General features: G+C 71.7%; 57 protein-coding genes and 2 pseudogenes (2 of these 59 running past the window's edge). 40 read left to right on the forward strand and 19 right to left on the reverse strand.

The window, feature by feature from the left end:
• From rpsP to OO52_RS11450, 16 genes are all read left to right on the forward strand, one after another.
• A protein-coding gene (rpsP, locus tag OO52_RS11375) for a 30S ribosomal protein S16 (protein ID WP_030649062.1) crosses the window boundary here: on the forward strand, positions 1-50 show its end. The gene continues 370 nt to the left of window position 1, outside the view; the window shows 50 of its 420 coding nt (coding positions 371-420); its start codon lies beyond the left edge, outside the window; the stop codon is at positions 48-50.
• Positions 51-55: 5 nt separating this feature from the next.
• Positions 56-295, forward strand: a complete 240-nt coding sequence (locus OO52_RS11380) for an RNA-binding protein (RefSeq protein ID WP_003973401.1) — start codon at positions 56-58, stop codon at positions 293-295.
• Positions 296-377: 82 nt separating this feature from the next.
• A complete protein-coding gene (rimM, locus tag OO52_RS11385) occupies positions 378-947 on the forward strand; it encodes a ribosome maturation factor RimM (RefSeq protein ID WP_030649059.1) in 570 nt (189 codons plus the stop codon).
• Positions 944-1,777, forward strand: coding sequence for a tRNA (guanosine(37)-N1)-methyltransferase TrmD (trmD, locus tag OO52_RS11390; protein WP_030649055.1), 834 nt, complete (start codon positions 944-946; stop codon positions 1,775-1,777). Before rimM ends, trmD begins: the two co-directional genes overlap by 4 nt.
• A 134-nt stretch (positions 1,778-1,911) precedes the next feature.
• A complete protein-coding gene (gene rplS / locus OO52_RS11395) occupies positions 1,912-2,262 on the forward strand; it encodes a 50S ribosomal protein L19 (protein WP_014675270.1) in 351 nt (116 codons plus the stop codon).
• Positions 2,263-2,308: 46 nt separating this feature from the next.
• Positions 2,309-3,010 carry a signal peptidase I gene (gene lepB / locus OO52_RS11400; protein ID WP_030649053.1) on the forward strand — a complete coding sequence of 234 codons (702 nt, stop codon included), beginning with the start codon at positions 2,309-2,311 and terminating at the stop codon, positions 3,008-3,010.
• On the forward strand, positions 3,003-4,094 hold the full coding sequence (lepB, locus tag OO52_RS11405; RefSeq protein WP_030649050.1) for a signal peptidase I: 1,092 nt from the start codon (positions 3,003-3,005) through the stop codon (positions 4,092-4,094). Before lepB (OO52_RS11400) ends, lepB (OO52_RS11405) begins: the two co-directional genes overlap by 8 nt.
• Entirely contained in the window at positions 3,982-5,001 is a 1,020-nt protein-coding gene (gene lepB, locus OO52_RS11410; protein ID WP_167347937.1) for a signal peptidase I, read from the forward strand. Before lepB (OO52_RS11405) ends, lepB (OO52_RS11410) begins: the two co-directional genes overlap by 113 nt.
• Before the next feature lie 65 nt (positions 5,002-5,066).
• Positions 5,067-5,855 (forward strand): signal peptidase I, encoded by a 789-nt coding sequence (lepB, locus tag OO52_RS11415; protein WP_030649043.1) that lies wholly within the window; start codon positions 5,067-5,069, stop codon positions 5,853-5,855.
• The gene (locus tag OO52_RS11420) at positions 5,845-6,381 is read left to right on the forward strand and encodes an NUDIX hydrolase (protein ID WP_030649041.1); all 537 of its coding nucleotides are present in this window, start codon (positions 5,845-5,847) and stop codon (positions 6,379-6,381) included. Before lepB (OO52_RS11415) ends, OO52_RS11420 begins: the two co-directional genes overlap by 11 nt.
• A 56-nt stretch (positions 6,382-6,437) precedes the next feature.
• Entirely contained in the window at positions 6,438-6,746 is a 309-nt protein-coding gene (locus OO52_RS11425; protein WP_014675276.1) for a DUF2469 domain-containing protein, read from the forward strand.
• 119 nt (positions 6,747-6,865) lie between these two features.
• On the forward strand, positions 6,866-7,231 hold the full coding sequence (locus OO52_RS11430) for a YraN family protein (RefSeq protein ID WP_030649037.1): 366 nt from the start codon (positions 6,866-6,868) through the stop codon (positions 7,229-7,231).
• A complete protein-coding gene (locus tag OO52_RS11435) occupies positions 7,232-8,857 on the forward strand; it encodes a YifB family Mg chelatase-like AAA ATPase (protein ID WP_030649034.1) in 1,626 nt (541 codons plus the stop codon).
• Entirely contained in the window at positions 8,854-10,014 is a 1,161-nt protein-coding gene (gene dprA / locus OO52_RS11440) for a DNA-processing protein DprA (RefSeq protein WP_030649032.1), read from the forward strand. Before OO52_RS11435 ends, dprA begins: the two co-directional genes overlap by 4 nt.
• Before the next feature lie 323 nt (positions 10,015-10,337).
• Positions 10,338-11,180, forward strand: coding sequence for an RNA polymerase sigma factor WhiG (gene whiG / locus OO52_RS11445; protein ID WP_030649029.1), 843 nt, complete (start codon positions 10,338-10,340; stop codon positions 11,178-11,180).
• Between the two features lie 64 nt (positions 11,181-11,244).
• The gene (locus OO52_RS11450) at positions 11,245-11,802 is read left to right on the forward strand and encodes a TetR/AcrR family transcriptional regulator (protein ID WP_030649026.1); all 558 of its coding nucleotides are present in this window, start codon (positions 11,245-11,247) and stop codon (positions 11,800-11,802) included.
• Positions 11,803-12,292: 490 nt separating this feature from the next.
• Here OO52_RS11450 and OO52_RS11455 read toward each other — a convergent pair whose 3' ends face one another.
• Positions 12,293-12,862: a M23 family metallopeptidase gene (locus tag OO52_RS11455; RefSeq protein WP_106971972.1), complete on the reverse strand. Its 570-nt coding sequence runs from the start codon at positions 12,860-12,862 to the stop codon at positions 12,293-12,295.
• 274 nt (positions 12,863-13,136) lie between these two features.
• Between OO52_RS11455 and rpsB the strand changes: the two genes are divergently transcribed.
• The 8 genes from rpsB to OO52_RS11495 all read left to right on the forward strand — a co-directional run bounded on the left by rpsB (position 13,137) and on the right by OO52_RS11495 (position 20,408).
• Complete coding sequence (rpsB, locus tag OO52_RS11460) at positions 13,137-14,012, forward strand: 30S ribosomal protein S2 (protein ID WP_030649021.1); 876 nt, start codon at positions 13,137-13,139, stop codon at positions 14,010-14,012.
• Between the two features lie 151 nt (positions 14,013-14,163).
• The gene (gene tsf / locus OO52_RS11465) at positions 14,164-15,000 is read left to right on the forward strand and encodes a translation elongation factor Ts (protein WP_030649019.1); all 837 of its coding nucleotides are present in this window, start codon (positions 14,164-14,166) and stop codon (positions 14,998-15,000) included.
• A gap of 215 nt (positions 15,001-15,215) precedes the next feature.
• Positions 15,216-15,974 carry a UMP kinase gene (pyrH, locus tag OO52_RS11470; protein WP_030649017.1) on the forward strand — a complete coding sequence of 253 codons (759 nt, stop codon included), beginning with the start codon at positions 15,216-15,218 and terminating at the stop codon, positions 15,972-15,974.
• Positions 15,975-16,150: 176 nt separating this feature from the next.
• Complete coding sequence (gene frr / locus OO52_RS11475) at positions 16,151-16,708, forward strand: ribosome recycling factor (protein ID WP_030649014.1); 558 nt, start codon at positions 16,151-16,153, stop codon at positions 16,706-16,708.
• Complete coding sequence (locus tag OO52_RS11480) at positions 16,708-17,853, forward strand: phosphatidate cytidylyltransferase (protein ID WP_106971969.1); 1,146 nt, start codon at positions 16,708-16,710, stop codon at positions 17,851-17,853. The genes frr and OO52_RS11480 overlap by 1 nt, the downstream gene beginning before the upstream one ends.
• A 666-nt stretch (positions 17,854-18,519) precedes the next feature.
• A complete protein-coding gene (locus tag OO52_RS11485) occupies positions 18,520-19,767 on the forward strand; it encodes a cytochrome P450 (RefSeq protein ID WP_030649009.1) in 1,248 nt (415 codons plus the stop codon).
• A gap of 64 nt (positions 19,768-19,831) precedes the next feature.
• Positions 19,832-20,017 carry a hypothetical protein gene (locus tag OO52_RS11490; RefSeq protein ID WP_030649007.1) on the forward strand — a complete coding sequence of 62 codons (186 nt, stop codon included), beginning with the start codon at positions 19,832-19,834 and terminating at the stop codon, positions 20,015-20,017.
• 88 nt (positions 20,018-20,105) lie between these two features.
• Complete coding sequence (locus OO52_RS11495; RefSeq protein ID WP_030649005.1) at positions 20,106-20,408, forward strand: hypothetical protein; 303 nt, start codon at positions 20,106-20,108, stop codon at positions 20,406-20,408.
• Between the two features lie 53 nt (positions 20,409-20,461).
• On the opposite strand, the gene OO52_RS11500 is transcribed toward OO52_RS11495, so the two are convergent.
• Positions 20,462-20,752: a MazG nucleotide pyrophosphohydrolase domain-containing protein gene (locus tag OO52_RS11500; RefSeq protein ID WP_030649003.1), complete on the reverse strand. Its 291-nt coding sequence runs from the start codon at positions 20,750-20,752 to the stop codon at positions 20,462-20,464.
• A gap of 293 nt (positions 20,753-21,045) precedes the next feature.
• On the opposite strand from OO52_RS11500, the gene rlmN reads away from it, so the two are divergent.
• From rlmN to OO52_RS11525, 5 genes are all read left to right on the forward strand, one after another.
• Entirely contained in the window at positions 21,046-22,152 is a 1,107-nt protein-coding gene (gene rlmN / locus OO52_RS11505) for a 23S rRNA (adenine(2503)-C(2))-methyltransferase RlmN (RefSeq protein ID WP_030649000.1), read from the forward strand.
• A 211-nt stretch (positions 22,153-22,363) separates the two neighbouring features.
• Entirely contained in the window at positions 22,364-23,437 is a 1,074-nt protein-coding gene (locus OO52_RS11510) for a thiamine ABC transporter substrate-binding protein (RefSeq protein ID WP_030648998.1), read from the forward strand.
• Between the two features lie 47 nt (positions 23,438-23,484).
• Positions 23,485-25,086, forward strand: a complete 1,602-nt coding sequence (locus OO52_RS11515) for an ABC transporter permease (protein WP_030648989.1) — start codon at positions 23,485-23,487, stop codon at positions 25,084-25,086.
• Entirely contained in the window at positions 25,087-26,106 is a 1,020-nt protein-coding gene (locus OO52_RS11520) for an ABC transporter ATP-binding protein (RefSeq protein ID WP_030648987.1), read from the forward strand.
• Between the two features lie 24 nt (positions 26,107-26,130).
• On the forward strand, positions 26,131-26,928 hold the full coding sequence (locus tag OO52_RS11525) for a maleylpyruvate isomerase family mycothiol-dependent enzyme (RefSeq protein ID WP_030648984.1): 798 nt from the start codon (positions 26,131-26,133) through the stop codon (positions 26,926-26,928).
• A 58-nt stretch (positions 26,929-26,986) separates the two neighbouring features.
• Here OO52_RS11525 and OO52_RS11530 read toward each other — a convergent pair whose 3' ends face one another.
• The 7 genes from OO52_RS11530 to OO52_RS11560 all read right to left on the reverse strand — a co-directional run bounded on the left by OO52_RS11530 (position 26,987) and on the right by OO52_RS11560 (position 33,676).
• Positions 26,987-27,685, reverse strand: a complete 699-nt coding sequence (locus OO52_RS11530) for an LAETG motif-containing sortase-dependent surface protein (RefSeq protein WP_030648981.1) — start codon at positions 27,683-27,685, stop codon at positions 26,987-26,989.
• A 176-nt stretch (positions 27,686-27,861) separates the two neighbouring features.
• On the reverse strand, positions 27,862-28,986 hold the full coding sequence (locus OO52_RS11535; RefSeq protein ID WP_030648977.1) for an LOG family protein: 1,125 nt from the start codon (positions 28,984-28,986) through the stop codon (positions 27,862-27,864).
• A 35-nt stretch (positions 28,987-29,021) separates the two neighbouring features.
• The gene (locus OO52_RS11540; protein WP_030648974.1) at positions 29,022-29,429 is read right to left on the reverse strand and encodes a VOC family protein; all 408 of its coding nucleotides are present in this window, start codon (positions 29,427-29,429) and stop codon (positions 29,022-29,024) included.
• Positions 29,430-29,525: 96 nt separating this feature from the next.
• Entirely contained in the window at positions 29,526-30,857 is a 1,332-nt protein-coding gene (locus OO52_RS11545) for a hypothetical protein (RefSeq protein WP_030648971.1), read from the reverse strand.
• Positions 30,839-31,579, reverse strand: a complete 741-nt coding sequence (locus OO52_RS11550) for an ABC transporter ATP-binding protein (protein WP_030648968.1) — start codon at positions 31,577-31,579, stop codon at positions 30,839-30,841. The genes OO52_RS11545 and OO52_RS11550 overlap by 19 nt, the downstream gene beginning before the upstream one ends.
• Positions 31,580-31,770: 191 nt before the next feature.
• The gene (locus OO52_RS11555; protein ID WP_030648966.1) at positions 31,771-33,135 is read right to left on the reverse strand and encodes an aspartate aminotransferase family protein; all 1,365 of its coding nucleotides are present in this window, start codon (positions 33,133-33,135) and stop codon (positions 31,771-31,773) included.
• Between the two features lie 19 nt (positions 33,136-33,154).
• Positions 33,155-33,676: an Lrp/AsnC family transcriptional regulator gene (locus OO52_RS11560; protein WP_030648963.1), complete on the reverse strand. Its 522-nt coding sequence runs from the start codon at positions 33,674-33,676 to the stop codon at positions 33,155-33,157.
• Positions 33,677-33,846: 170 nt separating this feature from the next.
• Between OO52_RS11560 and OO52_RS11565 the strand changes: the two genes are divergently transcribed.
• Together OO52_RS11565 and OO52_RS11570 are read left to right on the forward strand one after the other, a co-directional pair.
• On the forward strand, positions 33,847-35,286 hold the full coding sequence (locus OO52_RS11565; protein WP_030648960.1) for a gamma-aminobutyraldehyde dehydrogenase: 1,440 nt from the start codon (positions 33,847-33,849) through the stop codon (positions 35,284-35,286).
• Between the two features lie 40 nt (positions 35,287-35,326).
• Positions 35,327-36,266 (forward strand): annotated as a pseudogene (locus tag OO52_RS11570) (spermidine/putrescine ABC transporter substrate-binding protein).
• Here OO52_RS11570 and OO52_RS11575 read toward each other — a convergent pair.
• From OO52_RS11575 to OO52_RS11595, 5 genes are all read right to left on the reverse strand, one after another.
• The gene (locus OO52_RS11575; protein WP_030648958.1) at positions 36,259-37,128 is read right to left on the reverse strand and encodes a carbohydrate ABC transporter permease; all 870 of its coding nucleotides are present in this window, start codon (positions 37,126-37,128) and stop codon (positions 36,259-36,261) included. The pseudogene OO52_RS11570 and the gene OO52_RS11575 overlap by 8 nt on opposite strands.
• A 29-nt stretch (positions 37,129-37,157) precedes the next feature.
• Positions 37,158-38,117 (reverse strand): carbohydrate ABC transporter permease, encoded by a 960-nt coding sequence (locus OO52_RS11580; protein WP_030648956.1) that lies wholly within the window; start codon positions 38,115-38,117, stop codon positions 37,158-37,160.
• A complete protein-coding gene (locus OO52_RS11585) occupies positions 38,111-39,493 on the reverse strand; it encodes an ABC transporter substrate-binding protein (protein ID WP_234339655.1) in 1,383 nt (460 codons plus the stop codon). Before OO52_RS11585 ends, OO52_RS11580 begins: the two co-directional genes overlap by 7 nt.
• Positions 39,490-40,422 carry a GNAT family N-acetyltransferase gene (locus OO52_RS11590; protein ID WP_030648953.1) on the reverse strand — a complete coding sequence of 311 codons (933 nt, stop codon included), beginning with the start codon at positions 40,420-40,422 and terminating at the stop codon, positions 39,490-39,492. Before OO52_RS11590 ends, OO52_RS11585 begins: the two co-directional genes overlap by 4 nt.
• Before the next feature lie 117 nt (positions 40,423-40,539).
• A complete protein-coding gene (locus OO52_RS11595) occupies positions 40,540-41,745 on the reverse strand; it encodes an exo-beta-N-acetylmuramidase NamZ family protein (RefSeq protein WP_030648951.1) in 1,206 nt (401 codons plus the stop codon).
• A gap of 169 nt (positions 41,746-41,914) precedes the next feature.
• Here OO52_RS11595 and OO52_RS11600 point away from each other — a divergent pair, with 169 nt between their 5' ends.
• Together OO52_RS11600 and OO52_RS11605 are read left to right on the forward strand one after the other, a co-directional pair.
• Positions 41,915-43,342, forward strand: coding sequence for a phytoene desaturase family protein (locus tag OO52_RS11600; RefSeq protein WP_030648949.1), 1,428 nt, complete (start codon positions 41,915-41,917; stop codon positions 43,340-43,342).
• 154 nt (positions 43,343-43,496) lie between these two features.
• Complete coding sequence (locus OO52_RS11605) at positions 43,497-44,027, forward strand: hypothetical protein (RefSeq protein ID WP_030648946.1); 531 nt, start codon at positions 43,497-43,499, stop codon at positions 44,025-44,027.
• Positions 44,028-44,058: 31 nt separating this feature from the next.
• On the opposite strand, the gene OO52_RS11610 is transcribed toward OO52_RS11605, so the two are convergent.
• Together OO52_RS11610 and OO52_RS11615 are read right to left on the reverse strand one after the other, a co-directional pair.
• The gene (locus OO52_RS11610) at positions 44,059-45,234 is read right to left on the reverse strand and encodes a serine hydrolase domain-containing protein (protein WP_030648942.1); all 1,176 of its coding nucleotides are present in this window, start codon (positions 45,232-45,234) and stop codon (positions 44,059-44,061) included.
• Positions 45,235-45,372: 138 nt separating this feature from the next.
• Positions 45,373-45,755, reverse strand: a pseudogene (locus OO52_RS11615) (winged helix-turn-helix transcriptional regulator).
• 101 nt (positions 45,756-45,856) lie between these two features.
• On the opposite strand from OO52_RS11615, the gene OO52_RS11620 reads away from it, so the two are divergent.
• A complete protein-coding gene (locus tag OO52_RS11620; RefSeq protein ID WP_030648933.1) occupies positions 45,857-46,423 on the forward strand; it encodes an NADPH-dependent F420 reductase in 567 nt (188 codons plus the stop codon).
• On the opposite strand, the gene OO52_RS11625 is transcribed toward OO52_RS11620, so the two are convergent.
• Positions 46,420-47,106: a glycerophosphodiester phosphodiesterase gene (locus OO52_RS11625; protein WP_030648929.1), complete on the reverse strand. Its 687-nt coding sequence runs from the start codon at positions 47,104-47,106 to the stop codon at positions 46,420-46,422. The two genes, OO52_RS11620 and OO52_RS11625, sit on opposite strands and share 4 nt — an antisense overlap.
• A 20-nt stretch (positions 47,107-47,126) precedes the next feature.
• The gene (locus OO52_RS11630; protein ID WP_106971973.1) at positions 47,127-48,374 is read right to left on the reverse strand and encodes an adenosine deaminase; all 1,248 of its coding nucleotides are present in this window, start codon (positions 48,372-48,374) and stop codon (positions 47,127-47,129) included.
• A 696-nt stretch (positions 48,375-49,070) separates the two neighbouring features.
• On the opposite strand from OO52_RS11630, the gene OO52_RS11635 reads away from it, so the two are divergent.
• Entirely contained in the window at positions 49,071-49,481 is a 411-nt protein-coding gene (locus OO52_RS11635) for a DUF4190 domain-containing protein (protein ID WP_030648923.1), read from the forward strand.
• Positions 49,482-50,309: 828 nt separating this feature from the next.
• Here the strand turns inward: OO52_RS11635 and OO52_RS11640 are convergent.
• A complete protein-coding gene (locus OO52_RS11640) occupies positions 50,310-50,873 on the reverse strand; it encodes an NADAR family protein (RefSeq protein WP_030656002.1) in 564 nt (187 codons plus the stop codon).
• Positions 50,874-51,081: 208 nt separating this feature from the next.
• Here OO52_RS11640 and OO52_RS11645 point away from each other — a divergent pair, with 208 nt between their 5' ends.
• The 5 genes in view from OO52_RS11645 to OO52_RS11665 are tightly spaced (at most 51 nt apart) and all read left to right on the forward strand, a layout consistent with a single transcriptional unit that may run on beyond the window.
• Positions 51,082-52,617: a gamma-aminobutyraldehyde dehydrogenase gene (locus OO52_RS11645; protein ID WP_030656004.1), complete on the forward strand. Its 1,536-nt coding sequence runs from the start codon at positions 51,082-51,084 to the stop codon at positions 52,615-52,617.
• A gap of 51 nt (positions 52,618-52,668) precedes the next feature.
• A complete protein-coding gene (locus OO52_RS11650; protein ID WP_030656007.1) occupies positions 52,669-53,916 on the forward strand; it encodes a polyamine ABC transporter substrate-binding protein in 1,248 nt (415 codons plus the stop codon).
• Positions 53,913-55,073, forward strand: a complete 1,161-nt coding sequence (locus OO52_RS11655) for an ABC transporter ATP-binding protein (protein WP_030656009.1) — start codon at positions 53,913-53,915, stop codon at positions 55,071-55,073. Before OO52_RS11650 ends, OO52_RS11655 begins: the two co-directional genes overlap by 4 nt.
• A complete protein-coding gene (locus tag OO52_RS11660) occupies positions 55,073-56,002 on the forward strand; it encodes an ABC transporter permease (protein ID WP_030656011.1) in 930 nt (309 codons plus the stop codon). Before OO52_RS11655 ends, OO52_RS11660 begins: the two co-directional genes overlap by 1 nt.
• Positions 56,003-56,265, forward strand: the start of a protein-coding gene (locus OO52_RS11665; RefSeq protein ID WP_030656013.1) for an ABC transporter permease. Its footprint extends 538 nt past the window's final position; the window shows 263 of its 801 coding nt (coding positions 1-263); it begins with the start codon at positions 56,003-56,005; its stop codon lies off the right edge, out of view.

The raw sequence follows: 56,265 nt of genomic DNA on the forward strand, positions 1-56,265 counted from the left end.
CTGAGAAGAAGGACGAGGCCGCTGCCGAGTCCGAGTCCACCGAGGCCTGAGCAGCATGCTCGAAGAGGCGCTTGAGCACCTCGTGAAGGGCATCGTCGACAACCCTGACGATGTGCAGGTCGCCTCGCGCAACCTGCGCCGCGGGCGCGTGCTGGAGGTCCGGGTCCACCCGGACGACCTCGGCAAGGTGATCGGCCGCAACGGCCGCACCGCGCGCGCCCTGCGCACCGTCGTGGGCGCCATCGGCGGTCGCGGTGTCCGCGTCGACCTGGTCGACGTGGACCACGTCCGCTGACGCTTCATCGCAACCGGCTCGGGCCGGGGAGGGCCACTGGGCCGTCCCCGGCCCGCAGTCGTACGACAGGAGATTTGGACAGGTGCAGCTCGTAGTCGCACGGATCGGCCGTGCCCATGGCATCAAGGGCGAGGTCACCGTCGAGGTACGTACCGACGAGCCGGAACTCAGGCTCGCGCCCGGCGCCGTACTCGCCACGGATCCCGCCTCGGCGGGACCGCTGACCATCGAGACCGGCCGCGTCCACAGCGGCCGCCTCCTCCTGCGCTTCACGGGCGTCACCGACCGCAACGCCGCTGAGGCCCTGCGCAACACCCTGCTGATCGCCGAGGTGGACCCCGAGGAACTGCCCGAGGGCGAGGACGAGTACTACGACCACCAGCTCATCGACCTCGACGTGGTCACCGAGGACGGTATCGAGGTCGGCCGGATCACCGAGATCTCGCACCTGCCCACGCAGGACCTGTTCATCGTCGAGCGCCCCGACGGCAGCGAGGTGCTGATCCCCTTCGTGGAGGAGATCGTCGCCGAGATCGACCTGGCGGAGCAGAAGGCGGTCATCACGCCCCCGCCCGGCCTGATCGACGACCGCGCCGAGATCGCCTCCTCCAGGGACGAGTCCGGGGCAGAGTCCGGGGAAGCCGGCGCATGAGGCTCGACGTCGTCACGATCTTCCCGGAGTACCTGGAGCCGCTGAACGTCTCCCTCGTGGGCAAGGCACGCGCGCGCGGGCAGCTCGACGTCCATGTGCACGACCTGCGCGCGTGGACGTACGACCGGCACAACACGGTGGACGACACGCCGTACGGCGGCGGCCCCGGCATGGTCATGAAGACCGATCCCTGGGGCGACGCCCTGGACACGGTCCTCGCCGACGGGTACGAGACGGGCGCCCAGGCGCCCGCGCTGATCGTGCCCACGCCCAGCGGCCGCCCCTTCACCCAGGAACTGGCCGTCGAGCTGTCCGAGCGCCCCTGGCTGATCTTCACCCCGGCCCGCTACGAGGGCATCGACCGGCGCGTCATGGACGAGTACGCGACCCGTATGCCGGTCTACGAGGTCTCCATCGGCGACTACGTCCTCGCCGGCGGCGAGGCGGCCGTCCTCGTCGTCACCGAGGCCGTCGCCCGGCTGCTGCCCGGCGTCCTCGGCAACGCGGAGTCCCACCGCGACGACTCCTTCGCCCCCGGCGCGATGGCCAACCTCCTGGAAGGCCCCGTCTACACCAAGCCGCCCGTCTGGCGCGGCCGGGACATCCCCGAGGTGCTGCTCAGCGGCCACCACGGGAAGATCGCCCGCTGGCGCCGCGACGAGGCCCTGCGGCGCACGACCCTCAACCGCCCCGACCTGATCGAGCGCTGCGAGCCCAAGGCCTTCGACAAGAAGGACCGCGAGATGCTCTCCATCCTGGGCTGGGAACCGGACCCGGACGGGGAGCCGTACGGCCGATTTTGGCGCCGGGCCGAGGGCGTGGAAGAATAGACCGCTGTTGTGCGCCCGTCCGGCGTGCGCCCCTGCCACAGGGGGACACGACGCCCGCCCCGACCCGCACAGCAGACTCCTGTACACCTAGTTCCCGTTGATGACCTGTGGCATCAGCGAAGAAAGCAGACGAAATGTCTCACCTGCTCGACTCCGTCGACTCCGCGTCGCTGCGCAGCGACATCCCGGCCTTCCGCCCGGGTGACACCGTCAACGTCCACGTGCGCGTCATCGAGGGCAACCGCTCCCGTGTGCAGCAGTTCAAGGGCGTTGTGATCCGCCGCCAGGGCTCCGGTGTCCGCGAGACCTTCACGGTCCGCAAGGTCTCGTTCTCCGTCGGCGTCGAGCGCACCTTCCCGGTGCACACCCCGATCGTCGAGAAGATCGAGCTGGTCACCAAGGGTGACGTGCGCCGCGCCAAGCTGTACTACCTCCGTGACCTGCGCGGCAAGGCCGCGAAGATCAAGGAGAAGCGCGAGAGCTGAGCGCTTTCCCGTCCGTCACAGCGGAGCCGGATAGCATCTGGCTCCGATGGACACCGAAGCACAGCCGACGGAACGCGACCGCTCCTCCGCCCCCGGTACTCCGGGGGCGGAGGGCCGGTCGCGTTTCGCGTTGGTGCCGCGGCTAGCCGAGTGGCTGCCCGGCGGCAGGATCACCCTCACGCTCTTCCTCTGCCTGGCGTTCCTGCTGGCCCTCAACGCCTTCGTGGCGCAACCGTTCGAGATTCCGAGCGGATCCATGGAGCAGGGATTGAGGATCGGCGACCGCGTTCTCGTAAACAAGTTGGCGTACCGTTTCGGTGCCCAGCCGCGCCGCGGCGACGTGATTGTGTTCGACGGCACCGGGTATTTCGGGGACGCCGACTACATCAAGCGCGTCGCCGGTGTGGGGGGAGACCATGTGGTCTGCTGCGACAAGAAGGGAAGGATCGAGGTGAACGGCCGACCGGTCGACGAGACGGCGTTCCTCTATCCCGGGGACAGCGCCTCCAGCGTGCCCTTCGACGTCGTCGTGCCCTCGGGCCGCCTCTTCGTCCTCGGCGACCACCGCAGCGACTCCAGCGACTCCCGCGACCACCTCGGCTCGCCCGGCGGCGGCATGATCCCCGTCGGGGACGTCATCGGCCGGGCCGACTGGATCGTGTGGCCGTACCGCCACTGGACGCATCTGACCCGGCCGCCCGCCTACGCGCGCGTGCCCGCCGCCCCCGCGGGGGGCGCCCATGGGTAACCGCGGCAAGCCGCGCGGGGTGCCCAGCACGCCCGCCGACAACCTGCTGCCCACCGGGGCGCGCCGCACCTCCGCGCCCGGCGGTGGCCGCACGCGCGCGGAGCGCCGGAAACTGCAGCGCAAGGTCAAGCGCAAGCGCAGACGGTCGGCCGTCCGGGAGATCCCCCTCCTGGTCGGTGTCGCCGTCCTCATCGCGCTCGTCCTGAAGACGTTCCTCGTGCAGGCGTTCGTGATCCCCTCCGGGTCCATGGAGGAGACGATCCGCATCGGCGACCGGGTCCTGGTCGACAAGTTCACCCCGTGGTTCGGCTCGAAGCCGCAGCGCGGGGACGTCGTCGTGTTCCACGACCCGGGCGGCTGGCTCCGGGACGAGCAGACCGCCAAGAAGCACGACCCCGTCGTCGTCAAGCAGTTCAAAGAAGGCCTCACCTTCATCGGCCTGCTGCCGTCGGACAACGAGAAGGACCTGATCAAACGGGTCATCGGAGTCGGCGGCGACCACGTCAAGTGCTGCGACGCCCAGGGCCGCGTCACGGTCAACGGCGTCCCGCTCACCGAGGGCGACTACCTCTACCCGGGGGACGTGCCCTCCACCATGCCCTTCGACATCACCGTCCCCAAGGGCCGGCTGTGGGTGATGGGCGACCACCGGGGCAACTCCGCGGACTCCCGGTCCCACCAGAACACGGCCTACGGCGGCACGGTCTCGGTGGACTCGGTGGTCGGCCGGGCCATGGTCATCGGCTGGCCGGTCGGTCACTGGACGCGCCTGGAAGAACCTAAAACCTTTGCAAGCGTCAGCGACTCGGCGCCGGGGACGACCGCTGGTCCCCAGGCGTCGCATAGGGTTGCTTCCGAGAATCCGAACGGAATGACCCGACTCCCGACCCCTGCGGAACTCCCGCTCGTTATGGGAGTGGTGGGCCTGCGCCGTGTGTGGGGCAGGCGGCGGCACAGAGTGAGGAGTTGGCGTGGGGGATGTTGCGGTTGGCGCACGGTCGGGACACGACGGCGAGGAGCACCGCGGGCACCCCGTGGAACCGGACGGTCCCGTACCGGGCAGCGCCGTGAGCTCCGGGAATGACGCGGCGGCGGGCGGCGAGGGCACGCCGGAGGGCGAGCCGGAACCGCGCGGCGACGGCCCGGGCGCGGGCGCGGCGGCCGTGCGGCCGAACAGGCCGCGGTCCTTCTGGAAGGAACTGCCGATCCTGATCGTCATCGCGCTGGTCCTGGCGCTGCTGATCAAGACGTTCCTGGTGCAGGCGTTCTCGATCCCGTCCGACTCGATGCAGAACACCCTCCAGCAGGGCGACCGGGTGCTGGTCGACAAGCTCACGCCGTGGTTCGGGTCCAAGCCCGAGCGCGGTGAGGTCGTCGTCTTCCACGACCCGGACAACTGGCTGGCGGGCGAGCCGACGCCGACGCCGAACCCGGTGCAGAAGGTCCTCAGCTGGATCGGCCTGATGCCGTCGGCGGAGGAGAAGGACCTGATCAAGCGCGTGATCGGGGTCGGCGGCGACACGGTCGAGTGCAAGGGCAGCGGCCCGCTGAAGGTCAACGGCAAGGCGCTGAACGAGCCGTACGTCTACCCGGGCAACACGCCGTGCAGCGTGGACGACCAGGGCGGCCAGTTCAAGGTGAAGGTCCCCAAGGGCTTCATCTGGGTGATGGGCGACCACCGCCAGAACTCCCGTGACTCCCGGTACAACCAGTCCGACAAGAACCACGGCATGGTCCCGGTCGACAAGGTCGTCGGCCGCGCGATCGTCAAGGCCTGGCCGATCAACCGCTGGGGCACCCTGCCGATCCCGGACACCTTCGACCAGCCCGGCCTGAACGAGCAGTCCAGCGCCGCCGCGTCCCTGACGGCGGCCCCCGAGGGCATCGCCGTCGCGGCGGTCCTGCCCCTGGTGGTGTGGCGGCGCAGGCGCGCGGACCGCTCGGAGTCCGAGAACGCGGAGCTCACGCACGTGGAGTCCAAGAAGCGGTAAGCAGCCGCCCAGGCTTGGGGAGAGGGGCTGCCCCTGTTCGGTACCGCCGGGTAGGGTGCGGGTCCATGGGTGGCGAGAGCATGACGCGTACGGCCCCGCAGGGCGGCGGCACCGGCACGGCACAGGCCGGAGGCGGCAGCCGGCTCGGGCAGCGGCTGTCCGGACTGGCCGTGGCGCTGGGTCTGGTGCTGTTCCTCGGCGGCTTCGCCTGGGGAGCGCTGGTCTACCGGCCGTACACCGTGCCCACCAGCTCGATGACCCCCACCATCGACGCCGGTGACCGGGTGCTGGCCCAGCGTGTCGACGGCGACGAGGTGCGGCGCGGTGACGTGGTCGTCTTCGAGGACAAGACCTGGGTCAGCAACGCCAAGGTGGTCAAGCGCGTGGTCGCCGTGGGCGGGGACACCATCTCCTGCTGCACGAACGGCAAGCTGACCGTCAACGGCAAGCAGATCGACGAGCCGTACCTGCCCGAGGGCAGCCTCGCCGAGATCAAGAACTTCGCCACGGTGACCGTCCCGGAGGGCCGGCTGTTCCTCCTCGGCGACGAACGCCAGGGCTCCCTGGACTCCACCGCCCACCTCACCGACGCCGCCCAGGGCACCGTGTCCCGTGACGCCGTCTCCGCCCGCGTGGAGGCCGTGGTCTGGCCCTGGAAGGGCGTGCTGAAGCGCCCCACGGGCTTCGAGACGCTCGGCGCCCTCTCCGAGCCCGGCCCGCTGCGCACGATCGAGCTGCTGATCGTGGCCGGCGCGGTCCTGGTCCTCGGCGGCGGCGCCTACGGCCCGATCGCGGGCCGCGTGAGCCGCTCCCGCGCCCGCACGGCCCGTCCGGAGACGGCCGGTGTCCGCTGAGGCCACGCGGCCGGCGGGGAAGTCGTACGAGGACGACGGCGGGGCCGGCCTGCGCAAGGTGGCCCGGGTCGTGCTCCTCGACCCCGAGGACCGCATCCTGCTCCTGCACGGCCACGAACCGGACGACCCGGCCGACGACTGGTGGTTCACGCCCGGCGGCGGCCTGGAGGGCGCCGAGACGCGCGAGGAGGCCGCGCTGCGGGAACTCGCGGAGGAGACCGGAATCACCGACGTCCAACTCGGCCCCGTGCTCTGGCGGCGGCGGTGCTCGTTCCCGTTCGCGGGCCGCCGCTGGGACCAGGACGAGTGGTACTACCTGGCCCGCACGACCCAGACGGTCACCGCGGCGACGGGGCTGACGGAGCTGGAGCGGCGCAGCGTCGCCGGAGCGCGCTGGTGGACGTGTCAGGAACTGACCCGGGCACGTGAGACGGTGTATCCGACCAGACTCGCCGAGCTGCTGCGCACGCTGCTCGTCGAAGGTCCCCCCGCCCGGCCCGTGACCCTCGACACGGAAATCGTCTGAGGGTTCCCGGGACTGGCGCACAATGGGGGGATCGCACGGCTGAAGGGGAACATGCCATGAGCGCCGAGGACCTCGAGAAGTACGAGACCGAGATGGAGCTGAAGCTCTACCGGGAGTACCGAGATGTCGTCGGTCTGTTCAAATACGTGATCGAGACCGAGCGGCGGTTCTACCTCACCAACGACTACGAGATGCAGGTGCACTCGGTACAGGGCGAAGTGTTCTTCGAGGTCACGATGGCCGACGCCTGGGTCTGGGACATGTACCGGCCGGCTCGTTTCGTGAAGCAGGTCCGGGTGTTGACGTTCAAGGACGTGAACATCGAGGAGCTGAACAAGAGCGATCTCGAGTTGCCGGGCGGGTGATCCGCGGGCGGCCCGGGGCGGCTCGGGGTGACGGGGTTTTCCACAACCGCTGAGTAGTCCCCCAAGATCAACACCGTTCGGCCGGATGCGTGACCGTTGGCGCCGGAGGTGGTGCCGACATGAGCAAGGCACGCAACGGACTCGGCAAGTACGGCGAGGACCTGGCCGCCCGGCGGCTGGCCGAACAGGGAATGACGATCCTGGAGCGCAACTGGCGCTCCGGCAGGTCCGGTGAGATCGACATCGTGGCCAGGGACGGCGACGCCCTGGTCGTCTGCGAGGTGAAGACCCGCAGGGGCGGCGGCTACGAACACCCGATGGCCGCGGTGACCCCCGAGAAGGCGGCCCGGCTCCGCACCCTCGCCGAGCACTGGATCCAGGCCCACGGAGGAGCCCCACCGGGCGGCGTCCGCATCGACCTCGTCGGGGTCCTGCTGCCCCGCCGGGGCGCCCCGTCCGTCGAGCACGCGCGGGGGGTGGCCTGAATGGCATTCGCCCGTACGTGCTCGGTCGCCCTGGTCGGCGTCGAAGGCGTGGTCGTCGAGGTCCAGGCCGACCTCGAACCCGGAGTCGCGGCCTTCACCCTGGTCGGCCTCCCGGACAAGAGCCTGACGGAAAGCCGCGACCGGGTGCGGGCGGCGGTGGTGAACTCGGGCGGCGAATGGCCCCAGAAGAAGCTCACCGTCGGACTCAGCCCGGCCTCCGTCCCCAAGGCCGGATCGGGGTTCGACCTGGCCGTCGCCTGCGCGGTGCTCGGTGCCGCCGAACGGATCGATCCCCGGGTCCTCGCCGACATCGTCATGATCGGAGAGCTGGGCCTGGACGGCCGGGTACGCCCGGTCCGGGGCATCCTGCCGGCCGTCCTCGCGGCGGCCGACGCCGGGTACGAGCAGGTGGTCGTGCCCGAGTGCGCCGCCGCGGAGGCCTCGCTGGTCCCCGGTGTGTCCGTGCTGGGCGTCCGCAGCCTGCGGCAGCTCATCGCGGTCCTGACCGAGGAGCCCGTCCCCGACGAGACACCGGACGAGCTGGGACGGCCCGATCCCCTCCTGGCGGGACTGCGCGTACCGGGGACAGGCGCCGCCACCGGCATGCACAGCATCGGCGCCGCGCACCACGACCACGATCACGACCTGGCCGACGTCGTCGGACAGCGCTCCGCCCGTACGGCGGTGGAGGTGGCCGCGGCCGGCGGGCACCACCTGTTCCTGGAGGGGCCGCCCGGTGCGGGCAAGACCATGCTCGCGGAGCGCCTGCCCGCCGTGCTTCCCCGGCTCACCCGGGAAGAGTCGATGGAGGTCACGGCCGTTCACTCGGTCGCCGGGCTGCTGCCCCCGGGCAAGCCGCTCATCGACATCGCCCCCTACTGCGCCCCGCACCACTCGGCGACGATGCAGTCACTCGTCGGCGGCGGCCCGGGTGTCGCCCGGCCCGGCGCGGTGTCCCTCGCCCACCGCGGCGTGCTGTTCCTGGACGAGGCGCCCGAGTTCCACAGCCAGACCCTGGACGCCCTGCGACAGCCACTGGAGTCGGGGCACGTCGTCATCGCGCGGAGCGCCGGTGTGGTCCGGTTCCCGGCGCGGTTCCTGATGGTCCTGGCGGCCAACCCCTGCCCCTGCGGACGCTTCTCGCTCCACGACTCGCTGTGCGAGTGCCCGCCGTCGACGATCCGCCGCTACCAGTCCCGGCTGTCCGGCCCGCTGCTGGACCGGGTGGATCTGCGCGTCGAGGTCGACCCGGTCACCCGCGCCCAGCTCACCGCGCCCGGCGCCCGAGGAGAGTCCACGGCGACCGTGGCCGACCGGGTGCGGCAGGCCCGGGAGCGGGCGGCGGCCCGCCTCGCCGGCACCCCGTGGCGCACCAACAGCGAAGTGCCCGGCCGCGAACTGCGCAGCCGGTACCACGCCGCCGCCGGAGCCATGGACGACGCCGAACGCAACCTGGAGCGGGGCGTGCTCACCGCCCGCGGCATCGACCGCGTCCTGCGCGTCGCCTGGACGGTCGCCGACCTCGTCGGACACGACCGCCCGGACGCCACCGACGTCGCCCTGGCCCTGCAACTGCGCACCGGCGTCCCCCGCGGGGTACCGATGGCCATCGGAGCGCTGACATGACCGGAGAGGACCACCCCCGCGACGAACTGCTCGGGCGGGTGTTTCTCGGGCGGGTCGTCGAGGCGGGGGATGAGGTCGGTGGGCGGTGGGTGCGGGAGTTCGGGGTGGCGGAGGTGGTGCGGCGGCTGCGGGATGGCGGGGACGCGTTGCCGGGGGTGAGCGGGACCCGGTGGGCGGGGCTCGTCGCGCGGGCCCGGCGGGCCGAGCCGGAGCGGGATCTGGAGCTGGCCCGGGCCGCCGGAGCACGGTTCGTCCGCCCGGGAGACACCGAATGGCCCCGGCAGCTCGACGACCTCGGGGACGCGCGGCCCCTCGGGCTGTGGGTGCGGGGCCGGCCGAACCTGCGGATGTGGGCGCTCCGGTCCGTGGCCGTGGTCGGCGCCCGCGCCTGCACCGAGTACGGCGCCCACGCCGCGGCCACCCTCGCCTCCGGCCTCGCCGAGCGCGGCTGGGTGGTCGTCTCGGGCGGGGCGTACGGCATCGACGGCGCCGCCCACCGCGGCGCCCTCGCCACCCACGGCGCCACCGTGGCCGTCCTGGCCTGCGGCGTCGACCAGCCCTACCCCCGCGGCCACGCCGCGCTGATCACCCGCATCGCGGAACAGGGACTGGTGGTGGGCGAGCTGCCGCCGGGCGATCATCCGACACCCAGCCGCTTCATCCTGCGCAACCGGGTCATCGCCGCGCTGACGAGGGGCACCGTCGTCGTGGAGGCGGCCTGCCGCAGCGGCTCGCTGGCCACCGCGCGGGCCGCGCAACGCCTCGGCCGGTTCACCATGGGCATCCCCGGCCCGGTCACCAGCGCCCTCTCCGCCGGCGTGCACGAACTGTTGCGCGGAGAGGCCACCCTGGTCACCGATGCCGCGGAGGTCATCGAACTCGTGGGCGACATGGGGGAGCTGGCGCCGGCCCGACGGGGCCCCGTCCTCCCGCGTGACCTGCTGCAACCCGCCGCCCGGACCGTGCTCGCCGCCCTCCCCGGCAACAGCGCGGCGCCCGCCGAGGAGATCGCGCTCGGCGCGCGCACCACGCGGGACGAGGCGATCGCGAGACTGTACGAACTCCGAGCACTTGGTTACGTCGAACGACACGGCGACGGCTGGAAGTTGACACGCCAGGCGATGATCTCGGTCCGGGACGGTCACCGTCCGTGCTGACCGACCGTGTTCGGCCGTCCGGGGGAACCCCCGACGCCCTTGGCGTTTCCCGGAGTTGGCGCATCCGGCCGGTCACACAGAGCGAGCCCCGGCGTGGGGTCACCCGACCGGCGCGAGCGCCCCGCGCACGGGTGGCGCAGCCCTGTTCGCACACCGCGACTCCTCAGTCACGCTACGCTCACGAAGGCGGTGGCGCAGATCGCGCCAACCCCACATCAGACCGTCACCCCACCCAGGCAGCCCCACTTCATCCCAGGAACCCCGCCTCCACCCACTTCACGGCACTTCACGGCACTTCACGGCAGAACGGCACAAGGCGACGAATGCCCCAGCACACCTCCGGGTCCGACCGGGCGGCGATCCCCCCAGCCGCCCGCGACGGTGGCAGCGTGCGACCGCCCGCTCCCTCGACGCTCGACGAGCTGTGGCGGTCGTACAAGGCGACGGGGGACGACCGGCTGCGGGAGCAGCTGATCCTGCACTACTCGCCGCTGGTCAAGTACGTGGCCGGCCGGGTCAGCGTCGGGCTGCCGCCCAATGTGGAGCAGGCCGACTTCGTCTCCTCGGGCGTGTTCGGGCTGATCGACGCGATCGAGAAGTTCGACATCGACCGGGAGATCAAGTTCGAGACGTACGCGATCACCCGGATCCGCGGCGCGATGATCGACGAGCTGCGGGCGCTGGACTGGATCCCCCGCTCGGTCCGGCAGAAGGCGCGGAACGTCGAACGCGCCTACGCCACCCTGGAGGCGCGGCTGCGGCGGACGCCGACGGAGGGCGAGGTCGCCGCCGAGCTGGGCATGGAGGTCGACGAACTGCACGCCGTGTTCAGCCAGTTGTCGCTGGCCAACGTCGTCGCCCTGGAGGAGCTGCTGCACGTCGGCGGCGAGGGCGGGGACCGGCTCAGCCTGATGGACACGCTGGAGGACACCGCCGCCGACAACCCGGTGGAGGTGGCCGAGGACCGGGAGCTGCGGCGGTTCCTGGCGCGGGCGATCAACACGCTGCCCGAGCGGGAGAAGACCGTGGTCACCCTGTACTACTACGAAGGGCTCACTCTCGCCGAGATCGGCAACGTGCTCGGGGTCACCGAGAGCCGGGTCAGCCAGATCCACACCAAGTCGGTGCTCCAGCTGCGGGCCAAGCTGGCGAGCTTCGGGCGCTGACTCCTCCCTTCCGGGATGGGCTGTCCGTAAAGTGGTCGACGTGCCAAGGATTCGAGCGGCCTCCGTGGCCGAACACCGGTCGATGCAGCGAGCCGCCCTGCTGGACGCGGCTCGGTCCCTGCTGTCCGAGGGCGGGACGGAGGCGCTGACCTTCCCCGCGCTGGCCGAGCGGACGGGGCTGGCGCGCTCGTCCGTGTACGAGTACTTCCGGTCCCGGGCCGCCGTGGTCGAGGAGCTGTGCGAGGTCGACTTCCCGGTATGGGCGGCGGAGGTCGCGGCGGCGATGGAGCGGGCCGGGACGGCCGAGGGCAAGGTCGAGGCGTACGTGCGGCAGCAGCTCGCGCTGGTGGGGGACCGGCGGCACCGGGCGGTAGTCGCCATCTCCGCGAGTGAGCTGGACGCCGGTGCCCGGGAGAAGATCCGGGCCGCCCACGGGGGGCTGGTCGCGATGATCGTCGAGGCGCTGCGGGAGCTGGGACACGGGCAGCCGCGGTTGGCGGCGATGTTGCTGCAGGGGGTCGTGGACGCGGCGGTACGGCGTATCGAGCTGGGCGCGGCCGAGGATCCCACGGTGGTGACGGACGCGGCCGTGGCCATGGCTCTGCGGGGCGTGAGGGGCTGAGCCCCGCCGACGCCGGTCGTGGGGTGGGGCCGCTTCCCGTCGCCGGCAGGGTGGCGCGCAACGAGGCCGACGGCACTGCAGCGCCCCGAAATGGGCGCGGGGGACTGCGCGAGCCCCCGCGACGGGTCTGCGGCCGGCTCGCGACGGTGGGTGACCAAGGCGGGTGGTTGGTCCGCGGCCGTGGCGGCCTCAGAGGGCACGGGGCTGACTCGCGTCCGTAGCGACCCCGCGGCTACCGCGCTCGGGGCTCGCGAGCGTACAACCGGCAGCGGCCTCGACAGCCCCGCGGCTACCGCACAGCGCAGGACCCCGTGAGCGCACAACCTGGCAGTAGCTCGCCAGCCCTGGGTCACAGCACAGCAGGACCCCGTGAGCGCACAACCTGGCAGTAGCTCGCCAGCCCTGGGTCACAGCACAGCAGGACCCCGTGAGCACACAACCAGCAGCAGCTCGCCGGTCCGGCCTGCGGCTAGGGCCCAGTCGGACCCCGCTACGGCACAACCGGCAGTAGTCTCGACGGCCCTCCGCCCAGCAGCCACGGTGGTAACACGGACAGCGGATTCACGTACGTGTCGCCCCGCAGCAGACCCCAGTGCACGCACGTCCGTGTCCCGCAGTGGGACCCCGTCGGCTCGACCACCCCGACCACCGCCCCGGCCTCCACCTCCTCCCCTTTCCGGACCGAAGCCCGCACCGGCTCGTACGTCGTCCGCAGATCCGTGCCCCGCAGCTCCACCGAGACCACCCCCCTGCCCGCCACCCGCCCCGCGAACAGCACCCGGCCCGGTGCGATCGCCCGTACGGGCGCCCCGGCCGCCGTTCCCAGGTCCACCCCGCGGTGCCCGGGGCTGTACACCGTCGCCGGTGGCTCCCAGCCGCGCAGGACCGGTGGGCGGACGCCGACCGGCCAGGCGCGGGCCACGGGCGGCACGGGGGCCGTCGGAGCGGGTGCCGGCACCACGGGAGGCGTGTCCGCCCAGGCCAGAGGCATGAGAAGAACCGTCGCCAACCCCAGCGGCAGCGCCGGCCACAGCAGCGCGCATCGCATCGTTCGTCGCATGCCGACACCGTCCCGCACACCCGCCGATCACGGCCTGATCCTGTGGACCACTCGCCGGTTGTGGACAGCGGCGTCACCCGCCGCCTCGCCGGTCCCGTACACTTCTTCTGGCGATCCGGGTCACCGGGTCGACTTCGCACGCCCCGGTAAGGCAGCCGGCAACGGTTCCTACCAAGCGCCCCTCGGTCCCTCGTGGCACGGCGCATCGCGGGCGTCAGGCGCGGCCGCCGTCCGGCGGACGCGGCACAACCGAGAACACCAAGGAGAAACGGCCATGGCCGTCGTCACGATGCGGGAGCTGCTGGAGAGCGGCGTCCACTTCGGTCACCAGACCCGTCGCTGGAACCCGAAGATGAAGCGCTTCATCTTCACCGAGCGCAACGGCATCTACATCATCGACCTGCTCCAGTCGCTGTCGTACATCGACCGCGCCTACGAGTTCGTCAAGGAGACCGTCGCCCACGGCGGCACGGTCATGTTCGTCGGCACGAAGAAGCAGGCGCAGGAGGCCATCGCCGAGCAGGCCACCCGCGTCGGCATGCCCTACGTCAACCAGCGCTGGCTGGGCGGCATGCTCACCAACTTCTCGACCGTCTACAAGCGTCTGCAGCGCCTCAAGGAGCTGGAGCAGATCGACTTCGAGGACGTCGCCGCGTCCGGTCTGACCAAGAAGGAGCTTCTCGTGCTCTCGCGCGAGAAGGCCAAGCTGGAGAAGACCCTCGGCGGTATCCGCGAGATGCAGAAGGTGCCCAGCGCCGTCTGGATCGTGGACACCAAGAAGGAGCACATCGCCGTTGGTGAGGCCCGGAAGCTGAACATCCCGGTCGTCGCGATCCTCGACACCAACTGCGACCCCGACGAGGTCGACTACAAGATCCCGGGCAACGACGACGCGATCCGCTCCGTCACCCTGCTCACCCGCGTGATCGCCGACGCCGTCGCCGAGGGCCTCATCGCCCGCTCCGGCGTCGCCACCGGCGACAAGGGCGAGAAGGCCGCGGGCGAGCCGCTCGCCGAGTGGGAGCGCGACCTGCTCGAGGGTGAGAAGAAGGACGAGGCTCCGGCCGCCGAGGCTGCTCCGGCCGCCGAGGCCCCGGCCGCCGAGGCTCCGGCTGCCGAGGCGCCAGCCGCCGAGGGCGAGCAGGCCTGACCGTCAGCGTTGACGGCGGGGGCGGCGACATGAAGTCCGCCCCCGCTGTTCACCCGTAGGTCAGAGGCGGGTCAGAGATCTGCATCCAGATGTAGAACGCAGACCCCCCTGATCTTCGATCCTCCAGACTTCGAGAAAGACTCACAGACTCATGGCGAACTACACCGCCGCCGACGTCAAGAAGCTCCGTGAGCTGACCGGCGCCGGCATGATGGACTGCAAGAAGGCGCTGGACGAGGCCGAGGGCAACGTCGAGAAGGCCGTCGAGGCGCTGCGCATCAAGGGCCAGAAGGGCGTCGCCAAGCGCGAGGGCCGCTCCGCCGAGAACGGCGCCGTGGTCTCCATCATCGCCGACGACAACTCCTCCGGTGTCCTGGTCGAGCTGAAGTGCGAGACGGACTTCGTCGCCAAGGGCGAGAAGTTCCAGGCCGTGGCCAACGCCATCGCCGAGCACGTCGCGAAGACGAACCCGGCCGACCTTCAGGCCCTGCTGGCCTCCGAGATCGAGCCCGGCAAGACCGTCCAGGCGTTCGTGGACGAGGCCAACGCCAACCTCGGCGAGAAGATCGTCCTGGACCGCTTCGCGCAGTTCTCCGACGGCTACGTCACCGCCTACATGCACCGCACGATGCCCGACCTGCCCCCGCAGATCGGTGTCCTGGTCGAGCTCGACAAGCCGAACGCCGAGGTCGCCAAGGGCGTCGCCCAGCACATCGCCGCCTTCGCGCCGAAGTACCTCTCCAAGGAGGACGTGCCGGCCGACGTCGTCGAGTCCGAGCGCCGCATCGCCGAGGAGACCACCCGCGCCGAGGGCAAGCCCGAGGCCGCGATCGGCAAGATCGTCGAGGGTCGTCTCAACGGCTTCTTCAAGGACGCCACGCTGCTCGGGCAGCCGTACGCGCTCGACAACAAGAAGTCGGTCCAGAAGGTGCTGGACGAGGCCGGTGTCACCCTGAAGCGCTTCTCGCGCATCAAGGTCGGCATCTGAGTCCGTACCGCGATCGACGCGCGACCCCCGGAGAAATCCACGAGGAAATCCCGATAGGGTCGACGGCAGTCGTCCGCGCACACCGCCACACCCAGGCGTGGGGCGGACGGCAGCAGATCTGACGAGGAGGCCATTGCCGCGCATGGGAGCGAAAAGCAACCCCATCGGCAATGGCCTTCTTCGTATGTGCAACACGTGAAAGAGTTGGGATCCCCATGACCACCAAGGCCCAGAAGAGCGACGACGGCAAAGTACGCGGCCGGTTTCTGCTGAAGCTGTCCGGAGAAGCCTTCTCCGGTGGCGGGGGACTGGGCGTCGACCCGGACGTGGTGCACAAGATCGCCCGCGAGATCGCGGCCGTCGTGCGCGACGGCGCCCAGATCGCGGTCGTCATCGGCGGCGGCAACTTCTTCCGCGGCGCCGAACTCCAGCAGCGCGGCATGGACCGTGCCCGCTCCGACTACATGGGCATGCTCGGCACCGTGATGAACTGCCTCGCCCTCCAGGACTTCCTGGAGAAGGAGGGCATCCAGTCCCGCGTGCAGACCGCGATCACCATGGGCCAGGTCGCCGAGCCGTACATCCCGCTGCGCGCCGTGCGCCATCTGGAGAAGGGCCGCGTGGTCATCTTCGGCGCCGGTATGGGCATGCCGTACTTCTCCACCGACACCACCGCCGCCCAGCGCGCCCTGGAGATCGACGCCGAGGCACTGCTCATGGGCAAGAACGGCGTGGACGGGGTCTACGACTCCGACCCCAAGACCAACCCCGACGCCGTCAAGTTCGACGCCCTCGGCTACGGCGAGGTCATCACCCGCGACCTCAAGGTCGCCGATGCCACCGCCATCACGCTGTGCCGCGACAACAAGCTGCCGATCCTCGTCTTCGAGCTTCTCACCGAAGGCAATATCGCCCGCGCCGTCAAGGGTGAGAAGATCGGCACGCTGGTGGGTGACCAGGGCAGCCGGGACTGACCCGGGATCAACCCGGCCGGTGAAGTGCGGCCCTGTGAGGGGGCCGGACCCCGGCCGGGGGATGGACAATGTCCTGCCGGTCGGGAACCGTGCAGGAAGAAGACGCGACGCAGCCGGCCGCCGACCGACCTCAGGAACCGCAGCCGGGCCTTACTCAAGACACGCAGGAGCAAGTGGTGATCGAAGAGACCCTCCTCGAAGCCGAGGAGAAGATGGAGAAGGCCGTCGTGGTCGCCAAGGAGGACTTCGCCGCGATCCGCACCGGCCGTGCGCACCCGGCGATGTTCAACAAGATCGTGGCCGACTACTACGGTGCCGCGACGCCGATCAACCAGCTGGCCTCGTTCTCCGTGCCGGAGCCGCGCATGGCGGTCGTGACCCCGTTCGACAAGAGCGCGCTGCGCAACATCGAGCAGGCCATCCGCGACTCCGACCTGGGCGTCAACCCCAGCAACGACGGCAACATCATCCGTGTGGTGTTCCCCGAGCTGACCGAGGAGCGCCGCCGCGAGTACATCAAGGTCGCCAAGGGCAAGGGCGAGGACGCCAAGGTGTCCATCCGCTCGGTGCGCCGCAAGGCCAAGGACGCCATCGACAAGCTGATCAAGGACGGCGAGGTCGGCGAGGACGAGGGCCGTCGTGCGGAGAAGGAGCTCGACGACACCACGGCGAAGTACGTCGCCCAGGTGGACGAGCTCCTCAAGCACAAGGAAGCGGAGCTGCTCGAAGTCTGATGAGCGACTCTTCCTGGGGGGCGCCGCCATCGGCGGGCCAGGCCGGGTACTGGGGGCCCACCGGGGGTGGGTCCGCCCAGCCTGTCCCGGGGGCCGGCCCGGCGGGTCCCACGTACGATGCGCCTGAGGCGCAGCAGACTCGCCCCATGCCCATCGTGCCGGACGCCCCCGCGTATGGCGGAGGAGACCAGGACGACGACCGGGGGGCCGCTCGGCTGAGCGGCCCCCTGTTCCGAGACGAGACGTTCCAGGCCCGGGAACTCCCGGCCGAGACCCAGAACCCGGAGCCCATGCCCGACGTCCCGCAGCCGGCGCCAGCGCCGCAGAAGAAGAGCGCGGGCCGTGACCTGAGCGCGGCCATAGGCGTCGGCCTCGGGCTCGGTGTGGTGATCGTCGCGTCCCTGTTCATCGTCAAGGCCGTGTTCGTGGGCGTGATCGCGGTCGCCGTCGTCGTCGGCCTGTGGGAGCTGACCAGCAGGCTCCAGGAGCGCAAGGGCATCAAGGCGCCGCTGGTTCCGCTCGCGGTCGGCGGCGCGGCGATGGTCGTCGCCGGGTATGTGCGCGGGGCCGAGGGCGCGTGGGTCGCCATGGCCCTGACGGCGCTGGCCGCGCTGGTCTGGCGGATGACGGAGCCACCGGAGAACTACCTCAGGGATGTCACGGCCGGCCTCTTCGCCGCGTTCTACGTGCCGTTCCTGGCCACGTTCGTCGCCATGATGCTGACCGCCGACGACGGTCCCTGGCGGGTGCTCACCTTCCTGCTCCTGACGGTCGTCAGCGACACCGGTGCCTACGCGATCGGCTGGCGCTTCGGCAAGCACAAGCTCGCGCCGCGCATCAGCCCCGGCAAGACCCGCGAGGGGCTGCTGGGCGCGGTGCTGTTCGCGATGGTCGCCGGCGCGCTGTGCATGCAGTTCCTGATCGACGACGGGAGCTGGTGGCAGGGCCTGCTGCTGGGCCTCGCGGTCGCGGTCAGCGCCACGCTGGGAGACCTCGGCGAATCCATGATCAAGCGGGACCTGGGCATCAAGGACATGGGCACCTTGCTTCCCGGTCACGGCGGCATCATGGACCGCCTCGACTCGCTGCTGCCCACGGCTCCGGTGGTGTGGCTGCTGATGGTGATCTTCGTCGGCTCCGCGTGAGCGGCCGGTCTGCGTGAGCGGTACGGCTCTTCGGCCCCCGTCCTGAAAAAGGGCGGGGGCCGTCGTCGTACCGGGACACTCCGCACGCGGTACCCGGTAGCCCGGGCCCAGAAACTCCGCACCCGGATGCCGCAGCAGGAATCGGCGGCCGGTGCCGACGCGCGGCAGACTCCTCAGAGGACGGCCGTGCCATTGCCGCCCGGCGACACAGCAGGGAGTGAGCCGATGCCCGTCGACCCCACGCCCACGTCGGCGGACCCGGCGCCCACCTCGGCCGACCGGGCCGCGGGCGCTGCCGACCCAGCGCCCGTCTCGGCCCCCACCTGCGCCGATCCGGCCCGCGCTTTCGGTGACGCCGACCTGGCCGCCACCTGCGCCGATACTGCCCGCGCTTCAGGTGGCGCCGACCCCGCCTCCACCCCTGTCGGCCCGGCCCGCGCTTTCAGCGGCGCCGACCCAGCCGCCGCCTGCGCCGACCCGGCCTCAGCCCCTGTCGGCCCGGCCCGCGCTTTCAGCGGCGCCGACCCAGCCGCCGCCTGCGCCGATCCGGCCTCAGCCCCTGTCGGCCCGGCCCGCGCTTTCAGCGGCGCCGACCCAGCCGCCACCTGCGCCGACCCGGCCTCAGCCCCTGTCGGCCCGGCCCGCGCTTTCAGCCGCGCCGGCCCAGTGCCCACCTCCACCGGCCCGGCCCCTGCTCGTACCGCCTCCACCCCACCACCCCCGCCCGTCCGCTTCTGGCCCGTCGAGGATCTGCCCGCGCTCGCTCCCGATCCGTTCCTGGACGTGTTGTCGCGGGAGGAGCCGGTCGCGCGGATCAGGTTGCCGTACGGGGAGGGGTGCGCGTGGCTGGTCACCCGGTATGAGGACGTCCGGTTCGTCACCTCCGACCCGCGCTTCTCCCGGCAACAGGTCGTCGGCCGCGCGGTCACCACCATGCGCCCGGTGCCGGTGGCCTCGCAGACGGCGGGCCTGCAGTACGTCGATCCGCCCCGGCACACCCGGCTGCGGCGGGTCGTCGCCCGCGCGTTCACCGGGCGGAGCATGCGGCGGCTGCGACCGCTCGCGGAGCGCAGGGCCGCCGGTCTGCTCGACGGCATGGAACGTGCCGGTGCCCCGGCCGACCTCATGGAACACCTGCACGGCCCGTTCCCGATCGCCGTACTCCACGACTTCCTCGGCGTGGAGGAGAAGGACTGGCACCGCTGGGCCGCGACGGGCGAGGCCCTGCTGTCCGCGGGCGCAGAGTCGGAGGAGCGGGCCAAGGAGGCGGCCCGGACCACCCGGGCCCGGATCACCGAACTGCTCCGAAGGCGCCGAGAGGAACCCCGCGACGATCTGGCCGGCGTGCTGGCAGCGGCGGCCGCGGCCGGCGAGATCACCGACGACGAGGCGATCTCCCTCGCCACCGCCGTCCAGGTCAGCGGCGGCCACGCGGTCCGCAACAACAGCGGTTCGATGATGTACGCGCTGCTCACCCACCCCGGCCACCTGGAGCGGCTGCGCCGCGAGCCGGAGCTGCTGCCCCGGGCCGTGGAGGAGCTGTTCCGCTACGTCCCGCACCGCAACGGCGTCGGCATCCCCCGCGTCGCCACGGAGGACGTCGAGGTCGGCGGCCGGCTGATCCGGGCCGGTGACGTCGTCTACAACGCCTATCTCGCCGCCAACCGCGACCCCGAGGTCTTCCCCGACCCCGACGCCCTGGACTTCGACCGCGACAACCTCGCCCACGTGGCCTTCGGACACGGCCCGCACCACTGCCTGGCCGCCGTCATGGCCCGCATGGAGGCCGAGGTCATGATCGGCGCCGTACTCACCCGCTTCCCCGGCATCCGCCTGGCCGTGCCCCCGGAGGAGGTCGAGTTCCAGAGCCAGGGGCTGATCCGCGGACCGAGGACCCTGCCCGTGACGTGGTGACACCCCTGCCCGTGACGTGGTGACACGATCCGTGGCAAGGTACGCAGGAACACATGGGGGGAACATGATCTTTCTACTGCTCGGCGTCCTCGCACTCGTCATCGGCGGCTGCGTGTGCGTGGTGTGGGCCGAGCGCGGCGGCCCGCGCTGGGTCCGGATCGTCGCGGCCCTGACGCGCGGCGCGGGCGAGCTGGTGAGCAGCGCCCAGAAGAACCGGAGCCGGGGGAGCGGGGACACCGACGGGGACTAGGCCACCGTCCATGTCGCCTACAAGGCGCTGGAAGCGGAACGCCTGGTCACCGAAGCCGGCGATCTCGGCCGCCTGAAAGGATCTCACCGTGGCCGAATTCACGCTCAGCACCGCCAGTGGTGACGACTGGCCTGTCCTGCCGCGCGCTGACTTCCCGGCCGTCCTGCATCCCCGATCGTTCGAGTGTCACGCCATCAAGGGTGAGAGCGATCACTCCTTCCGTACGGGTGACGCCATGGTGTCGGCATCCTGGGAACTCGCAGGCACCTGGTACGTGTCCGTGGACGGCGCACCAGACCCTGACGCGGCGGATGCGATCGTCGCGGAGATGGCTCAGCAGCTCGGCGAGGCGACCGGCAAGACGGCGACCTGGTACCGGATCACCGACTAGGCCCTGGAAGCCTGGACCTCGTCCGCGCCGGGCTGGTACGCCGAACGAACCTCTCAACGACCCCCGCGCTCCATGATCCGGTCCAGCTTTGCCCGGACGTGGGCGCCGAGGTCGATGCCCATGAGCTGAGCCGTCACCGCGGTCGAGATGATCACGTCGGCCATCTCCTCGCCGACCTCGTCACACGTGGCCGGTCGCCGGGCGTGACCCTCGTGGCGGCGGATCTGCTGCACCGCTTCGCCCATCTCCTCCGCCATGCACAGGGCGTTGAGGACGGGCGCCAAATCGCCGTTCCGGGCCCGTACGTTGTCCGCGATCTTCGCGATGCGCTGGTCGTCGAGCACGTCCCATCCCCTGCTAGAGGCCTTGGCGGCTGAGGCCTGGATTCAACCACGGAGGCTCCGCCGTCCTCCAGGACCTCTGTACAGAACGACCCGATGGTGTGCACGCAGCTTTCGCCTACCGTCTCCCCGACGGGCCCTGGAACGCCGGCCGCACACGACGGGTGGCGTGCAGCCGATGGGTGATCTCCGCTGGGCCGTCCCTGGGACGTCGAACGCCGTTCAGCGGCGACCTCCAGCTCGTAGCGGGCCGCAGCCCCAGGCCACCCAAGTCGATCTGCGACACTGGAACCACCATGCCCAAGCCCGGAGAACTCACTTTTGTCGCGCCGCGCGGAGCCAAGAAGCCGCCGCGGCATCTCGCCGACCTCACGCCCGCCGAGCGCAAGGAAGCGGTGGCCGGGATCGGTGAGAAGCCGTTCCGTGCCAAGCAGCTCTCGCAGCACTACTTCGCGCGGTACGCGCACGACCCGGAGCAGTGGACCGACATCCCCGCCGGTTCCCGCGCCAAGCTCCAGGAAGCGCTGTTCCCGGAGCTGATGACCGTCGTCCGGCATCTGTCCACCGACCAGGGGACCACGCGCAAGACGCTGTGGCGGCTGTTCGACGGGACGCTGGTCGAGTCCGTGCTCATGCGGTACCCGGACCGGGTCACCATGTGCATCAGCTCGCAGGCCGGGTGCGGTATGAACTGCCCGTTCTGCGCGACCGGGCAGGCGGGGCTGGACCGGAACCTGTCCACCGCCGAGATCGTCCACCAGATCGTGGACGGCATGCGGGCGCTGCGGGACGGGGAGGTGCCCGGCGGGCCCGCGCGGCTGTCCAACATCGTCTTCATGGGGATGGGCGAACCGCTCGCCAACTACAAGCGGGTCGTCGGCGCCATCCGGGCCCTCACCGACCCGGCCCCGGACGGGCTCGGCCTCTCGCAGCGCGGGATCACCGTCTCCACCGTCGGGCTGGTGCCGGCCATCCACCGGTTCGCCGACGAGGGCTTCAAGTGCCGGCTCGCGATCTCCCTGCACGCCCCCGACGACGAGCTGCGCGACACCCTCGTCCCGGTGAACACGCGGTGGAAGGTGCGCGAGGTGCTGGACGCCGGGTTCGAGTACACCGAGAAGTCCGGGCGCCGGCTGTCCATCGAGTACGCGCTCATCCGCGACATCAACGACCAGGCGTGGCGGGGGGACAGGCTCGGGCGACTGCTCAAGGGCAAGCCCGTGCACGTCAACCTCATCCCGCTGAACCCGACGCCGGGATCGAAGTGGACCGCCTCACGGCCGGAGGACGAGAAGGCGTTCGTGGAGGCCATCGCCGCGCACGGCGTGCCCGTCACCGTCCGGGACACCCGTGGTCAGGAGATCGACGGGGCCTGTGGTCAGCTCGCGGCCACCGAGCGGTAATCTGACCGGGTCCACACATCTTCATATTCCGACAGGGGAGCGCCACAGCGCTGAGAGTGCGGCACCGGGCCGCAGACCCTCTGAACCTCGCCCAGGTCATTCTGGGTAGGAAGTTCGGTCATCACTCAAGCTGTTGCACCCTGCCCGGGCCTCCCCAGCGGAGCCCGGGCAGGGCCGCGTCTCTTCCTGGCCAACCCCAGGAGGACATCCAGTGCACAACAAGACCTTCGTGGCCGTGGCGGTCGGGCTCGGCCTGATCGGCCTGTCCGCGTGCGGTTCCGGCGGGAGCGAGTCGTCCGCCGACTCCAAGACCGTGACCCTCGTCAGCCACGACTCGTGGGCCGTCTCCAAGAACGTGCTGAAGGACTTCGAGAAGCAGTCCGGGTACAAGGTGCGGGTGCTCAACGACGGCGACGCCGGCCAGGCCGTCAACAAGGCCATCCTCACCAAGGACAACCCGCAGGGCGACGTCTTCTTCGGCGTCGACAACACCCTGCTGTCCCGGGCCCTCGACAACGGGCTGTTCCAGCCGTACACGGCCAAGGGCCTCGACCAGGTCGGCGCCTCGTACCAGCTCGACAAGGGCAAGCACCGGGTCACGCCCGTCGACTACGGCGACATCTGCGTCAACTACGACAAGGCGTGGTTCAGCAAGCACCGGCTGGCCCCGCCGCAGACCTACGCCGACCTGGCCAAGCCCCAGTACAAGAACCTCCTCGTCACCGAGAACGCGGCCACCTCCTCGCCCGGCCTCGGCTTCCTGCTCGGCAGCGCCGCGCGGTTCGGGGACAAGGGCTGGCAGGACTACTGGAAGAAGCTCAAGGCCAACGGCGTCAAGGTGGTCGACGGCTGGGAGCAGGCCTACTCCCAGGAGTTCTCCGGCTCCACCGGTGGCAAGAAGGCGGGCGGCGACCGGCCGCTCGTGGTGTCGTACGCCTCCTCCCCGCCCGCCGAGGTGATTTACGCGAAGAAGCGGCCCGCCACCGCCCCGACCGGCGTGGCCACCGGCACCTGCTTCCGGCAGATCGAGTTCGCCGGGCTGCTCGGCAACGCGAAGAACCCCGAGGGTGCCAAGGCGTTCATCGACTTCCTGGTCTCCAAGGAGTTCCAGGAGGACATGCCGCTGAACATGTTCGTCTACCCGGTCGTGAAGGGGGCCGCCGTGCCCGCCGACTTCACGAAGTACGGTCCGGCCGCCAAGGATCCCGAGACCATGGCCCCCGACAAGATCGCCGCCAACCGCGACCAGTGGGTCAAGTCGTGGACGTCACTCGTCCTGAGGTGACCGCCCGCACGAGGGACAGGCGCGGGAGCGCGGCGCGGCTCGGGCTGATGGCCCTGCCCGTCGCGTTCTTCGCGCTGTTCTTCGCCTGGCCCGTGGCCGCGATCGTGGCGCGCGGGCTGAAGACGGACGGCGCCTGGCACCTCGGGCGGATCGCGGACGTCGTCGCCCAGCCGGACATCCGGCACGTGCTGTGGTTCACCACCTGGCAGGCACTCGCCTCCACCGCGCTCACGCTGCTGCTCGCCCTGCCCGCCGGCTACGTCTTCGCCCGCCTCGACTTCCCGGGCAAGCAGCTTCTGCGGGCCGTCGTCACCGTCCCGTTCGTGCTGCCGACCGTCGTCGCGGGCAGCGCCTTCCTGGCGCTGGTCGGCCGGGGCGGGCTGCTCGACGAGCTGTGGGGGGTACGGCTGGACACCACGGTGTGGGCGATCCTGCTGGCCCACGTCTTCTTCAACTTCGCGGTCGTCGTCCGCACGGTCGGCGGGCTGTGGGCGCAGCTCGACCCCCGGCAGGAGGAGGCCGCGCGGATGCTGGGCGCCTCCCCGCTGACGGCCTGGCGAAAGGTCACCCTGCCCGCGCTCGCGCCCGCCGTGGCCGCCGCCGCCCTGATGGTGTTCCTGTTCACCTTCACCTCCTTCGGGGTGGTGCAGATCCTCGGCGGCCCCACCTTCTCCACCCTCGAAGTGGAGATCTACCGGCAGACCTCCGAGGTCTTCGACCTGTCCACGGCCGCCGTGCTCACCCTGGTCCAGTTCGCGGCCGTCGGCGCGGTCCTCGCCGTGCACGCCTGGACGGTACGGCGCCGGGAGACCGCGCTGCGGCTCGTGGACCCGACGGTGACGGCCCGGCGCCCGCACGGCGCCGGGCAGTGGGCCCTGCTCGCCTCGGTCCTCGCCGTCGTCGCGCTGCTGCTGGTCCTGCCGCTCGCCGTCCTCGTCCGCCGCTCCCTGGACGCGCCCGGTCTCGGCTACTACCGGGCGCTGACCCGCGCGGACGGCGGTACGTTCCTGGTGGCGCCCGTGCACGCGGTGTGGACCTCGCTGGAGTACGCGGTCGCGGCCACCGCCATCGCCGTGGTGATCGGTGGTCTCGCCGCCGCCGCGCTGGCCCGGCGGGACGCGGGACGGCTGGTGCGGGGATTCGACGCGCTGTTGATGCTGCCGCTCGGCGTCTCCGCCGTGACCGTCGGCTTCGGCTTCCTGATCGCGCTCGACAAGCCGCCGCTGGACCTGCGCCAGTCCTGGATCCTGGTGCCGCTGGCCCAGGCGCTGGTCGGCGCCCCGTTCGTCGTACGGACCATGCTGCCCGTGCTGCGCGCGGTGGACGTCCGGCTCAGGGAGGCGGCGGTCGTGCTGGGCGCCTCGCCCTGGCGGGTGTGGCGTGAGGTGGACCTGCCGCTGGTGCGGCGGGCGTTGCTGGTCGCGGCCGGGTTCGCGTTCGCCGTGTCGCTCGGCGAGTTCGGGGCCACCGTGTTCATCGCCCGCCCCGACAACCCCACGCTCCCGGTCGCGGTGGCCCGGCTGCTCAGCCGCCCCGGCGACCTGAACTACGGCCAGGCGATGGCCCTTTCGACGATTCTGATGGTGGTGTGCGCCGCCGCGCTGCTGGTCCTGGAGCGGCTGCGGACCGACCGGACGGGGGAGTTCTAGATGCTGCTGAGCCTGGATGCCGCGACCGTGCGCTTCGGCGGGCGGGCCGTGCTCGACGCCGTCGGCCTCGATGTCGCCGAACACGAGGTGGTGTGCGTCCTCGGGCCCAGCGGCAGCGGCAAGTCGACGCTGCTGCGGGCCGTGGCCGGGCTCCAGCCCCTGTCCGGTGGACGGATCCTGCTCGACGGCCGGGACCAGGCGGGCGTACCCGCGCACCAGCGGGGCGTCGGACTGATGTTCCAGGACCACCAGTTGTTCCCGCAGCGGGACGTCGGCGCGAACGTGGCGTTCGGGCTGCGCATGCACGGCGTCGCCAAGGACGAACGGGACGCCGAGGTGGGCCAGTTGCTGGAGCTGGTCGGACTGCCCGGTGCCGCCCGGCGGGCGGTGGCCTCGCTGTCCGGCGGCGAGCAGCAGCGTGTGGCCCTCGCCCGGGCGCTCGCGCCCCGGCCCCGGCTGCTGATGCTGGACGAGCCGCTGGGCCAGCTCGACCGCTCGCTGCGGGAGCGGCTGGTGGTCGAACTGCGGGAGCTGTTCGGCCGGTTGGGGACGACCGTGCTCGCCGTGACCCACGACCAGGGTGAGGCGTTCGCGCTGGCCGACCGGGTGGTGGTGATGCGGGACGGGCGCATCGCGCAGTCCGGGACGCCGCTCGAGGTGTGGCAGCGGCCCGCCGACGCCTTCGTGGCCCGCTTCCTCGGCTTCGAGAACGTGGTCCAGGCGACCGTCGCCGGTACGGCGGCCGACAGCCCGTGGGGCAAGTTGCCGGTGCCGGACGGCTCCCCGCGGGGTCACCGCACGGTCCTCGTCCGTCCGGCCGGCGTCCGGCTGGTGCCGGCCGACCAGGGCCTGGCGTGCACGGTGACCGCGCGCACCTTCAAGGGCACCCATGTGGCCGTCCACCTCCAGCCGGCGGACGGCCCCCGACTGGAGGCGGCCTGCCCGCTCCGGGACGCACCGGAGCCCGGCGCCCCGGTCGGCGTGGAGTTCGACGTGGCCGAAACCGTCGTGCTCGACTGATCATCGCGCCCTTAGGGTGAGGTCATGCCTTTGCTCACGCATGACCGTTACTGTGACGAAATCGCCCAGCAGGTTGAGCAGTTGAGGGCCGTGGTGACCTCGGGCGCCGATCTGTCCGCGACCGTGCCGACGTGCCCCGACTGGTCGCTGGAAGACCTCGTACGCCACATGGGGGGCGCCCTGCGCTGGGTGGACGCGCTGGTGCGCACCCGGGCGCAGGAGAACATCCCGCCGGACCAGGTGCCGCTGGGTGCCGGTCCGCAGGAACGCGGGGACGCGGCGGCCCTGGACAAGTGGCTCGCCGACACCGGGGAGCTGGTCGTCGGCGCGCTGCGCGAGGCCGGCCCCGACACCGGGGTGTGGGCGTGGACCGGGATGCTGAACAGCGGCTTCTGGGCCCGCCGCATGGCCTGCGAGATCACCGTGCACCGGGCCGACGCCGCGCTCGCCGCCGGGCTGCCGTACGAGGTGGCGCCGGACATCGCGGCGGACGCGCTGGACGAGTGGCTCCAGCTCGTGGAGTGGGTGCAGCGCAACACGCCCCACAAGGCGGCGCGGGACCTGCGCGGCCCGGAGCGCTCCATCCATCTGCACGCCACCGACGCCGCCCCGGACCTGAACGCCGAGTGGATCGTCGAGCTGGGCGAGGAGGGGATGCGCTGGCGGCGCGGGCACGAGAAGGCCACGGTCGCGCTGCGCGGTCCGCTCACCCCGGTACTGCTCGCGTTCTACCGCCGGTTGCCGCTGGACACGCCCGGCCTGGAGGTGCTCGGCGACCGCGAGGTGCTGGAGTTCTGGCTGGAGCGGACCACGTTCGGCTGACGCGCACCGGCCCGCCCCCTGGGCACAGGGGACGGGCCGGAGCGGTACGGCGGTGGGGTCAGCCGTTGCGGCTCGCCCCACGGCGGCGCATGCCGAACCAGACGGCGCCACCGCCGAGGACGACCAGGAGCGCCGCGACGCCGGCGATCAGGCCGGTGTTGGAGTTCGCACCGGTCTCGGCGAGGTTGGACTCACCGGCCGCCGGGGACGGCGCGTTCTCGGAGGTGCCGGCCGGGGCGGAGCCGGCCCCGGAGGCCGACGGGGTCGGGGTCGCCGGCTGGGCCGGGGCGGACTTGCTCGGCGACGACGATGGCGACGGCGACGGGGTGGCGCTGTCCGTCGGCTTCGGGGTCTCGCTCTCGGTCTTGCAGGCGGTGGACGGGGTCACCAGGTCCGGCTGGATGTCCTCGTCGACGATGTTGCCCGCCTTGACGTGGATCCGGTAGGTGGCGCTCGGCTTCCAGTCCTCGGAGAAGGTGATCCGGGCACCCTCCTTGGACCCCTTGACCGGCTGCTCGCCGATCTTGGTCTCGACGCCGCCGACGCCCTTGAGGAAGACGCTGACGGTGGCGTCCTTGGCGGACGCGTCCGTGTCGGTGACGACGATGACGCCCTTGTCGCCGTCGCACTTGGCTTCGGCGGAGAAGTCCTTGATGTTGCACGCGAGAGCGGAGCCGGCCAGGCCCAGCACCAGCGCCGCCGACCCGGAGGCGACACCCAGAACGCGCACGGAACGACGTACGCTACGGAGAGTCATGGACAACGTTTGTCCTTTACAGAGTGCAATTGCGGGGGGTGGAGGGGGAGTTGGGGCGAAGAACGAGATGCGGACAGCCGAGGCCCCAGCAACCCCGGGAGGCTCACAGATTTATAAGCGCTCCATAAGTAGTGTCAACGTATCAGCCGTCAGCGGCCGTTGACTTTGCCCGCTTATTAACCGCCCAGACGTTTGAGCGCGTCCGGAGCCTGCTCGATCCGGTCAACGAGGGCGATACGGGACTCCATCGCCCGCCCCCGCGCCAGCGACCGGAGCAACGGCCAGGCCGGCAGCTCCCGCGTCCAGTGCCCGCTGTCCACGAGCACCATCGGGGTCGGCTCGCCGCGTGACTCGTAGTAGTTGGGCGTCGCGTTGTCGAAGACCTCCTGCACGGTCCCGGCGGCGCCCGGCAGGAAGACCACCCCGGCGGTGGAGCGGGCCAGCAGGCCGTCCTCGCGGGTGGCGTTGGCGAAGTACTTGGCGATGTGCGCGGCGAAGGCGTTCGGCGGCTCGTGGCCGTAGAACCAGGTGGGGATGCCCACCGAGTCCCCGCCGCCCGGCCAGCGCTCGCGCACCTCGAACGCGACGCGCGCCCACTCGCTGACCGACGGCCGGAACGAGGGTGCCTTGGCGAGCAGCCGGAGCGCGTCGTCCAGCATGTCGTCGGCGAACGGAGCGGCGTAGGCGCCGAGGTTGGCGGCTTCCATCGCGCCCGGTCCGCCGCCGGTGGCCACCGTGAAGCCGGCGCGGGCGAGTTCGCGGCCGAGCCGGGCGGCACCGGCGTACGCGTCGGTGCCACGGGCCATCGCGTGGCCGCCCATGACGCCCACCACCCGGGCGCCCTCGAGGAGTTCGTCCAGGGCGTCGGAGACGGCGTCGTCGTGGATCGCGCGGAGCATGGAGGCGAAGACGTCGCCGTCGCCCTGCGTGCGCTGGAACCAGGCGTAGGCGCGCGCGTCCGGCGTCGCCTCGTACCCCGCGTCCAGCGACTCGAACAGTTCGTCGGGCGTGTAGACGAAGGCGCGGTACGGGTCGAACGGGAGCCCCGGTACGGGCGGGAACACCAGGGCCCCGGCCGCCCGGACCCGGGCGGCGGCATCGGGGTCCATCGGGCAGCCGAGGAAGACGGCGCCCGTGGTGTCGAGGCGGAGCAGGACGTCCGTACGGCTGGTCAGATCGACGGCCTGGACCCGGAACCGGGCGAGCGAGCCGTGTTCGGCGACCACCTCGTCGAACTCGGCGAGGGACTCTATCTCGCGGTCGCGGGCGGCGCGGTGCGGCTGGGCGGGTGTCGGTTGCACCCGCCCATGCTGGCACGGATGTTCGGGCTGCGGGGTCAGCTCTGGATGGCCGCCGGGTCCATCCACACGACCTCCCAGGTGTGGCCGTCGAGGTCGTCGAAGGCGCGGCCGTACATGAAGCCCTGGTCCTGGGGCTCGCCGCTCGCCGAACCACCGGCCGCGATGGCCTTGTCGACCAGCTCGTCCACCTTCTCGCGGCTCTCGGCGCTCAGACAGATCAGCACCTCGCTGGTCGTCGTCGCGTCGGCGATCTCCTTCTTGGTGAAGGTCGCGTAGAACGGCTTGGTCAGCAGCATCGCGACGATGGTGTCGCTGATCACCACGGAGGCCGCGTTGTCGTCGCTGAACTGCGGGTTGATCGAGTAGCCGAGTTCCGTGAAGAACTTCTTCGAGGCGTCCAGGTCGTTCACGGGCAGGTTCACGAAGATCATCTGCTGGTACATGCGGGCCTCTCCCTTCCGGGGCGTGCGCGGTGCGTCGTGTTCGGTGGGTAGACCGGCGGCCCGCGCCGGACTCATCGGCGAGCGCCGAAGTCTTTTTCAGGTCAGCGGCAGTGCCGACAGGGCGGCGATCCCGAGGGTGAGCGGGCCGAACAGAGCCAGCAGGGCGGCCGCGCGGAGGGCGGCGGCGCCGCGCAGCATCGCGGCCGGCGCGCCGAGGCGGAGCAGCGCGGCGATGGTGTCGGCGCGGCACTGGCGGGCCTCCACGGCCGCGGTGAGGAGGGTGGCGAGCGTGGAGCCCGCGACGACGAGCGCGCCGAGTGCGGACAGCGGGCCGAAGGCGGGGGCCGGGCCGGCGCCGTCGTACAGGGCGGTCATGGCGTAGCCGGCGGAGGCCACCGCGCAGACCACGCCCAGCGGACGGCCGATCCGGGCGGCCTCCGCCATCAGGACGCGGCCTGCGAGCAGCCTCAGCGCCCCCGGGCGGGTGGACTGGAGGAGCCGTCCGCACAGGTGGGTGAGGCCGGGCGAGGCCAGGACGAGACCGGTGGCGGTGAGGAGCCAGCCGAGGAGGACGGCGAGGGAGGGGGCGGGCGTGGAGCGGCCGGCGTAGGCCTGTACGGCCAGGCCGGCGGTGACGAGGGCCACGCCCCAGGGGAGGCCGGCGGGGGGCTGGATGTCGGTGTCCGGTGCCGCTGCCGGTGTGGGGGGCTCGGGATCGGGCGCGGTACCCCGCGCCGCGTCCTCTCCGCCCGCGGGACGCGGGTCCGCTGCCGCCCGTGCCCGCGGGGCCTGTGCCTGCGGGGCCGCTGTCGCGCGTCCCCTGAACCGGCCCGCCGCTCCGAACGTCTCCTTCTTCGGCGACCCCCCGTACGCCCCGAAGCGGCCGAAGCCCCGGCCGGTCCGGGGTGGGGGGACCGGGTCCCTCGGGCGCAACGCCAGGGCCACCGCCGTCGTCGCCGTGGCCGGGAGCAGGGCGAGGAGGGTCAGGGTCGCCGGGAGGGGGAGGGCGTGGTCCGCCGCCAGGACGTCCGCCGCCGCGCCGTCGAACGGCATGCCCGTCAGGTCGCCGCGCAGGTGGAGGAAGACCAGAAGGGCCAGCAGCGAGCCCAGGGTGCAGGACAGGGCCGTCGTCAGGGCGGAGACGGCCATGAGGCGGGCCGGGCCCAGGCCCACGGCGGACAGGCCGGGGCGCGGCCGGGTGCCGGGGTCGGTGCGGGCGACGGCGAGCGCGAGGTAGACCGTGGCGGCGAGCGGCACCGCGCACCAGGCCAGGCGCAGCGCGGCGGCGCCCGCGGCCTCGGGGCGGTTCAGGGCGTGGCCGAGGCAGGACAGCAGCAGGAATCCGGTGCCCGCCGAGGCCGCGGCCACCAGCAGACGGCGTAGCTGGACGGCGGGCCGGGCGGCACGGGTCAGACGGAGAGCGAGCACGCGGCCCGGCCTTCCGTGTCGGGGCTGTCCGGCAGGTGCACGGTGTGCACGCGCCGCCCGTCCAGCAGGGCCACCGTACGGTCGGCGAGGGCGGCGGTCTCGGCGTCGTGCGTGGCGAGGACGACCGTGATGCCGTGCGAGCGGGCCGCCGCGGTGAGCGTGCGCAGGACGTGGGCGCGGTCGGCGCGGTGCAGCGGGGCCGTGGGCTCGTCGGCGAAGAGGACGGTGGGCCCGGCGGCGAGCGCGCGGGCGATGGCGACGCGCTGGCGTTCGGCGTGCTGGAGGTCGCGGGGGCGGCTGCGGGCCTTCTCGCCGACGTCCAGCCGCTCCAGCCACTCCAGCGCGGACACCTTGGCCCGGCGCCGCCCGGCGCCGCGCAGCATCAGCGGGAGCGCGGCGTTCTCCCAGACGTTCAGCTCGGGGACCAGGAACGGCTCGGGGTCGATCCAGCCGAAGCGGTCCCGGCGCAGCCGCTCGCGGGCCATCGGGCCGAGCGTGTGCACGGGGGAGCTGTTGAACCAGACCTCACCGCACCGCACCGGCTCCAGGCCGGACAGGCAGCGCAGCAGGGTTGTCTTGCCGCTGCCTCGCGGCCCGCTGACGGCGAGGATCTCGCCCTGCCGTACGCCGAGCGAGATCCCGGCGAGTCCGGGGGAGCCGTCGCGGTGGCTGAAGTGCAGGGAGCGTGCCCAGAGCACGTCGTTGTCCGGCGGAGCCTCCATGGGCGTACACCTCGGTTCAGATCCGTTTTCCCGTGCCTGTTCCCTCGTCCGGGGGAACGAAGGCAGGGCCGATCGGTCACTGGCACGCTAGGCAGGTCCCGGACGGGAGCCCGGACAGCACACGGCCCCGGGCCGCCGTTCTCACTCGAACGGAGGGCACCGGGGCCGGGTTCGGTCATCCCGTCGGATGATCAGAGCTTGGTCCACGCCTCCGTGAGGGTGGCCCGCAGGATCTGCTCGATCTCGTCGAAGGTCCCCTGGTCGGAGATCAGCGGCGGGGCGAGCTGGACGACCGGGTCGCCACGGTCGTCGGCACGGCAGTACAGGCCGTTGTCGAACAGCGCCTTGGAGAGGAAGCCGTACAGGACGCGCTCGGTCTCCTCGTCGTTGAAGGACTCCTTGGTGGCCTTGTCCTTCACCAGCTCGATGCCGTAGAAGAAGCCGTTGCCGCGGACGTCGCCGACGATCGGCAGGTCGTGCAGCTTCTGCAAGGTCTGCAGGAAGGCGCCCTCGTTGTCCAGCACGTGCTGGGTGAGGTTCTCGCGCTCGAACAGGTCGAGGTTGGCGAGGCCGACCGCGGCCGACACGGGGTGGCCGCCGAAGGTGTAGCCGTGCAGGAAGGTGTTGTCGCCCTTGTAGAACGGCTCGGCGATCCGGTCGGAGACGATGCACGCGCCGATCGGGGAGTAGCCCGAGGTCATGCCCTTGGCGCAGGTGATCATGTCCGGGACGTAGCCGAACTTGTCGCACGCGAACATCGTGCCGAGGCGGCCGAAGGCGCAGATGACCTCGTCCGACACGAGCAGCACGTCGTACTGGTCGCAGATCTCGCGCACGCGCTGGAAGTAGCCGGGGGGCGGCGGGAAGCAGCCGCCGGCGTTCTGCACCGGCTCCAGGAAGACCGCGGCGACGGTGTCCGGGCCCTCGAAGAGGATCTGCTGCTCGATCTGGTCGGCGGCCCAGCGGCCGAAGGCCTCCGGGTCGTCGCCGTGGATGGGCGCGCGGTAGATGTTGGTGTTCGGGACCTTGTGCGCACCCGGCACCAGCGGCTCGAAGGGGGCCTTCAGAGCCGGCAGGCCGGTGATCGACAGGGCGCCCTGCGGGGTGCCGTGGTAGGCGACCGCGCGGGAGATGACCTTGTACTTGGTCGGCTTGCCCTGGAGCTTGAAGTACTGCTTGGCGAGCTTCCAGGCGGTCTCGACGGCCTCGCCGCCGCCGGTGGTGAAGAAGACCTTGTTCAGGTCGCCCGGGGCGTAGTCGGCGAGGCGCTCGGCCAGCTCGACGGCCTTGGGGTGGGCGTACGACCACACCGGGAAGAAGGCCAGCTCCTGGGCCTGCTTGAAGGCGGTCTCGGCGAGTTCCGTGCGGCCGTGACCGGCCTGGACCACGAACAGACCCGCGAGACCGTCGAGGTAGCGCTTGCCCTTGTCGTCGTAGATGTAGGTGCCCTCACCCCGGACGATGGTCGGTACGGGGGAGTTCTCGTACGAGGACATGCGGGTGAAGTGCATCCACAGGTGGTCGTACGCGGTGCGGCTGAGGTCCTTGCTGCTCACGGTTATCGGGTCCTCACGGTTATCGGGTTCCCCACATGTAGGTCTGCTTCTTGAGCTTCAGGTAGACGAAGCTCTCGGTGGAGCGCACTCCGGGCAGGGACCGGATGCGTTTGTTGATGACGTCCAGCAGGTGGTCGTCGTCCTCGCAGACGATCTCCGCGAGGATGTCGAACGAGCCCGCGGTCATCACCACGTACTCGACTTCCGACATGTCAGTCAGCGCGTCCGCGATCTTCTCGACATCGCCCTCGGCGTTGATCCCGACCATCGCCTGCCGGCGGAAGCCCACGGTGAGCGGATCCGTGACGGCGACGATCTGCATCACGCCCTGGTCAAGCAGCTTCTGCACGCGCTGCCGCACGGCCGCCTCGGACAGGCCGACGGCCTTGCCGATCGCGGCGTACGGCCGGCGGCCGTCCTCCTGGAGCTGCTGAATGATGGCGAGGGAGACGGCGTCCAGCTGGGGACTGCCGCCGTTCCTGGACTCGCGGGACGAGTCCCTCTGGTCTGCGCTTCGACTGGCCACGGGCTCACTGTGCACGACGTCTCGACAGTTTCGCAAGGCCCGATCGATGAAATTCGTTGTTTACGAGACCGGACCTTGCGGATTTCGCAGAAGTGGTCGCGGTGGGGGTGTTGAAAACGTCGGTGCGCCGACTAGGGTGGGTGTCTCAGAGATCGGACAGCTTGAACCAGATCAGGAGGCCGGCAGTGAGCACCGAGCTGCGTCGTCTGCGCAACTACATCGACGGTGAGTTCCGGGACGCCGCCGACGGACGGACCACCGAGGTGGTCAACCCCGCGACGGGCGAGGCGTACGCCACCGCGCCGCTGTCCGGGCAGGCGGACGTGGACGCCGCCATGGAGGCCGCCGCCCGCGCCTTCCCGGGCTGGCGCGACACCACGCCGGCCGAGCGGCAGAAGGCCCTCCTGAAGATCGCCGACGCCTTCGAGGAGCGCGCCGAGGAGCTGATCGCGGCCGAGGTGGAGAACACCGGCAAGCCGGTCGGGCTCACCCGCTCCGAGGAGATCCCGCCGATGGTCGACCAGATCCGCTTCTTCGCGGGCGCGGCCCGGATGCTGGAGGGCCGCTCGGCCGGCGAGTACATGGACGGGATGACCTCGATCATCCGCCGTGAGCCGGTCGGCGTCTGCGCGCAGGTCGCGCCGTGGAACTACCCGATGATGATGGCCGTGTGGAAGTTCGCCCCGGCCATCGCCGCCGGCAACACGGTCGTCCTCAAGCCGTCGGACACCACCCCGGCCTCCACCGTCCTGATCGCCGACATCATCGGCTCGATCCTGCCCAAGGGCGTCTTCAACGTCATCTGCGGCGACCGCGACACCGGCCGCATGATGGTCGAGCACGACGTCCCGGCCATGGCCTCCATCACCGGCTCCGTGCGCGCCGGCATGTCCGTCGCCGAGTCCGCCTCCAAGGACCTCAAGCGGGTCCACCTTGAGCTGGGCGGCAAGGCCCCGGTCGTCGTCTTCGAGGACACCGACATCGCCAAGGCCGTCGAGGACATCTCCGTCGCCGGCTTCTTCAACGCCGGCCAGGACTGTACGGCCGCCACCCGCGTCCTCGTCCAGGAGTCGATCCACGACGAGTTCGTGGCCGCGCTCGCCAAGGCCGCGTCCGAGACCAAGACCGGCCAGCCGGACGACGAGGACGTGCTCTTCGGCCCGCTGAACAACCCCAACCAGCTCAAGCAGGTCTCCGGCTTCATCGAGCGCCTCCCCGCCCACGCCAAGGTCGAGGCGGGCGGCCAGCAGGTCGGCGACAAGGGCTACTTCTACGCCCCGACCGTCGTCTCCGGCCTGAAGCAGGACGACGAGATCATCCAGAACGAGGTCTTCGGCCCCGTCATCACCGTCCAGTCCTTCACCGACGAGGACCAGGCCGTCGAGTGGGCCAACGGCGTCGAGTACGCCCTCGCGTCCTCGGTGTGGACCAAGGACCACGCCCGCGCGATGCGCATGTCCAAGAAGCTCGACTTCGGCTGCGTGTGGATCAACACCCACATCCCGCTGGTCGCCGAGATGCCGCACGGCGGCTTCAAGAAGTCCGGCTACGGCAAGGACCTGTCGGCGTACGGCTTCGAGGACTACACGCGCATCAAGCACGTGATGACGTCCCTCGACGGCTGACGGCCCCTGGGCCGATTGGTCGTCCACACGACGGGACGGCATGCTTGCGGGGGGTCCCGGAACTCCCCCCCGCGAGCCCCTGCCGTCCCGCCGCTGCCTCCTCGCCGCCCTCGGGAGCACCGCCGCGCCCGGTGCCCTGGGCGGCTGCGCAGTGCCCGCCGCGTACGTGGCGCCCGGTGACCGGGCCGTGGCCGACGACTCCGCGCGGTTCTTCGGCAAGATCAGCCCCGCGCTGATGAGCCACCGGTCCACCGGCCGCGATCTGATCGTCGTCAGCGACTGGATGTGCGCCCGGTACGTCCGGCTCGGCTGGGTCCAGGAGATCGACCGCGCCCACCAGCCGAACGTGGCCGGGCACCTCGACCCGCTGCTCCGCTCGCCCGCCTCCGACAAGGGCCGCCGGTTCACCGTGCCGTGGCAGTCCGGCATCACCGGCATCGCCTACAACCGCCGCGGACTCGGCCGCGAGATACGCCGTGTCTCCGACCTGTGAGCCGAGGACCTCAAGGGCCGCGTGACCCTGCTGTCCGGCCTGACGAGTCGTTCGCGCTGCTCATGCAGGGCAACGGCGTCGACATCACCCGGTGGACCGCGGACGACCTCCACCAGGTCTGCGACAGGTCGAGCGCGGGGTCCGCCGGGGCCGGATACGCCGGTTCACCGGCAACGACTACACCAAGGACCTGGTCAGCGGGGACGTGTCCCCGAGGGGGGCGCCGAGCTGTGGTCGGACTCGCTGATGATCCCCGACCGGGACGTCTGCCCGGTCCCGGCGGCCCGCGAGGTCCTGGCCGCCCCCGAGGACAAGGACACGGCCGCCCTCGCCGACAACCCCTCTGATCTTCCCGGACTGCGGCATGCGCCGCCGTCTCGCCGTCGCCCGTGACATCACCTCCACGGAACGCCCGCAGTTCGCGCGGCGGTGGGACGGGATCTTGGGGCTCTGGCGCGAGGCCGTCCGCGGTGCCGGGTTCACTTGAGGCCGCTGAGCATGACGCCCCTGATGTAGTACTTCTGCAGCAGCAGGAAGAGGACCAGGACCGGCAGGATGCTCAGGACGAGACCGGCCATGACGATGGGCATCGTGCGGGTGGGGTCGACGTGGTCCTGGAGGAGCTGGATGCCGACGGGCAGGGTCATCACGTCCGGGTTGGCGGTCGAGACGAGCAGCGCCCAGATGTACTCGTTCCAGGCGTCGACGAAGGTCAGCAGCCCGAGCGTGACCAGGACCGGCTTGGTCTGCGGCACCACGATCCGCCACCACACGGCGAACTCGCCGGCGCCGTCGATGCGCGCCGCCTCCAGCACCTCGTCCGGGATCGCGACCATGAACTGGCGGGTCAGGAAGATCCCGAAGCCGTTGACGAGGAACGGCACGGCGAGCGCCGCGATGCTGACGGTCAGGCCCGCGCCGCCGCGCCCGAACAGGTCGTTGCCGCCCGCCAGCGGCCAGTGCACCAGGATCAGGAAGTGCGGGATGAAGAAGAGGAACGGCGGGAACATCATCGTGGACAGCACCAGGCGGAAGACGAAGTCCCGGCCGGGGAAGCGCAGTTTGGCCAGCGCGTACCCCGCGAGGGACGACGTGAGCAGCACCGATCCGGTGATCAGCGCGGTGGCGACGACGCTGTTGCGGAAGAGCACCGGCAGGTCCAACTGTCCGATCGCGGCCCGGTAGTTGGAGAGGTCGAACGCCTGGGGCAGGAAGCGGTACGGCAGTGTGCCGGACTCACCGGGGCCCTTGAAGGACGTCATCACCATGTCCAGGAACGGCACCACCGTGAGCACGGCGCCGGTCACGACCACGAGGTACGACAGCCACGGGAAACGGCGACGGCTCACGCGTCCTGACTCCTTCACCCTCCCTCCGCTCACGCGTCCTCCCCTGTGCGCCGGAACCACCACAACTGCGCCAGCGTGACCGCGAGGACCACCACGAACAGCACGAAGGCGGCGGCGCTCGCGGTGCCCCAGTCGCCGTAGCTGAAGGCCAGCCGGTACATCTCCAGCGCGGCCACGTTGGTCGCGTCACCCGGCCCGCCCTTGGTCATCACGATGATCAGCGCGAACGACTGCAGGCCGGTGAGGAACTGGGTGACGCACACGAACAGCAGGGACGGCCGCAGCAGCGGCAGGGTGATCCTCCAGAAGACGGTGACGGGTCCGGCGCCGTCGAGCGCGGCGGCCTCGTAGTACGACTCGGGGATGGACTTCAGCCCGGCGGTCAGGACCAGGATCGCCGAGCCGAGCGAGGCCCAGGCCTGGACGACCACCACCGAGGGCAGCGCGGTGTCCGGGTCCGCGAGGAACGCCACCGAGTCGAGTCCGACGGCGTTGAGGACGCCGTTGACCAGACCGCCCGGCTCGTACATGTACTTCCACACGTTGCCGACGGCGACGACGGTGGTGACGATCGGCAGGAAGTACAAGGTCCGCCACAGCCCCTGGAACCGCAGCTTGTCGATGCAGGTGGCGACGAGCACCGAGCCGGCGAGGGCGAGGGCGACGGTGCCCAGGGCGAACAGCAGCGTATTGGTGAGGATCGGCGTCAGGAACGTCGATCCGTCCGCGAACAGGCCGGTGAAGTTGTCCAGGCCGACCGGCTCGATGTCGCTCAGGGCGAACCCGGACCAGCGGGACATGGACAGCAGCAGTGCGAAGCCGAGGGGCAGGACCAGGAAGACCGCGAAGAACAGCAGCACCGGCGCCAGGAAGAGGTAGGCGACGACGGTCTGGCGGCGCCGGTGGCGGGTACGGCCGTCGACGGCGGGCCCGGCGGTCCGCGCACCGGGGGCCCGTTCGGCCGTCTCCGGCACCAGGGCGTTCACCATGAGCGCGCCACCTCCTGATCGACCTGACGGCGGGTGACGCGCAGCGCCTCCTCGACCGACCGCTGGCCGGTCCACAGCGCCTCGATGTTCTTGCGCAGCAGCGACTTGGCCTGCTGCGCGCCCGGCACGTTCGGCTCCGGTACCGCGTAGGCCAGCGCGTCCAGGAACGGCCGCAGGTTGGGATCGCCAGCCCCGTTCCCGCCGCCCGCGCCCAGGAGCGTCCGCATGTCGTCGGCGCGTCCGGTAAGGGAACCGACCGACACCTGGAGGGCGCTCATCCGGGTCGCCACCGCCCCCCTCGTGCCGCCCGTCTTCTCGGCGTTGAGCCAGCGCAGGAACTCCCAGGCCTCGCGCGGGTGCGCACTGGCCGTGTTGACCCCGAGCATGAAACCGGTGCAGAGCGTGGCGCGTTCGCCGCCCGCCTCCGGCAGGGGCACCGGCGCGACACCGACGTCGCGGTAGTCCTTGCCCATCAGGGTCCTCAGGCTCCCCGTCCACCAGCCGGCGCTGATCACCATGGCCACCTGCCCGGACGGGAACGCGCGGTAGACGTTGACGCCGGGGGAGCTCGCCCCCTTGGCGACGAGGCGGTGCTCCAGGCCGAACACGGCCCGCCCGGCCGGTGAGTCGATGGCGGTGCTCCGGCCGTCCGCCGAGACGAACGTTCCGCCGGCGGAGTTGAGCAGCGCGAGCGTCTGGCCGACGGTGGTCGAGTCGTCGTAGGTCGACAGGCCGAAGCCCTGGACGAGCGTGTTGCCGTACCGGTCCCGCCTGGTGGTGCGGTAGGCCGCCTCCTCCAGCTCCCGCCAGGTGCGCGGCGGGCCGCCGAGGCCCGCCTCGCGCAGCAGCCGCTTGTTGTAGTACAGGGCGTACGTCTGGACCTCGGTGGGATAGCCGTACACCCTGCCGCCCACCGACGCGGCGCCGACCGCGGCGGCGCTGTAGCCGCGCCTGATCTCCTCGGCGTGCTCGGCCGGGGCGGGCCGCAGGACGCCGGCCCGGACGAGCTGGCCGTTCCACAGGCAGTACGGGTGGAGGATGTCGGCGCCCTGACCGGCGGCCTGCCGGACCATGAACGTGGTCAGCAGGTCCGTGAACTCGACGGCCTTCGTCCGCACCTTGACCCGGTCGTGCGTGGCGTTCCACTCGTCCACCGGGCCCCGCAGCGCCTCCTTGAGCTCCCCGCTCGCGTAGTGGGAGAGCAGGGTCAGGACGATCGGGTCCCCGGGCCGCCCGGTGCCCCGGTGCGGTGCCGCGCAGCCGGAGGCGAGCAGCGCCGTGGGCAGCGCGAGTGCGAAGTGACGGCGGCTCGGGCCGGCCGTCCGCCGTGGCGACCGACGGGCGGGCAGGCCGTCGGAGGGGCTGCCCGGCGTCATCGGGCGGCCTCCCGGCGCAGGACGCGGAACACCCGGGTCGTGGTGAAGCCGGCCGCGCGGTACAGCCGCCCCGCCGGGGACCGTTCGCCGGTCCACAGGAACCACGCGCAGTGCGCGCCGCGCGCCCGCATCCGCTCCAGGACCAGGTGGAGCATGACCGTGCCGAGCCCGGTGCCGCGCATCTCCTCCAGCACGCCGAACGGGCCGAACCGCTCGTCGGCCGACGCGTACGCCCCGTGCATCGCCCAGCCGGCCAGGCGGCCCGACGGGTCCCGGGCGACGACGATCCGGTCGAGCGGCGTGCCGGCGGCCACGCACTCCCGGATCGCCCGCGCCCAGTCCGGGTTGAAGTGGCTCCCGGCGAGCGCCACCAGGTCCACCAGGTCGTCGTCGGACGGGGTGGCGAACAGGTAGCCGCAGGCCGCCAGTTCGTCCCGGCGGCGCGCGGCCACGTCGGGGAAGCGATAGCCGACCAGGCCGCGGTCCATCGCCGCCGCCTCGTACAGGGTCCGGAAGCCCAGCGAGTCGAGGAGCTTCGCCGCTTCCGGGTACGTCTCGGCGTCCAGCCCGGGGAGGAGGTAGTTCGGGGTGTACGAGGAGAAGTCCACGCGGGTGCGGCCGTGGCCGTGCAGCCAGTCGAGGGCGTCGGTCAGCAGCCGGCGGCCGAGGCCGTGCCCACGGGCGGCCGGGTCGACGAAGAAGAACGGGATCCAGCCCTGCTCCGGCTCCAGGTCCGTGCCGCTCATCGGCGTCAGACGGCGCACCGCGTAGGCCGCGCCGAGGACTCGGTCGCCGTCGACGGCGACCCGGAGCCCCTCCGGGTCGAAGTTGGCGTCGAGCAGCACCAGGGAGCGGAAGCGGTCCGGGGTGATGGGGTCGGCCGGCGCGCTCCGCCGCCACGCCTCCACCAGCCGAGGTCCGTCACCCACACGAAAGCCACGCGTTCCGGCCCGGGATGTCGTCGTGCGGTCGGTCATCGACGGGGTGTCCTTCCGTGGGTCACGGCCCCGGTCCCGGAGCCGGGGTGTACGACGGCAGCCGCGGGCTCAGGGGTAGAGCAGCACCTCGGCGCCGGACCAGTCGGCGGGCGGTGCCGGCGGGGCGCACAGCGGCAGGGGGTCGTCGCCCGCGTCGACGGTGCGCCGCAACCGGTCGGACCCCCACAGCAGGTCGATGAAGGGACGGCGGCCGGTCTCCCCGGTCCCGTCCGCGCCGGCGTCCGCGGTGTGCCAGGCGAAGTCGTCCGGGTACAGCCGCCGCAGTGTGGCGAGCATCGCGACGGCGGTGCGCACGGGAGCGAACGCCACGCGGTCGGTGACGTGGAGCTGGACCCCGCGCAGCGGCCGTCCGGCGTGCTTGTGGAAGGTCGGTACGAAGCGCAGGTCACGGAAGTGCACTCCCGGCAGGGCGAGTTCGGCGAGCGCGGGTGCGAACCGCGCGTCGATGTACGGAGCCCCGACGATCTCGAAGGGCTGCGTGGTGCCCCGGCCCTCCGAGAGATTCGTCCCCTCGAACAGGCAGGTGCCCGGGTAGACGGCGGCCGTGGCGGGCGTCGGGACGTTCGGCGAGGGCGCGATCCACGGCAGGCCGGTGGCCGCCGCGTCCATGGCGCGCTGCCAGCCGACCACCTCGATCACCGTCAACTCGGCTGGTCGTCCGGCGACTTGGGGGACAGCGGAGGCGTTGAGGTGCCGGGCGAGTTCGCCGCAGGTGAGGCCGTGCCGGACAGGTATCGGGGCGCGCCCGACGAAGCTGGCCCACGCCGGGTCGAGCAGCGGGCCCTCGCTGACGAGCCCGCCGAGCGGATTCGGCCGGTCGGCGACCACGAACCGTACGCCCGTACGGGCCGCCGAGACCATCAGGTCGAACATCGTCCACACGTAGGTGTAGAACCGGGCCCCGATGTCCTGGAGGTCGAACACCAGGGCGTCGACGCCGCTGTCGCCCAGCAGGGTGTCGAGGCGGTCGCCGTCGCACCGATAGGTGTCGTGGACCGGCAGGCCGGTGGTGGGGTCCCGCCGGGCGGTCTCGCCCTCCCCGGCCTGGCCGGTCCCGTGCAGCCCGTGCTCGGGTCCGAACAGGGCGACCAGCGGCGCGCCGGCCGCGAGCAGCGCGGGCGCGGCGGGGCGCAGGTCGGGGAGGACGCCGGTGTGGTTGGTCACCAGCCCCAGCCGGCCGGGCCCGGCGAGTCCGGGCGACGCGTGCAGTCGTGCGATCCCGGTCGTCACCGCGACGCGGTCGTCCGTGCTCATCCGTTGCCCCGTCTGCCGGTGACGTCTCGAAGGGTGGGGCGCAATTTACTGGTATGTCCGGGAACTTTGCAATGATTCAGGGCGGTTCACGCCGAAGCGGCTGTTCGTACCGAAAGCGCCGTGGTCCGATCAGGTAGCGTCGGCCCCCACCGACAGCTTGGACATCGCCATGACCACCGCGATCGTCGTCGGCGGCGGACCGAACGGACTCACCGCCGCCGCTCTCCTCGCCCGGGCCGGGCTGGACGTCACCCTCCTGGAGGCCGCCGACGAGGTCGGCGGCGGCACCCGCAGCGAGGAGGCGATCCTGCCCGGCCTGCTGCACGACCACTGTTCGGCCGTGCACTCCGTGACCGTCGCCTCGCCCGCGCACAAGGCGCTGGACCTCGCACGCCACGGACTGCGCTGGCGGCTGCCGGACGTCGACTGCGTCCACCCCCTGGACGACGGTACGGCGGGGGTGCTGCTGCGCTCGGTGCGGGACACCGCACGCCTGCTCGGCCCCGACGGCCCCCGCTACCGGCGCCTGCTGGAGCCCCCGGCGCGCCACTGGGAAGCCCTGAGTCACGACGTGCTGGGCCCCCTGCTGCGCGTCCCCTCCCACCCCCTGCTCCTCGCCCGCTTCGGCCTGCCCACCACCCTCCCCGCCACCCTGCTCGCCCGCCTCTTCTCCACCCCCCGTGCCCGGGCCCTGTGGGCCGGAGCCGCGGCGCACTCCTTCCGCCCGCTGTCCGAGCCGCTGGGCTCGGCCATCGGGCTGGGCGTCCTCGCCGCCGGCCACGCCTGCGGATGGGCCGTCGCGGAAGGCGGCTCCCAGGCCATCGCCCGCAGCCTGGAACGGGCACTGCGCGCACACGGCGGCCGTGTCCGGACCGGCGTCCGCATCACCCACCACGCCCAGATCCCGCCCGCCGACGTCACCCTCCTCGACCTCGACCCCGCGCAGATCGCCCGCGTCTACGGCGACCGGCTGCCCACCCGCGTGCGCCGCGCCTACCAGCGCTTCCGGCGCGGGCCCGCCGCCTTCAAGGTGGACCTGGCCGTCGAGCAGGGCGTGCCGTGGACGAACGAACACGCCCGGCGGTCGGGGTTCGTGCACCTCGGCGGCACGTTCGCCGAGATCGCGCAGACGGCGAGGGACGTGAACGAAGGCCGTATGCCCCGCCGCCCCTTCGTCCTGGTCGCCCAGCAGTACCTGGCCGACCCCGGCCGCTCCGTCGGCGACGTCCACCCCGTCTGGGCCTACGCCCACGTCCCCCACGGCTACGACGGCGACGCCACGGAAGCCGTCCTCGGCCAGCTCGAACGCTTCGCCCCCGGCACCCGGGACCGTGTCGTCGGCCTGCGCGCCACCTCACCAGCCGGGTTCGCCGCCGCCAACCCCAACTTCGCCGGCGGCGACATCCTCACCGGCGCCCGGACCGTCCGCCAGCTCCTGTTCGGTGCCCGCCCCGCCCTCGACCCCTACTCCACCACCCTGCCCGGCGTCTTCGCCTGCTCGGCCGCCACCCCGCCGGGCCCCGGCGCCCACGGCATGTGCGGTGCCGGGGCGGCGGCCTCGGCCCTGCGTCACCTCGGCGCGAGGCCGGACCGGTGACACGGACGGGCGCGTTGCGGGCGCGGTCAGTCGCCCAGCGCCCGGCTCACCGTCGCCGCCGCCTGCACACCTCCGGCCGGCCGCATCGCGCGGGAGCGGGTGCTGCACCGGGAAGAGTTTTGAACATGTTCAATTCCAGGCGTACGCTGCTGCCATGAGCGACAGAGCCGCCCTGCTCAAGGGCATCCGCGTCTGGCTGGCCCTCTTCGTCGTGTGCCTCGTCCTCAGCGGGGCCACCGCCTTCCCGCTGGTGCACGAACTGCACTGGACCGAGAGCGCGTTGCGCGCGCTGTCCGTGCCGGAGCACCTGCCCGGGCTGATGGCGTGGATCTCCCGGGTGCGGGACGGGCTGGACACCGTCGACGCGGACCAGCCCTTCGTCCTGTACGGCACCGACTGGCTGGCCTTCGCCCACCTCGTCATCGCAGTCGCCTTCTACGGCCCGTACCGCGACCCCGTCCGCAACATCTGGGTGGTCGAGTTCGGGATGATCGCCTGTGCCGGGATCATCCCGCTCGCCCTCGTCTGCGGACCGGTCCGCGGGATCCCCTTCTGGTGGAGCGTCATCGACATGTCGTTCGGGGTTTTCGGGATCGTCCCGCTGTACGTCGTACGGAAGAAGATCAAGCGGCTGGAGGCGCTCGGCGCACCGCCCGCGCTCCCGGCCGCCACCGCCGCGGGCTGAATGCCGCGTACGGCGAACAGCCCGGCTCAGGTCAGCGGTTGAACGCCGGGAACGCGAAGCGCTGGGCGACGGCCAGGCCGTCGCCCTTCGCGTCCGTGGAGTTGACCGAGTAGACCAGCGTGCGGGACAGGTCGGGGGTCGCGGCGATCACCGTCGCGTACCCGGGGCGCGAACCGGTCTTGCCCCAGATCACCTTGCCGTTCACCTCGAACCGCTCCAGCGCCGCGCCGTACCGCGCCCCGGGCACGTCCGGAAGCGTGAACATCTCCTTCAGCCGCGGCTCCGGCACCACCCGGCCGCGGAACAGCCCGACCAGCAGCCGCTCCAGATCGGCGGTCGTGGAGATCAGGTCACCGGCCGCGAACCGGTCGGACATGTTCCAGTCGGTCACGTCGACCAGCTTGCCGTCGATCCAGTCGTAGCCGCGGTGGTGCGGCCCGTGGATCCGGGGGTCCGCGCCGGCCGGGAAGGAACTGTGCCGCATGCCGAGGGGCCGGAAGATCCGCACCTCGGCCTGGTGCGCGTACGAGTCGCCGGTCACCTTCTCGATGAGCATGCCGAGCACGGTGTAGTGGATGTTGCCGTAGGTCTGCCGCGTGCCCGGCGGGTACGCCGGTCCCTGCGCCACGGCGTCCGCCACGACCTGTCGGGGCGTCAGCGTCTCGAAGCGGTGCGGGTACCCCGCCTCCACCGTGTCGCCGAGGGACGGGCCCGGGCGCAGGCCGCTCGTGTAGTTCAGCAACTGCCGTACGGTGATCGGCGCGAAGTCCTCGGGGAGCAGGCCCGGCAGATACCGCTGCACGGTCCCGTCGAGGTCGATCCTGCCTTCCGCGGCCAGTTGGAGCACGATCGACGCGGTCACCACCTTCGTCACCGAACCCGCCCGGAAGCGTGCGTTCTCCAGGGCCGGCGCCCCGGTCCGCACGTCCCGCACCCCGGCCGTCCCGCGCCAGGTCCCGTCGCCGCCGACGCGGAGCAGCGCGGCGGTGGCGTCGTGGTCGGGCAGCCCGGCGACGGCGGCGGCGAGCGCCTCGGTGTCGGGGCCGGTCGTGGCGGATGCCGGTGAGGCGGACGTCGAGGGCGCGGACCTCGCGGGTGCGGATGTCGAGGGCGTGGTCGCCGCGAAGGCGGGTGCGGTCAGCGGGCCGGCGGCCACCGCGGTGACGAGGGCGGCGGCCAGCAGGGCGGAACGGCTGGTGCGGGGCATGCGGGACTCCTTGGAGGGCGGCGTCGGGGTTACCGGAAGACGGTGCGTGATCATCCTCCGGTGCCGGACCGGGGCCGCGGATCCTCACCGAGGAGGGCGCACGACCCTTGCTTCGTCCCCGACCAACCGGCTGCTCTCCTAGGGGAGTTGCCCGGGACCACCCCTACGGGCCGGCCCCGCGCGGGTGTAGTGCTCCTGCGCGGCCATCACCTCGTCGCCGTGCTCGAACGCCCAGGCGCCGAAGGCGTCGATCGGCCCGAGCAGCGTCCGCCCCAGCGAGGTGAGCCCGTACTCCACACGGGGTGGCGAGCCGCCGTAGGCCCGCCGCTCCACCAGGCCGTTGAACTCCAGCCGGCGCAGGGTCTCCGTCAGCACCTTCTGGCTGATCCCGCCGATGTGCTCCCGCAGGGCGACCGGCCGCTGCGGACCGTCCCTCTGGGCACCGCGTTCCAGGTGTTGGCGAGCAGGTCGAAGGCGAGCCGGGCCCGGCAGTCGGCGAGGAAGGCGTCGTCGTCGGTCACGTACCGAATGGTGCCCGAGCGGCTTCCTACTGTCCTGTGCGTATCCGACACACCCACTGGGGGAGGACGTTGTGCGCATAGGGATTCTCGGTAAGGGATCGATGGCTCGGGCGCTGGGCGAACAGTGGCAGCGGGCCGGGCACGAGGTGGCCGCGGCCGGCCGGTCGCGCGGCGACCTGCGGGGCGCGGCGGAGCACGGCACCGACGCGGTGCTGCTGGCCGTGCCCCACGCGGTGGCCGTGGACGTGGTCACAGGGCTCGAAGACGCCCTGCACGGGCGGGTGTTGATCGACTGCACCAACCCGGTGGGCCCCGACTTCGCCCTGCTCACGGCCGGTGGTCCGGCGGCGGCCGAGCGCATCGCCGCCGCCGCGCCCGGCGCCCGCGTGGTCAAGGCGTTCAACCTCTGCCACGAGAGCGTCTGGCGGCTGACCCCGCCCGTCTTCGCCGGCCGCCCGCTCGCGGTACCGCTGTGCGGGGACGACGAGGCCGCGCTCACGGTCGTACGACGGCTGGTGCGCGACCTGGGCTGTGTGCCGCTGCACGCCGGCGGACTGGACCGGTCCGGGCTGCTGGAGGCGACGGCCGCGCTGCTGATCCGGCTGTGGGTGGCGGAGGGCGCCGACGCCCAGGCGATCGTGCCCCCGCTGGAGTTCTCCGGTGCCTAGAGCGCGGTGCGCAGGGCGTGCAGGACGTCGATCCGGTTCGTCGTGACCGAGTCGACGCCCAGGTCCACCAGGCGGCTCATGGAACGGCGGGTGTCCGGGGTCCAGACGGACAGCAGGAGGCCGTCGTGGTGGACGCGGGCCGCCAGCTCCCGGCTCACCAGCGAGAAGCGGTAGTTGAGCCAGCGCGGGCGGATCGCGGCCAGCAGCGCGGGCCGGGGCGGTGCCAGGGTCGTCCAGGTCAGGGCGATCTCGGCGCCCGGGTCGGCGGCGCGGACGGCGAGCATCGCCTCGGCGTGCGCGCTGTAGTAGACCCGGTCCCCGGCCCCGCACTGCCGGACCACGTCCAGGGTCCGCGCGACCGTACGGCGGCCGACCGGTCCGCACAGGTCCAGCATCACCCTGCTGTCCCCGGTCGCCGCCAGCGCCTCCGCCAGCGTCGGCACACCGCCCGCCGTGAGCCCGCGCAGCTCGTCCGCGGACAGCGCGCCCAGCGGCCGGTCGACCTCCCACAGCCGCCGCAGCGTGTCGTCGTGCAGCAGCACGGGGACGCCGTCCCGGGTGAGCCGTACGTCGACCTCGACGGCGTCCGCGCCCCGGTCGAGCGCGGACCGCAGTGAGTCGAGGGTGTTCTCGCGGAAACGGTAGGGGTCGCCGCGGTGGGCCACGGCGGTCAGCGTCTGCATGGCCCCCATTGTGGCCGGTGTCAGGAGGCCGGCCAGGCGGCGGTGTACGTGTCGATCTCCGCCGCGATCCGCGCCTTGCCCGCCGCGTCCAGGAAGGAGGCCTCCACGGCGTTCTTCGCCAGGTCGGCCAGGCCCCGCTCGTCCAGGTCCAGGAGCCGGGCGGCCACCGCGTACTCGTTGTTCAGGTCGGTGCCGAACATCGGCGGGTCGTCGGAGTTGATCGTCACCAGCACCCCGGCCCGTGTGAACTCCTTGATCGGGTGCTCGTCCAGCGTGCGGACCGCGCGGGTGGCGATGTTGGAGGTCGGGCACACCTCCAGCGGGACGCGGTGCTCGGCGAGGTGGGCGAGCAGCTTCGGGTCCCGCGCCGAGCTGGTGCCGTGCCCGATCCGCTCGGCGCGCAGCTCGGTCAGCGCGTCCCACACGGTCTCCGGGCCGGTCGTCTCCCCGGCGTGCGGCACGGAACGCAGACCGGCGGCGATGGCGCGGTCGAAGTACGGCTTGAACTGCGGCCGGGGCACGCCGATCTCCGGCCCGCCGAGCCCGAACGACACCAGGCCCTCCGGGCGGAACCGGTCGTCGGTGGCCAGCCGCACCGTCTCCTCGGCCGCCTCCAGACCGGCCTCGCCGGGGATGTCGAAGCACCAGCGCAGCATGGTCCCGAACTCGGCCTCGGCGGCCTTCCGGGCATCCTCGATCGCGTCCATGAACGCCCGCGCGTCGATGCCGCGCCGGGTCGAGGAGAACGGGGTGATGGTCAGCTCGGCGTACCGCACCTGCTGCCGGGCCATGTCGCGGGCCACCTCGTAGGTGAGCAGCCGGACGTCCTCCGGGGTACGGATGAGGTCCACGACCGACAGGTACACCTCGATGAAGTGCGCGAAGTCGGTGAACGTGAAGTAGTCGACCAGGGCCTCGGGGTCGCTGGGGACCTTGGAGTCGGGGTGCCGGGCGGCCAGTTCGGAGACGATGCGGGGGGAGGCGGAGCCGACGTGGTGGACGTGCAGTTCCGCCTTGGGCAGTCCGGCGACGAAGGCGCGCAGATCGCGGTCGGCGGTGCCGGTGGCGGGTACGGAGCTGTCGGTCAAGGGGTCCTCCCGGGACGGGCGCCCGCGGCACGTCGTCCGGGGCACGTCGTGCGGTGCACGTCGCGCGTCGGACGTGGTCCGTGGTGCGGGCGCGATGATCGGCTGATCGGGTTGCGCGGCATCATCGTAGGCCCCGGGCCGCGGCGGCCCGCGCTGCCCGTAGCATGACCGGACGTCCAGCAGAGGGGTGTGCCGACCATGTCCGACGAGGTGCCGCAGTCCACGCCGGGGGAGCAGAGCGGCGGGCACGACTCCGCGATACCCCGGGTGTCCTTCGACAAGGGACCGGAGCGGACGGCACCGGCCGCGCCGGGCGCGGATGAGGCACGGGGCCAGGACGCCGTCCCCGCCCCCGGCTCCGTCCACGACCAGCAGACGGTGACGTCGCTGCCGGCGTTCCCGGCCCAGGCCACGCCCGCGGACGGCACACCCGCGCCCTGGGCCGGCCCAGCCGACGGCGCCACGTCCGCGGCCCCGCCGTCTCCGACAGGGCAGCCCAATCCCTTCGCGCCCCCGGCTTCCGCCTCGGGGCCGGCCCCTTTCGCACCGCCGTCTCCGGTGGCGCAGCCCAATCCCTTCACATCTCCGTCCGCTGCTTCGGAGTCGAACCCTTTCGCACCTCCGTCTCCGACAGGGCAGCCCAACCCCTTCGCGCCCCCGGCTTCCGCCTCGGGGCCGGCCCCTTTCGCACCTCCGTCTCCGACAGGGCAGCCCAACCCCTTCGCGCCCCCGGCTTCCGCCTCGGAGTCGAACCCCTTCGCATCCCCGGCTCCCGCACCGCAGCCGAACCCCTACGCGCCCCCTGCCCCCACGCCCCCGGTGAACCCGTTCGCCCCGCCGGCGTCCCCCGTCGGCCCGCACGCGGGAGCGGAGGCGGTGCCGCCGCCTCCCATCGCCCCCGACGGCCCCGGCCAGGTGCCGTACGGCTACCCGGGCGCCGCTCCCGCCGACGGCTACCCGGGCCCGCAGGAGGCCCCGTACGGCGGCGTCGCCCCCTATCCCGCCGCCCACGGCTATGCCTGGCCCGGCATGCAGCCGCCCCCGAGCAACGGCATGGGCACGGCCTCGTTGGTGCTGGGGATCATCTCGGCGGTCGGGTTCATCCTGTGGCCGATCGCCCTGGTGCTCGGCATCCTGGCCCTGATCTTCGGCGGCCTGGGCCGGGGCAAGGCCAACCGAGGTGAGGCGACGAACCCGGGCGTGGCCCTGGCCGGCATCATCTGCGGGGCCGCCGGGATCGTCCTGGTACTGGGCCTGTTCGCCCTGCTCATCGCGATCAACACCTGACGCGGCCGCCGGTCACCGACCGATCCCGGCCGACGTGTCCCGGGCCGGCCGACCTGTCCGGGGCCGGGCGGAGAGACCGGTCCAGGCCGACCTTGTCCGGGGCCAGGCGGAGAGACCGGTCCAGGCCGGAGGGACCATCCCCGAGGGCTCACCCAGCGGCGACCGCCGCACCGACACCGACACGGGCAGCGCCGGTCACCGACGGCCCGTGAGCCTGACGGCGGTCATCCGACGGCGCTGAGCCAGCGGGGCCGAGCCGACCGCCGGTGATCCGACGGCGGCAACCCGACGGTGCGGAGCCAGCGGGGCCGAGCCGACCGCCGGTCACTCGACGGCGGAAACCCGACGTCCGCAATCCTCGCGGCAGCGCTCCGCCCGCGCCGACCCGCCGACGGCGATCCGCCGAGCCCAACCGAGGTGGCAATCCGATGGCGCCAACCTGACACCGCCAACCGGCCCGGCCACTCCAACGCAGCCACCCGCCCCCGCCGACCCGACGGCGCCCCCCTGCGGCAGCGATCTGTCCGCGCCGTCCCCCGACGGCAGTCCGCCGAGCGCAGCCCGAGGCGGCAATCCGATGGCGCCAACCCGCCCCGGCCGACCCGACGGCGTCCCCCTGCGGCAGCGATCTGTCCGCGCCGACCCGCCGACGGCACTCAGCCGAGCGCAACCCGAGGCGCCAACCCACCTCCGCTCACCTAACGCAGCCACCCCGACACCGCCACCCAACGCAGCCACGCGCCCCCGCCAACCCGCCCCGCCAACCCACCCCCGCCCACCTCAACGCCCGACCCCGCCGCCCGGACGAACCGCCGAAGCGCCGCAGGCCTACGCTCCTGCGCCCGCCAGCCTCTCCCGTGCCTCCATCAGGGCGAAGCCCAGGAGGTTCAGGCCGCGCCACCGCTCCGGGTGCGAGGCCGCCTCGTCGTCCGCCGCCAGGCCGATGCCCCATATCCGGTCCACGGGGCTCGCCTCCACCAGCACCCGCTCCCCGGTGCCCAGCAGGAACATCCCGAGGTCGGCATCGGCGGCGAACTTGTGCACGCTGCCCTCGACCACCAGCCGGAAGCGTTCCCGCTTCCACACCGCCTCGTCGAAGTCCCGGACCAGCCGGCCCGCCTTCTTCGCCTCGGCGGGATGCTCCGCGGCCAGCACCCGGCGCTCGGCCTCCGCGTCCCCGAACAGCCGGGCCTTGCCCGTCATCATCCAGTGCTCGGCCGTCGCGTACGCCACGCCGTCCACCACGAACGGCGACGGCCACCACTGGCTCAGACAGCTCGGACCGATCCGGCCGTCCGGCCGCGGCCGGTGTCCCCAGAAGTGCAGATACTTGATCCGGGACCCCGCCCGGACCTCCCTGATCAGGGCGTCCACCCCGTCGATCTTCCCCATGCACGCGAGTGTGGCACGCACCACTGACACTCCGTCCGCCCTTTTCGGCCCCCACTCGACACCTGGTCGACAGATTCCGTCGCGTAACCAAAAGGCAACAACGGAATCACTTGTTGGCGTTCGGTCCCTCTGTCAGGATCGGCACTCAAATCGAGCTGGAGCTACGCCCCCCGCCCCTCGGGACGGGCGCACGGCGGAGGAGAGCGACATGCACAACCCGGGCACCGCCACCCCGGAACGATTCCCCGCACAGGACCGCTTGGCGGCCGGCGCGCAGTTCATCGCCGGCCGGCCCGCCCAGGGCACCTCGGGCCGCACCCACTCCGTGGTCGACCCGGCCACCGGCGCCGAGGTGTACACGTACGAGCTGGCCGGTACCGACGACGTCGACGCGGCCGTCGCCGCCGCGCGCGCCGCCTTCCCGGGCTGGTCCGCCGCCACCCCGGGCGAGCGCTCGGACGCCCTGCACCGGTTCGCCGCCGTGCTCGCCGAGCGCGCCGAGGAGTTCGCCCGCGCGGAGTCCCTCCAGTGCGGCAAGCCGCTCAAGCTCACCCGCGAGTTCGACGTGCCGGGCACCATCGACAACACCGCGTTCTTCGCGGGCGCCGCCCGGCATCTGCAGGGGCAGTCCGCCGGTGAGTACTCCGGCGACCACACGTCGTACATCCGGCGCGAGCCCATCGGTGTCGTCGGCTCCATCGCGCCCTGGAACTACCCGCTCCAGATGGCCGCCTGGAAGATCCTCCCGGCGATCGCCGCCGGCAACACGATCGTGCTGAAGCCCGCCGAGCTGACCCCGCTGACCTCGCTGCTGTTCGCCCAGGCAGCCACGGACGCGGGCATCCCGGACGGCGTGATCAACATCGTCACCGGGACCGGGAAGCAGGCCGGTGAGCACCTCGTCGGGCACCCGGACGTGGCCATGACCTCCTTCACCGGGTCCACCGTCGTCGGCAAGCGCGTCGCCGAGATCGCCACGGCCACCGTCAAGCGGCTGCATCTGGAGCTGGGCGGCAAGGCGCCCTTCGTCGTCTTCGACGACGCCGACCTGGAGGCCGCCGTGCACGGCGCGGTCGCCGGCGCGCTCATCAACACCGGGCAGGACTGCACGGCCGCCACGCGCGCGTACGTGCAGCGCCCGCTGTACGAGGCGTTCGTGGAGCGGACGGCCGCGCTGATGGAGACCGTGCGGCTCGGCGACCCGTTCGCGCCCGGCACCGACCTCGGGCCGCTGATCTCCCACGCGCAGCGCGACCGGGTCGCAGCCTTCGTGGACCGCGCGCGGGGCTACGCGCGCGTGGTGACCGGCGGCGAGGCCCCCCAGGGTGACCTGAAGGACGGCGCCTACTACCGGCCCACCCTGATCGCCGGCGCGGCCCAGGACAGCGAGATCGTCCAGTCGGAGATCTTCGGTCCGGTACTGGTCGTCCTTCCGTTCGACAGTGATGATGAGGGCATCCGGCTGGCCAACGACACCCCGTACGGCCTCGCCGCCTCCGCGTGGAGCAGCAACGTCTACCGCGCGAACCGGGCCACCCGCGAGATCAAGGCGGGCTGCGTCTGGATCAACGACCACATCCCGATCATCAGCGAGATGCCGCACGGCGGCTACAAGGCCTCCGGCTTCGGCAAGGACATGTCGACGTACTCCTTCGAGGAATACACGCAGGTCAAGCACGTAATGTTCGACAACACCGCGGTGGCCAGGAAGGACTGGCACCGCACGATCTTCGGGGACCGCTAGCGACGACCAGGCCACCGACCAGGCCGATCCTCCCGAAAGGGCACCACGCGCATGGAGCAGTACGAGCCCGACCGCCTCACCCCGCCCCAAGTGGCCGCCATGCGGCGCAGCTTGCGCAACGGCAGGGCCGCCCTGACCCGCCGGTCGCTGCTGCGGGCGTCCGCGGGCGGCGCGCTCGCCGCCGGCGGACTCGGAGCGCTGAGCGGCTGCGGGATCCCCGCGGCGGGCAAGACCCAGGGCGGCACCTCCGCCCAGGACCACTCGGCCGCGGAGAAGGTGGTGAACTTCTCCAACTGGACCGAGTACATCGACGTCGACGACAGCGGCAAGCACCACCCCACCCTGGAGACCTTCCGCCGGCGGACCGGGATCACGGTCAACTACACCGAGGACATCAACGACAACAACGAGTTCTTCGGCAAGATCAAGCCGCAGCTCGCCGCGGGCCAGGACACCGGCCGGGACATCGTCGTCCTCACCGACTGGCTGGCCGCCCGGCTGATCCGCCTCGGCTGGGTGCAGAAACTGGACCCGTCCAACCTGCCGCACGCCTACACCAACCTCTCGCCCCAGTTCCGCAACCCCGACTGGGACCCCGGGCGCGCGTACTCGTACCCCTGGCAGGGCATCTCCACCGTGATCGCCTACAACAAGAAGGCGCTCGACGGCATCGAGGTGAGGTCGGTCTCCGACCTGCTCGACAACCCGAAGCTCAAGGGACGCGTGGGCTTCCTCTCGGAGATGCGGGACTCCATCGGCATGACCCTGCTCGACATGGGCAAGGACCCGGCGAAGTTCACCGACGACGACTTCGACGCGGTGATCGCCCGCCTCCAGAAGGCCGTCGACAAGGGCCAGATCCGCCGCTTCACCGGCAACGACTACACCTCCGACCTGACCAAGGGCGACTTCGCGGCCTGCGTCGCCTGGGCCGGCGACGTGGTCCAGCTCAAGGCGGACAGCCCGGACGTCGACTTCGTCATCCCCGACAGCGGCTACATGACGTCGACCGACAACATGTGCGTCCCGAACAAGGCGCGGCACAAGACGAACGCCGAACGGCTCATGGACTTCTACTACGAGCCCGAGCAGGCCGCCGCGCTCGCCGCCTACATCAACTACGTGACGCCGGTCGACGGGGTGAAGCCCTACCTTGCGAAGATCGACAAGGACGCGGCGGACAACCCGCTGATCGTCCCCGACAAGGCCATGCAGGCGAAGTCCCACGCCTTCCGCTCCCTGAGCCAGAAGGAAGAGACGGCCTACGAAGAGAAGTTCGCGAAGCTCACAGGGGCGTGACGACGATGAAGACGACACCAGACAACAGCGGCGACGTCCGCCTCTCGGGCATCTCCAAGACCTACGGCTCCTTCACCGCCGTGCACCCGCTGGACCTGACCGTGCCCGAGGGCTCCTTCTTCGCCCTGCTCGGCGCCTCCGGCTGCGGCAAGACCACCACCCTGCGCATGATCGCCGGCCTGGAGGAGCCCACGACGGGCACCGTCCGGCTCGGCGACCAGGACGTCACCCACCTGCCGCCGTACAAACGGCCGGTGAACACGGTCTTCCAGTCCTACGCCCTCTTCCCGCACCTCGACATCTTCGAGAACGTCGCCTTCGGCCTGCGCCGGCGCGGCATCAAGAGCGTGAAGAAGCAGGTGGAGGACATGCTGGAGCTGGTCCAGCTCGGCGAGCAGGCGCGCAAGAAGCCGCACCAGCTCTCCGGCGGCCAGCAGCAGCGCGTCGCCGTGGCCCGCGCGCTGATCAACCACCCCAAGGTGCTCCTGCTGGACGAGCCGCTCGGCGCCCTGGACCTGAAGCTGCGCCGCCAGATGCAGCTGGAGCTCAAGCGCATCCAGACCGAGGTCGGCATCACCTTCGTGCACGTCACGCACGACCAGGAGGAGGCCATGACCATGGCCGACACGGTCGCCGTGATGAACGGCGGCCGGGTCGAGCAGCTCGGCTCGCCGGCCGACCTGTACGAGAACCCGCAGAGCACCTTCGTCGCCAACTTCCTCGGCACCTCCAACCTCATCGAGGCCGAGGTCGACACGAAGAACGGCGACGACATCGTGCTCAAGGCGGGGGGCGGCAAGCTGGTGCTGCCCGAGGCGCGGTGTGCCGCCCCGACGACGGCCGGCGGCAAGGTGCTGGTCGGCATCCGCCCGGAGAAGATCTCCCTCACGCACGCCGACGACGCGGGGGAGATCCCCGAGGGCCGTAACCGCCTCACCGGCAAGATCGCCGACGCGAGCTTCATCGGCGTCTCCACGCAGTACGTCATCGACAGCCCGGTCTGCGACGAGCTGGCGGTGTACGTGCAGAACGTCGAGCGCGACGGCCGGCTCGTCCCCGGCGCCGACGTGGTCCTGCACTGGAGCCCGGCGCACACCTTCGGTCTGGACGCCGCCCAGGACATCGACGCGGGCACCGAGGAAGAGGTCGCCGCCTGATGTCCACACTCACCGAGGCGCCCCCGCCCCTCGCCCCCGCCACCCCGGAGAAGAAGCCCCCGCGCAGGCGCGGCCGGTTCACCCCGTACTGGCTGCTGCTGCCCGGCATGCTGTGGCTGATCGTCTTCTTCGCGCTGCCGATGCTCTACCAGGCCTCCACCTCCGTGCAGCAGGGCTCCCTGGAGGAGGGCTACAAGGTCACCTGGCACTTCGCGACCTACTGGGACGCCCTGTCCGCGTACTGGCCGCAGTTCCTGCGGTCCGTCTCCTACGCCGCCGCCGCGACCGTGCTGTGCCTGCTGCTCGGCTACCCGCTGGCGTATCTCATCGCCTTCCGCGCGGGCCGCTGGCGCAACCTGATCATGATCCTGGTGATCGCGCCGTTCTTCACCAGCTTCCTGATCCGCACCCTGGCCTGGAAGACGATCCTCGCGGACAACGGCGTGGTCGTGCACACGCTGAACTCGCTGCACGTCCTGGACCTCACCAACTGGCTCGGCTGGACGGCCGGCGACCGCGTCCTCGCCACCCCGCTCGCGGTCGTCTGCGGACTGACGTACAACTTCCTGCCGTTCATGATCCTGCCGCTGTACACCTCGCTGGAGCGGATCGACGGGCGGCTGCACGAGGCGGCCGGCGACCTGTACGCCAAGCCGTGGACCACCTTCCGCAAGGTCACCTTCCCGCTGTCCATGCCGGGCGTGGTCTCCGGGACGCTGCTGACCTTCATCCCGGCGGCCGGTGACTACGTCAACGCCGAACTCCTCGGCTCCACCGACACCCGCATGATCGGCAACGTCATCCAGACGCAGTTCCTGCGCATTCTGGACTATCCGACGGCCGCGGCCCTCTCCTTCATCCTCATGGCCGCGATCCTGGCCATGGTCACCCTCTACATCCGCCGGTCCGGGACGGAGGATCTGGTCTAAATGCCCTTCGTCACCTGGCTCAAGCGCCATCTCGTCGTCATCGCCGGACTGCTGACGCTCGCCTATCTCCTGCTGCCGAACGTCATCGTCACGGTGTTCTCCTTCAACAAACCGAAGGGGCGCTTCAACTACGAATGGCAGCGCTTCTCCACGGACGCCTGGAAGGACCCCTGCGGCGTCGCCGACATGTGCGGCTCGCTGTCCATCAGCCTCCAGATCGCCGTGTGGGCGACGGTCGGCGCCACGATCCTCGGCACGATGAT

It is taken from the genome of Streptomyces flaveolus, from assembly GCF_000716535.1.
Taxonomy (GTDB): domain Bacteria; phylum Actinomycetota; class Actinomycetes; order Streptomycetales; family Streptomycetaceae; genus Streptomyces; species Streptomyces flaveolus_A.

What these genes read in the sequence shown, in the direction of transcription:
- OO52_RS11380 (WP_003973401.1), top strand. Translation starts at nt 56, where the DNA reads ATGCTCGAAGAGGCGCTTGAGCACCTCGTGAAGGGCATCGTCGACAAC.
- trmD (WP_030649055.1), top strand. Translation starts at nt 944, where the DNA reads ATGAGGCTCGACGTCGTCACGATCTTCCCGGAGTACCTGGAGCCGCTG.
- rplS (WP_014675270.1), top strand. Translation starts at nt 1,912, where the DNA reads ATGTCTCACCTGCTCGACTCCGTCGACTCCGCGTCGCTGCGCAGCGAC.
- lepB (WP_030649053.1), top strand. Translation starts at nt 2,309, where the DNA reads ATGGACACCGAAGCACAGCCGACGGAACGCGACCGCTCCTCCGCCCCC.
- lepB (WP_030649050.1), top strand. Translation starts at nt 3,003, where the DNA reads ATGGGTAACCGCGGCAAGCCGCGCGGGGTGCCCAGCACGCCCGCCGAC.
- lepB (WP_030649043.1), top strand. Translation starts at nt 5,067, where the DNA reads ATGGGTGGCGAGAGCATGACGCGTACGGCCCCGCAGGGCGGCGGCACC.
- OO52_RS11425 (WP_014675276.1), top strand. Translation starts at nt 6,438, where the DNA reads ATGAGCGCCGAGGACCTCGAGAAGTACGAGACCGAGATGGAGCTGAAG.
- OO52_RS11430 (WP_030649037.1), top strand. Translation starts at nt 6,866, where the DNA reads ATGAGCAAGGCACGCAACGGACTCGGCAAGTACGGCGAGGACCTGGCC.
- OO52_RS11435 (WP_030649034.1), top strand. Translation starts at nt 7,232, where the DNA reads ATGGCATTCGCCCGTACGTGCTCGGTCGCCCTGGTCGGCGTCGAAGGC.
- dprA (WP_030649032.1), top strand. Translation starts at nt 8,854, where the DNA reads ATGACCGGAGAGGACCACCCCCGCGACGAACTGCTCGGGCGGGTGTTT.
- whiG (WP_030649029.1), top strand. Translation starts at nt 10,338, where the DNA reads ATGCCCCAGCACACCTCCGGGTCCGACCGGGCGGCGATCCCCCCAGCC.
- OO52_RS11455 (WP_106971972.1), bottom strand. Translation starts at nt 12,862, where the DNA reads ATGCGACGAACGATGCGATGCGCGCTGCTGTGGCCGGCGCTGCCGCTG.
- rpsB (WP_030649021.1), top strand. Translation starts at nt 13,137, where the DNA reads ATGGCCGTCGTCACGATGCGGGAGCTGCTGGAGAGCGGCGTCCACTTC.
- tsf (WP_030649019.1), top strand. Translation starts at nt 14,164, where the DNA reads ATGGCGAACTACACCGCCGCCGACGTCAAGAAGCTCCGTGAGCTGACC.
- pyrH (WP_030649017.1), top strand. Translation starts at nt 15,216, where the DNA reads ATGACCACCAAGGCCCAGAAGAGCGACGACGGCAAAGTACGCGGCCGG.
- OO52_RS11480 (WP_106971969.1), top strand. Translation starts at nt 16,708, where the DNA reads ATGAGCGACTCTTCCTGGGGGGCGCCGCCATCGGCGGGCCAGGCCGGG.
- OO52_RS11490 (WP_030649007.1), top strand. Translation starts at nt 19,832, where the DNA reads ATGATCTTTCTACTGCTCGGCGTCCTCGCACTCGTCATCGGCGGCTGC.
- rlmN (WP_030649000.1), top strand. Translation starts at nt 21,046, where the DNA reads ATGCCCAAGCCCGGAGAACTCACTTTTGTCGCGCCGCGCGGAGCCAAG.
- OO52_RS11515 (WP_030648989.1), top strand. Translation starts at nt 23,485, where the DNA reads ATGGCCCTGCCCGTCGCGTTCTTCGCGCTGTTCTTCGCCTGGCCCGTG.
- OO52_RS11520 (WP_030648987.1), top strand. Translation starts at nt 25,087, where the DNA reads ATGCTGCTGAGCCTGGATGCCGCGACCGTGCGCTTCGGCGGGCGGGCC.
- OO52_RS11525 (WP_030648984.1), top strand. Translation starts at nt 26,131, where the DNA reads ATGCCTTTGCTCACGCATGACCGTTACTGTGACGAAATCGCCCAGCAG.
- OO52_RS11530 (WP_030648981.1), bottom strand. Translation starts at nt 27,685, where the DNA reads ATGACTCTCCGTAGCGTACGTCGTTCCGTGCGCGTTCTGGGTGTCGCC.
- OO52_RS11540 (WP_030648974.1), bottom strand. Translation starts at nt 29,429, where the DNA reads ATGTACCAGCAGATGATCTTCGTGAACCTGCCCGTGAACGACCTGGAC.
- OO52_RS11550 (WP_030648968.1), bottom strand. Translation starts at nt 31,579, where the DNA reads ATGGAGGCTCCGCCGGACAACGACGTGCTCTGGGCACGCTCCCTGCAC.
- OO52_RS11580 (WP_030648956.1), bottom strand. Translation starts at nt 38,117, where the DNA reads ATGGTGAACGCCCTGGTGCCGGAGACGGCCGAACGGGCCCCCGGTGCG.
- OO52_RS11585 (WP_234339655.1), bottom strand. Translation starts at nt 39,493, where the DNA reads ATGACGCCGGGCAGCCCCTCCGACGGCCTGCCCGCCCGTCGGTCGCCA.
- OO52_RS11595 (WP_030648951.1), bottom strand. Translation starts at nt 41,745, where the DNA reads ATGAGCACGGACGACCGCGTCGCGGTGACGACCGGGATCGCACGACTG.
- OO52_RS11600 (WP_030648949.1), top strand. Translation starts at nt 41,915, where the DNA reads ATGACCACCGCGATCGTCGTCGGCGGCGGACCGAACGGACTCACCGCC.
- OO52_RS11605 (WP_030648946.1), top strand. Translation starts at nt 43,497, where the DNA reads ATGAGCGACAGAGCCGCCCTGCTCAAGGGCATCCGCGTCTGGCTGGCC.
- OO52_RS11610 (WP_030648942.1), bottom strand. Translation starts at nt 45,234, where the DNA reads ATGCCCCGCACCAGCCGTTCCGCCCTGCTGGCCGCCGCCCTCGTCACC.
- OO52_RS11620 (WP_030648933.1), top strand. Translation starts at nt 45,857, where the DNA reads ATGGCTCGGGCGCTGGGCGAACAGTGGCAGCGGGCCGGGCACGAGGTG.
- OO52_RS11625 (WP_030648929.1), bottom strand. Translation starts at nt 47,106, where the DNA reads ATGCAGACGCTGACCGCCGTGGCCCACCGCGGCGACCCCTACCGTTTC.
- OO52_RS11640 (WP_030656002.1), bottom strand. Translation starts at nt 50,873, where the DNA reads ATGGGGAAGATCGACGGGGTGGACGCCCTGATCAGGGAGGTCCGGGCG.
- OO52_RS11645 (WP_030656004.1), top strand. Translation starts at nt 51,082, where the DNA reads ATGCACAACCCGGGCACCGCCACCCCGGAACGATTCCCCGCACAGGAC.
- OO52_RS11650 (WP_030656007.1), top strand. Translation starts at nt 52,669, where the DNA reads ATGGAGCAGTACGAGCCCGACCGCCTCACCCCGCCCCAAGTGGCCGCC.
- OO52_RS11660 (WP_030656011.1), top strand. Translation starts at nt 55,073, where the DNA reads ATGTCCACACTCACCGAGGCGCCCCCGCCCCTCGCCCCCGCCACCCCG.